At 71.7% G+C, this 57,671-nt stretch carries 45 protein-coding genes (1 of these 45 running past the window's edge); 17 read left to right on the top strand and 28 right to left on the bottom strand.

From position 1 onward, the window contains the following. The 3 genes in view from N553_RS0117170 to N553_RS0117160 are tightly spaced (at most 11 nt apart) and all read left to right on the top strand, a layout consistent with a single transcriptional unit that may run on beyond the window. Nucleotides 1-1,149: the 3' portion of an acyl-CoA dehydrogenase family protein gene (locus N553_RS0117170; RefSeq protein ID WP_028047560.1), read on the top strand. 27 nt of this gene lie to the left of the window's left edge; only the last 1,149 of its 1,176 coding nucleotides appear in the window; the start codon falls outside the window, past its left edge; the stop codon is at nucleotides 1,147-1,149. Next, complete coding sequence (locus tag N553_RS0117165; RefSeq protein ID WP_028047559.1) at nucleotides 1,146-1,613, top strand: MaoC family dehydratase; 468 nt, start codon at nucleotides 1,146-1,148, stop codon at nucleotides 1,611-1,613. The genes N553_RS0117170 and N553_RS0117165 overlap by 4 nt, the downstream gene beginning before the upstream one ends. A gap of 11 nt (nucleotides 1,614-1,624) precedes the next feature. Continuing rightward, complete coding sequence (locus N553_RS0117160) at nucleotides 1,625-2,443, top strand: CoA ester lyase (protein ID WP_034623307.1); 819 nt, start codon at nucleotides 1,625-1,627, stop codon at nucleotides 2,441-2,443. A gap of 151 nt (nucleotides 2,444-2,594) precedes the next feature. On the opposite strand, the gene N553_RS0117155 is transcribed toward N553_RS0117160, so the two are convergent. The 3 genes from N553_RS0117155 to N553_RS0117150 form a co-directional block, all read right to left on the bottom strand. Beyond that, complete coding sequence (locus N553_RS0117155; RefSeq protein ID WP_028047557.1) at nucleotides 2,595-3,173, bottom strand: hypothetical protein; 579 nt, start codon at nucleotides 3,171-3,173, stop codon at nucleotides 2,595-2,597. Further along, complete coding sequence (locus N553_RS25165) at nucleotides 3,160-3,651, bottom strand: hypothetical protein (protein WP_156043882.1); 492 nt, start codon at nucleotides 3,649-3,651, stop codon at nucleotides 3,160-3,162. Before N553_RS25165 ends, N553_RS0117155 begins: the two co-directional genes overlap by 14 nt. A 359-nt stretch (nucleotides 3,652-4,010) precedes the next feature. Beyond that, nucleotides 4,011-4,745, bottom strand: a complete 735-nt coding sequence (locus N553_RS0117150; RefSeq protein ID WP_028047556.1) for an IclR family transcriptional regulator — start codon at nucleotides 4,743-4,745, stop codon at nucleotides 4,011-4,013. A gap of 83 nt (nucleotides 4,746-4,828) precedes the next feature. Here N553_RS0117150 and hutH point away from each other — a divergent pair, with 83 nt between their 5' ends. The 5 genes from hutH to hutI are packed head-to-tail and all read left to right on the top strand — an operon-like array spanning nucleotide 4,829 to nucleotide 11,643. After that, a complete protein-coding gene (hutH, locus tag N553_RS0117145; protein ID WP_028047555.1) occupies nucleotides 4,829-6,370 on the top strand; it encodes a histidine ammonia-lyase in 1,542 nt (513 codons plus the stop codon). Then, nucleotides 6,367-8,031, top strand: a complete 1,665-nt coding sequence (gene hutU / locus N553_RS0117140) for a urocanate hydratase (protein ID WP_028047554.1) — start codon at nucleotides 6,367-6,369, stop codon at nucleotides 8,029-8,031. The genes hutH and hutU overlap by 4 nt, the downstream gene beginning before the upstream one ends. Before the next feature lie 11 nt (nucleotides 8,032-8,042). Continuing rightward, nucleotides 8,043-9,191: an allantoate amidohydrolase gene (locus tag N553_RS0117135; protein ID WP_034623305.1), complete on the top strand. Its 1,149-nt coding sequence runs from the start codon at nucleotides 8,043-8,045 to the stop codon at nucleotides 9,189-9,191. After that, complete coding sequence (locus N553_RS0117130) at nucleotides 9,188-10,504, top strand: formimidoylglutamate deiminase (protein ID WP_028047552.1); 1,317 nt, start codon at nucleotides 9,188-9,190, stop codon at nucleotides 10,502-10,504. The genes N553_RS0117135 and N553_RS0117130 overlap by 4 nt, the downstream gene beginning before the upstream one ends. After that, a complete protein-coding gene (gene hutI / locus N553_RS0117125) occupies nucleotides 10,501-11,643 on the top strand; it encodes an imidazolonepropionase (RefSeq protein WP_028047551.1) in 1,143 nt (380 codons plus the stop codon). The genes N553_RS0117130 and hutI overlap by 4 nt, the downstream gene beginning before the upstream one ends. Before the next feature lie 7 nt (nucleotides 11,644-11,650). Here hutI and N553_RS0117120 read toward each other — a convergent pair whose 3' ends face one another. From N553_RS0117120 to fabI, 3 genes are all read right to left on the bottom strand, one after another. Continuing rightward, the gene (locus N553_RS0117120; protein WP_028047550.1) at nucleotides 11,651-12,118 is read right to left on the bottom strand and encodes a hypothetical protein; all 468 of its coding nucleotides are present in this window, start codon (nucleotides 12,116-12,118) and stop codon (nucleotides 11,651-11,653) included. An 85-nt stretch (nucleotides 12,119-12,203) separates the two neighbouring features. Next, the gene (locus N553_RS0117115; RefSeq protein ID WP_051640304.1) at nucleotides 12,204-13,655 is read right to left on the bottom strand and encodes a nitronate monooxygenase; all 1,452 of its coding nucleotides are present in this window, start codon (nucleotides 13,653-13,655) and stop codon (nucleotides 12,204-12,206) included. A gap of 40 nt (nucleotides 13,656-13,695) precedes the next feature. After that, complete coding sequence (gene fabI, locus N553_RS0117110; protein ID WP_028047548.1) at nucleotides 13,696-14,463, bottom strand: enoyl-ACP reductase FabI; 768 nt, start codon at nucleotides 14,461-14,463, stop codon at nucleotides 13,696-13,698. A gap of 231 nt (nucleotides 14,464-14,694) precedes the next feature. Between fabI and N553_RS0117105 the strand changes: the two genes are divergently transcribed. Further along, nucleotides 14,695-16,170 carry an amino acid permease gene (locus N553_RS0117105; protein ID WP_028047547.1) on the top strand — a complete coding sequence of 492 codons (1,476 nt, stop codon included), beginning with the start codon at nucleotides 14,695-14,697 and terminating at the stop codon, nucleotides 16,168-16,170. A 31-nt stretch (nucleotides 16,171-16,201) separates the two neighbouring features. Here the strand turns inward: N553_RS0117105 and N553_RS0117100 are convergent, their stop codons facing one another. From N553_RS0117100 to N553_RS23315, 5 genes are all read right to left on the bottom strand, one after another. After that, a complete protein-coding gene (locus N553_RS0117100) occupies nucleotides 16,202-16,711 on the bottom strand; it encodes a hypothetical protein (RefSeq protein WP_028047546.1) in 510 nt (169 codons plus the stop codon). Continuing rightward, the gene (locus N553_RS0117095; protein ID WP_028047545.1) at nucleotides 16,708-17,856 is read right to left on the bottom strand and encodes a serine/threonine-protein kinase; all 1,149 of its coding nucleotides are present in this window, start codon (nucleotides 17,854-17,856) and stop codon (nucleotides 16,708-16,710) included. Before N553_RS0117095 ends, N553_RS0117100 begins: the two co-directional genes overlap by 4 nt. A gap of 91 nt (nucleotides 17,857-17,947) precedes the next feature. Next, nucleotides 17,948-18,382 carry a HEAT repeat domain-containing protein gene (locus N553_RS0117090; RefSeq protein ID WP_028047544.1) on the bottom strand — a complete coding sequence of 145 codons (435 nt, stop codon included), beginning with the start codon at nucleotides 18,380-18,382 and terminating at the stop codon, nucleotides 17,948-17,950. A gap of 9 nt (nucleotides 18,383-18,391) precedes the next feature. Beyond that, nucleotides 18,392-19,924: a hypothetical protein gene (locus N553_RS24450; RefSeq protein WP_051640303.1), complete on the bottom strand. Its 1,533-nt coding sequence runs from the start codon at nucleotides 19,922-19,924 to the stop codon at nucleotides 18,392-18,394. 186 nt (nucleotides 19,925-20,110) lie between these two features. Continuing rightward, a complete protein-coding gene (locus N553_RS23315; protein ID WP_034623195.1) occupies nucleotides 20,111-20,392 on the bottom strand; it encodes a hypothetical protein in 282 nt (93 codons plus the stop codon). On the opposite strand from N553_RS23315, the gene N553_RS23310 reads away from it, so the two are divergent. Next, the gene (locus tag N553_RS23310; RefSeq protein WP_051640302.1) at nucleotides 20,391-21,305 is read left to right on the top strand and encodes a hypothetical protein; all 915 of its coding nucleotides are present in this window, start codon (nucleotides 20,391-20,393) and stop codon (nucleotides 21,303-21,305) included. The two genes, N553_RS23315 and N553_RS23310, sit on opposite strands and share 2 nt — an antisense overlap. 44 nt (nucleotides 21,306-21,349) lie before the next feature. On the opposite strand, the gene recD is transcribed toward N553_RS23310, so the two are convergent. Genes recD through recC form a run of 3 tightly spaced genes read right to left on the bottom strand, consistent with a single transcriptional unit; the run spans nucleotide 21,350 to nucleotide 29,669 of the window. Next, nucleotides 21,350-23,086, bottom strand: a complete 1,737-nt coding sequence (gene recD, locus N553_RS0117070) for an exodeoxyribonuclease V subunit alpha (protein WP_051640301.1) — start codon at nucleotides 23,084-23,086, stop codon at nucleotides 21,350-21,352. Further along, a complete protein-coding gene (locus tag N553_RS0117065; RefSeq protein WP_028047542.1) occupies nucleotides 23,086-26,376 on the bottom strand; it encodes a UvrD-helicase domain-containing protein in 3,291 nt (1,096 codons plus the stop codon). The genes recD and N553_RS0117065 overlap by 1 nt, the downstream gene beginning before the upstream one ends. Further along, nucleotides 26,373-29,669, bottom strand: a complete 3,297-nt coding sequence (recC, locus tag N553_RS23305; protein WP_034623191.1) for an exodeoxyribonuclease V subunit gamma — start codon at nucleotides 29,667-29,669, stop codon at nucleotides 26,373-26,375. Before recC ends, N553_RS0117065 begins: the two co-directional genes overlap by 4 nt. A 199-nt stretch (nucleotides 29,670-29,868) precedes the next feature. Here recC and N553_RS0117055 point away from each other — a divergent pair, with 199 nt between their 5' ends. After that, on the top strand, nucleotides 29,869-30,861 hold the full coding sequence (locus tag N553_RS0117055; protein ID WP_028047541.1) for a Dyp-type peroxidase: 993 nt from the start codon (nucleotides 29,869-29,871) through the stop codon (nucleotides 30,859-30,861). Continuing rightward, a complete protein-coding gene (locus N553_RS0117050; RefSeq protein ID WP_028047540.1) occupies nucleotides 30,858-31,655 on the top strand; it encodes a family 1 encapsulin nanocompartment shell protein in 798 nt (265 codons plus the stop codon). Before N553_RS0117055 ends, N553_RS0117050 begins: the two co-directional genes overlap by 4 nt. On the opposite strand, the gene N553_RS0117045 is transcribed toward N553_RS0117050, so the two are convergent. Both N553_RS0117045 and N553_RS0117040 read right to left on the bottom strand, forming a co-directional pair. Next, nucleotides 31,656-31,964 (bottom strand): DUF5808 domain-containing protein, encoded by a 309-nt coding sequence (locus tag N553_RS0117045; RefSeq protein ID WP_028047539.1) that lies wholly within the window; start codon nucleotides 31,962-31,964, stop codon nucleotides 31,656-31,658. 102 nt (nucleotides 31,965-32,066) lie between these two features. Next, nucleotides 32,067-32,687: a TetR/AcrR family transcriptional regulator gene (locus N553_RS0117040; protein WP_028047538.1), complete on the bottom strand. Its 621-nt coding sequence runs from the start codon at nucleotides 32,685-32,687 to the stop codon at nucleotides 32,067-32,069. Nucleotides 32,688-32,810: 123 nt separating this feature from the next. Between N553_RS0117040 and N553_RS23300 the strand changes: the two genes are divergently transcribed. Continuing rightward, nucleotides 32,811-34,304 carry an MFS transporter gene (locus tag N553_RS23300; protein ID WP_051640300.1) on the top strand — a complete coding sequence of 498 codons (1,494 nt, stop codon included), beginning with the start codon at nucleotides 32,811-32,813 and terminating at the stop codon, nucleotides 34,302-34,304. A gap of 213 nt (nucleotides 34,305-34,517) precedes the next feature. Here N553_RS23300 and N553_RS0117030 read toward each other — a convergent pair whose 3' ends face one another. The 3 genes from N553_RS0117030 to dinB form a co-directional block, all read right to left on the bottom strand. Continuing rightward, a complete protein-coding gene (locus N553_RS0117030) occupies nucleotides 34,518-34,913 on the bottom strand; it encodes an SRPBCC domain-containing protein (protein ID WP_028047537.1) in 396 nt (131 codons plus the stop codon). A gap of 81 nt (nucleotides 34,914-34,994) precedes the next feature. Beyond that, nucleotides 34,995-35,420, bottom strand: a complete 426-nt coding sequence (locus N553_RS0117025; RefSeq protein WP_028047536.1) for a hypothetical protein — start codon at nucleotides 35,418-35,420, stop codon at nucleotides 34,995-34,997. A gap of 73 nt (nucleotides 35,421-35,493) precedes the next feature. Next, nucleotides 35,494-36,702 carry a DNA polymerase IV gene (gene dinB / locus N553_RS0117020; RefSeq protein ID WP_028047535.1) on the bottom strand — a complete coding sequence of 403 codons (1,209 nt, stop codon included), beginning with the start codon at nucleotides 36,700-36,702 and terminating at the stop codon, nucleotides 35,494-35,496. Nucleotides 36,703-36,855: 153 nt separating this feature from the next. Here dinB and N553_RS0117015 point away from each other — a divergent pair, with 153 nt between their 5' ends. Further along, on the top strand, nucleotides 36,856-39,036 hold the full coding sequence (locus tag N553_RS0117015) for a DUF4214 domain-containing protein (protein ID WP_028047534.1): 2,181 nt from the start codon (nucleotides 36,856-36,858) through the stop codon (nucleotides 39,034-39,036). A gap of 50 nt (nucleotides 39,037-39,086) precedes the next feature. Here N553_RS0117015 and N553_RS0117010 read toward each other — a convergent pair whose 3' ends face one another. The 7 genes from N553_RS0117010 to N553_RS24445 all read right to left on the bottom strand — a co-directional run bounded on the left by N553_RS0117010 (nucleotide 39,087) and on the right by N553_RS24445 (nucleotide 48,453). Beyond that, nucleotides 39,087-39,392 (bottom strand): DUF2249 domain-containing protein, encoded by a 306-nt coding sequence (locus tag N553_RS0117010; RefSeq protein ID WP_051640299.1) that lies wholly within the window; start codon nucleotides 39,390-39,392, stop codon nucleotides 39,087-39,089. A 20-nt stretch (nucleotides 39,393-39,412) separates the two neighbouring features. Then, entirely contained in the window at nucleotides 39,413-40,162 is a 750-nt protein-coding gene (gene narI, locus N553_RS0117005; protein WP_028047532.1) for a respiratory nitrate reductase subunit gamma, read from the bottom strand. After that, complete coding sequence (narJ, locus tag N553_RS0117000) at nucleotides 40,159-40,854, bottom strand: nitrate reductase molybdenum cofactor assembly chaperone (protein WP_028047531.1); 696 nt, start codon at nucleotides 40,852-40,854, stop codon at nucleotides 40,159-40,161. Before narJ ends, narI begins: the two co-directional genes overlap by 4 nt. Then, nucleotides 40,851-42,530, bottom strand: coding sequence for a nitrate reductase subunit beta (gene narH / locus N553_RS0116995; protein ID WP_028047530.1), 1,680 nt, complete (start codon nucleotides 42,528-42,530; stop codon nucleotides 40,851-40,853). Before narH ends, narJ begins: the two co-directional genes overlap by 4 nt. A 13-nt stretch (nucleotides 42,531-42,543) precedes the next feature. Next, entirely contained in the window at nucleotides 42,544-46,290 is a 3,747-nt protein-coding gene (locus N553_RS0116990; RefSeq protein ID WP_028047529.1) for a nitrate reductase subunit alpha, read from the bottom strand. A 19-nt stretch (nucleotides 46,291-46,309) separates the two neighbouring features. Then, a complete protein-coding gene (locus N553_RS0116985) occupies nucleotides 46,310-47,617 on the bottom strand; it encodes an MFS transporter (protein WP_028047528.1) in 1,308 nt (435 codons plus the stop codon). A 110-nt stretch (nucleotides 47,618-47,727) separates the two neighbouring features. After that, entirely contained in the window at nucleotides 47,728-48,453 is a 726-nt protein-coding gene (locus N553_RS24445; RefSeq protein WP_051640298.1) for a metalloregulator ArsR/SmtB family transcription factor, read from the bottom strand. A 92-nt stretch (nucleotides 48,454-48,545) separates the two neighbouring features. Here N553_RS24445 and N553_RS0116975 point away from each other — a divergent pair, with 92 nt between their 5' ends. Together N553_RS0116975 and N553_RS0116970 are read left to right on the top strand one after the other, a co-directional pair. Further along, a complete protein-coding gene (locus tag N553_RS0116975) occupies nucleotides 48,546-49,706 on the top strand; it encodes a hypothetical protein (RefSeq protein ID WP_051640297.1) in 1,161 nt (386 codons plus the stop codon). Then, on the top strand, nucleotides 49,703-52,345 hold the full coding sequence (locus N553_RS0116970) for a multicopper oxidase domain-containing protein (RefSeq protein WP_028047526.1): 2,643 nt from the start codon (nucleotides 49,703-49,705) through the stop codon (nucleotides 52,343-52,345). The genes N553_RS0116975 and N553_RS0116970 overlap by 4 nt, the downstream gene beginning before the upstream one ends. On the opposite strand, the gene N553_RS0116965 is transcribed toward N553_RS0116970, so the two are convergent. Together N553_RS0116965 and N553_RS0116960 are read right to left on the bottom strand one after the other, a co-directional pair. Beyond that, on the bottom strand, nucleotides 52,342-53,259 hold the full coding sequence (locus tag N553_RS0116965; RefSeq protein ID WP_028047525.1) for a S1C family serine protease: 918 nt from the start codon (nucleotides 53,257-53,259) through the stop codon (nucleotides 52,342-52,344). The two genes, N553_RS0116970 and N553_RS0116965, sit on opposite strands and share 4 nt — an antisense overlap. Before the next feature lie 92 nt (nucleotides 53,260-53,351). Then, nucleotides 53,352-54,197 carry a hypothetical protein gene (locus N553_RS0116960; protein ID WP_156043881.1) on the bottom strand — a complete coding sequence of 282 codons (846 nt, stop codon included), beginning with the start codon at nucleotides 54,195-54,197 and terminating at the stop codon, nucleotides 53,352-53,354. 85 nt (nucleotides 54,198-54,282) lie between these two features. Between N553_RS0116960 and N553_RS23290 the strand changes: the two genes are divergently transcribed. Then, nucleotides 54,283-57,671: VWD domain-containing protein (locus N553_RS23290; RefSeq protein ID WP_197030113.1), on the top strand; the 3,389-nt coding region annotated here is incomplete at its 3' end.

Genomic DNA, 57,671 nt, shown 5'->3' with positions numbered 1-57,671 from the left:
CAGCGACTGCGCGACGAGGTGCGCGACTTCGCGGACAACGTCGTGGCCCCCGCGGCCTACAAGTACGACACGCTGCGGGAGCTGCCCTACGAGATCATCGCCGAGATGGGCGCGATGGGACTGTTCGGCCTGCCCTTCCCCACGGAGTACGGCGGCCAAGGGCGCACCTACATCGACCTCTGCCTGGCTGTGGAGCAGCTCGCACGCGTCGACCAGTCCATCGCCGTGACGCTCGAGGCCGGGGTGGGGCTGGGGGCCATGCCCGTGTTCCGCAGCGGGACCGAGGCCCAGAAGCAGGAGTGGCTCCCGATGCTCGCGCAGGGCACCGCGCTGGCGGCCTTCGGGCTCACCGAGGCAGACGCAGGCTCGGACGCCGCCGGGACGAAGACCACGGCCGAGCTCGTCGACGGTCAGTGGGTGATCAACGGCACCAAGCAGTTCATCACCAACTCGGGCACGAAGATCACGCGCCTGGTGACCATCACCGCGGTGACGGGCGAGAGCGTGCGTGCCGACGGCTCGGTCAAGAAGGAGCTCACGGCGATCCTCGTCCCCAGCGGCACTCCCGGCTTCACCGTCCTGCCGCCCTACGACAAGGTCGGCTGGCACACCTCCGACACGCACCCGCTGCGCTTCGAGGACGTGCGCGTCCCCGCGGAGAACCTGCTCGGAGAGCGCGGGCGGGGCTTCGCGTCGTTCATCCAGACCCTCGACGAGGGCCGGGTCGCGTTCGCGGCGCTGTGCACGGGCGCGGCACAGGGCTGCCTGGAGGAGGCCATGCGCTACGCCAAGAGCCGCAACGTGTTCGGCCACCCGATCGGCGACAACCAGCACGTGGCCTTCACGATCGCCCGGATGGAGGCCCGCGTGCACTCCGCGCGCCTGGCCTGGTACGACGCCGCGAACCGCCTGGTGGCGGGCCAGCCGTTCAAGCTCGAGGCCAGCCTGGCCAAGATGATCGGCAGCGAGGCCGCGATGGACAACGCGCGCGACGCGGCGCAGATCTTCGGCGGCAACGGCGTCATGAACGAGAACCCGGTGGGCCGGCACTACCGCGACTCCAAGATCCTGGAGATCGGCGAGGGGACCACCGAGGTCCAGCTCATGGTCATCGCGCGCGAGCTGGGGTTCGCCGGGGCGGCACGATGACTCGAGACGTCGAGCAGCGAGGGCTGTACTACGAGGAGCTCGAGCTGGACACGCGGTACCTGCACCGGCCCGGGCGCACGCTGACCGAGGCGGACAACGTCCTGTTCAGCACGCTGACGATGAACGGCCAAGCGCTGCACCTCGACGCCGCATGGTCCGCCGGGCAGCCGTTCGGGCAGCGGCTCGTGAACTCGATGATGACCTTGGCCGTCCTGGTGGGCAGCTCGGTCGACCAGCTCACCCAGGGCACGATCGTCGCGAACCTCGGCTTCACCGACGTGCGGTTCCCGCACCCGCTGTTCCACGGCGACACGCTCTACTCCTCGACCGTGGTCCTGGACAAGCGGCTCTCGCAGTCGCGCCCCGGGCAAGGTGTGGTGACACTCGAGCACACCGGTCGCAACCAGGACGACGTCGTCGTCGCGACCGCCACGCGCACCGTCCTGTTCTGGTGCCGACCGTGACCGGTTTCTCCATGGGCCCGGCGCTGCTCTTCTGTCCCGCGGACCGTCCGGACCGCTACGAGAAGGCCGCGGCCCGGGCGGACGCGGTGATCATCGACCTAGAGGACGCCGTGTCCGCGGACGACAAGCCCGCCGCCCGGCTCAACCTCGCCGACGTCCCCCTGGACCCCGCTCGCACGATCGTCCGGCTCAACCCCGTCGGGACGGACGACCTCGCCGAGGACCTCCGGGCCCTCGCCGGGACGCCCTACCGGACGGTCATGCTGGCCAAGACGGCGGCATCCTCCGACGTCCTCCCGCTGGCCCGCTACGACGTCATCGCCCTGGTGGAGACCGCGTCCGGCGTGGTCAACGCCGCGTCGATCGCCGCCCGGCCCAACGTCGTCGCCCTGATGTGGGGCGCCGAGGACCTCGTCGCGTCCCTGGGAGGAACGTCGAGCCGCGGACCGTCCGGCGCCTACCGCACGGTGGCCACGCACGCGCGCTCCACCGTCCTGCTGGCCGCGGGCGCGCACGGCAAGGCCGCCGTCGACGCCGTGCACCTGGACATCGGCGACGTCGACGGGCTCGCCGCAGAGGCCGCCGATGCCGCGGCCAGCGGGTTCGTCGCGACCGCGTGCATCCACCCGTCGCAGGTGCCCGTGGTGCGCGGCGCCTACAGGCCGTCCGACGACGAGGTCCGGTGGGCGCGCGACGTGCTCGCGGCCGCCGTCGGGCAGCACGGCGCGTTCCGGTGGGACGGCAAGCTCGTCGACGGTCCGATCCTCAAGCACGCGGAGCACGTGCTGTGGAGGAGCGGATCTCGATCGACCACGCCACCGCTCGGCTGACAGGCTGGTTCGTCCCCCGCGGGATGCGTGGCTGCAGTCGAGCGCGTCCGTGCTGCGCGCGGCGCGTCGCCCGTCCGACGCCAGGTGTGGTTCCAAGCGAGGTACCCGGCGGTCACGGTCCGGCAGCACGGCGCATTCGGCTGGCGGCCCATCAAACGAGCACCGCCTGCCCTTCGCTCGAAGTCCTCCACGCAATCTGATGGCCCAGCTCAGTGTCAACAACCGTGCGCAGAGGGCCAAGCGATTCGTCGACCCCCTTGCCTGATGCCACGCTGTTCGCGAAGGCACGACAAGCGCGTTGCACGGACTCTGTGGAATCAAGCGTTGCTAGTGCCAGGGCGCGGTCGAGACCGGACTGCGCCGCACTAAACCGCGCGGAGGAGTCCCTGACGGCAGCCTTCAGGAAATCGAGGTGCTCGGCCACGGCCAGGATCTCTGCACTCTCAGGATTGTCGAACGCATTGCTGTACGTGTCGCGAGCACGCCGGGCAAGACCGTATTCGTCCGCGGCCGACAACAGGCCATGGACTGCTTCGATCGTCGCTCGACGCCGCACCCGCTGACGCTCTCGAACGGTGTCGACGCGCGCGACGGCGAGGCCGAAAAGCACCCCGGAAACGGCAATGAACGGGCCACGGTTGTCGTCGCTCTGAACATACGCGAGAAACGCCGTTGCCAAGCAGAGCGCAAACAGAATGCCGACTGGCAGCCATCGCCTAACGAGGCGCATAGCGACTCGCTTCGCTCATGCCCGCCCGGGAGCCGCCCTCGGCTTCCCGTATCAGGTTGATCTGTGCCTTACGAATTTGAGCGACCCGATCTTCGTGCTCGGACGCCTTGACTCGTGCAAATGCGCCGCAGGCGACCAATGCAACACCTGAGGCAATGGTTGCGGAGAATTTGACATCGGTGAGCACTAGGTGAGGCAGTCCGAACTCGACGAGGAGCGTGGAGCCAATGAGGACAAGGCCGATAAACGAGAGAACGACTCCAGCCCCGGCGTTGTAGAGCCGTCCCCACGTCGAGTACACACTCGCCGGATAGGACTGGCTGCCCTTCGAGTCCGGCTGATCCGTGCTTTCGGCATGGGTCAGAGCGCCCGCATCGCCACCGGGGGAGGTCGCGGGCTCCGGCGCATTTGGGCTGCTCCTCGGTCTCGCCGCGGGCGGATCGGCCGGCACGTGAGGTGGGGTGTACGGCACCATCATGGGCCGCCTCTCTACGTCGGGTAGAGCCACGACCAGTCTCGGAGAGGGCTGCGGTCCGGACGCTCCCGCGGGCTGGGAAATACCGCCCGGCGCTGGAACTGGCATCGATGGGGCAGGTGAGGGCGCCTGGGATGCGCTGGGCTTCGCTCGCCTCCGCCAGAAGTTCAGCCGCATTGTTTCCCCCGAGCGGGCGACGACACGTTGTGGGTCTCGGCCAGCAATGTACGCCGACGTATTTGCTCGACCATTGGCCCGAGTTGTCGGGCACGGTCAGCACGAACAGGCGAGTGGGTGTTGCAACTCCTTAATCGCAGGTTGGCACTCTGACAGGTGCCGGACAAGACCTCGTGCGGGTGCTTTTACACCCTGCGCGCGAGCTCGGCTGCCGCGCCGCGGATCGCCCGGACGAACTCGGCGGGGTCCTGCCCTTGGGTGAACGTCACGGCGATCCCGGCGAGCGGGTGCCCGGTGCGGTCGCGCACCGCGACGGCGACGGACGCGAAGCCGGGGGTCACGTCGCCGTGCTCCTCGGCCCAGCCGGCGCGCCGCACCTCGGTGAGGACCGTCCGAAGCTCCGACAGCCTCGTCGGGCCCACGCCGGTGCGGTCGACGAACGCCTCGCGGCCCGGGAACAGCGCGCGCACCTGCGCGGACGGGAGATCGGCGAGGATCGCGCGCCCGCTCGCGGTGAGGTGCGCCGGCAGCCGCACTCCGACGTCGGTCACCAGCACGGGTCGCCCGGCGGCGCGCTCCTCGACCACGTAGAGCACGTCACGACCGTGGAGCACGGCCAGGTGCGCGCTCTCGCCCACCTGGTCGACGAGGCGGGCGAGGACCGGTCGGGCGGCGCGGGCCAGCGGTGCCTGGCGCGAGTAGGCGGAGCCCAGCTCGAACGCGGCGAGCCCGAGCGCGTAGCGGCGCTCCTCGGGCAGGTGGACCACGAAACCGTGCTCGGTCAGGACCGTCAGCAGGTGGTACGTGGTGGATCGGGGCAGCTCGAGCGCGGTGGCCAGTGACGTGGCGGGCAGCGGACCTGTGCGGGACAGGTGCCGTAGCAGGCGGAGCGTGGCGTCGGCCGCAGGCACCGAGCTCATGAGGCCTCCGCATCGTCTGGGATACCAGACACTATCCGGCGCCCGGGCCTGTGGTGGCGCGCGCGAGCGCGGTGTCATGAACCATGAGCACAAGCACCGCCATCGACGCCGTCGTCGTCGGCACGGGACCGGTCACCGTCGACGACGTGGTCGCGGTCGCGCGGCACGGCGCAGGGGTGCGGTTGTCGGACGAGGCGCTCGAGGCCGTTGGCCACGGTCGCGCGGTCGTCGACCTCCTCGCCGCCGACACGCATCCGCACTACGGCATCTCCACGGGGTTCGGCGCGCTCGCGACGTTGAGCATCCCCGCCGAGAAGCGCCGCGACCTCCAACGCAGCCTGGTCCGTTCGCACGCGGCGAGCACCGGACCCGAGGTCGAGCGCGAGGTGGTCCGCGCGCTCATGCTGCTGCGGCTCTCCACCCTCGCGACCGGCAGGACCGGCGTGCGGCCCGAGGTCGCGACGGCGTACGCCGCGATGCTCGATGCCGGTGTCACGCCGGTGGTCCGCGAGTACGGCTCGCTCGGCTGCTCGGGGGACCTCGCGCCGCTGGCCCACTGCGCGCTCGCGTTGATGGGGGAGGGCGAGGTGCGCGACGCGGCCGGGACGCCCATGTCCGCCGCGCAGGCCGGGCTGACGCCCGTGACCCTGACCGAGAAGGAGGGCCTGGCACTGATCAACGGGACCGACGGCATGCTCGGCATGCTGGCGCTCGCGCTGCACGACCTCGAGAACCTCCTGACCACTGCCGACGTCGCCGCCGCGATGTCGGTCGAGTCGCTGCTGGGCACCGATGCGGTGTTCGCGGCCGACCTCCAGGGGCTGCGTCCGCACCCCGGCCAGGCGGTCTCGGCTGCCACGATCCGCTCCGTGCTGCGCGGCTCCGGGATCATGGCGAGCCACAAGACACCGGACTGCACCCGGGTGCAGGACGCCTACTCCCTCCGTTGCGCCCCGCAGGTCCACGGCGCGGCCCGCGACACGCTCGCGCACGCACGAGCCGTCGCGGAGCGCGAGCTGGCGGCCGCGGTCGACAACCCCGTCATCACGCCCGACGGCCGCGTCGAGTCCAACGGCAACTTCCACGGCGCCCCGGTGGCGTACGTGCTCGACTTCCTCGCGATCGTGGTCGCCGACGTCGCGAGCATGTCCGAGCGACGCACGGACCGGTTCCTCGACGTGTCCCGGAGCCACGGTCTGCCGCCGTTCCTGGCGCACGACCCGGGCGTCGACTCCGGCCTGATGATCGCGCAGTACACCGCGGCCGGCCTCGTGTCCGAGCTCAAGAGGCTCGCGACGCCTGCGAGCGTCGACTCGATCCCGTCGTCGGCCATGCAGGAGGACCACGTCTCGATGGGCTGGCACGCGGCGCGCAAGCTGCGCCGGTCCGTCGACGCCCTGACCCGGGTGCTCGGCATCGAGGTCCTCACGGCGGCCCGTGCGCTCGACCTGCGGGCGCCGCTGCAGCCGTCGCCCGCCACGGGTGCGGTGCGAGACCTGCTCCGCAGACGGGGCATCCCCGGCCCCGGACCCGACACGTACCTCTCGCCCGACCTCGAGACCGCGGCCGAGGCCGTCCGGTCGGGGGCCGTGGCGCAGGCCGCCCTGGAAGGAGCACGTCGATGACCTCCGGCCCCCGACCCGTCCGCGCCCCCCGCGGCACGACGCTGACTGCCCGCAGCTGGCAGACCGAAGCCCCGTTGCGCATGCTGATGAACAACCTCGACGCCGAGGTGGCCGAGCGTCCCGACGACCTGGTGGTCTACGGCGGCACCGGCAAGGCGGCCCGCTCGTGGGACGCGTACGACGCGATCGTCCGCACGCTGACCACGCTCGGCGACGACGAGACGCTGCTGGTCCAGTCCGGCAAGCCCGTCGGCGTCCTCACCACGCACGAGTGGGCGCCGCGCGTCCTCATCGCCAACTCGAACCTCGTCGGTGACTGGGCGACCTGGCCGGAGTTCCGCAGGCTCGAGCAGCTCGGGCTGACCATGTACGGCCAGATGACGGCCGGCTCATGGATCTACATCGGCACCCAGGGCATCCTCCAGGGCACGTACGAGACGCTCGCAGCCGTGGCCGCGAAGACGTTCGGCGGGACGCTGGCCGGCACCCTGACCGTCACCGGCGGTTGCGGGGGGATGGGCGGCGCGCAACCGCTCGCGGTGACCCTCAACGGTGGCGCCTGCCTCATCGTCGACGTGGACGGTGAGCGACTGCACCGGCGCGTGCGCGAGCGCTACCTGGACCGCGTGGCGTCGGACCTCGACGAGGCGGTCGCGCTGGTCACGGCGGCGAAGCGCGCGAGGCAGGCGCTGTCCGTGGGCGTCGTCGGGAACTCCGCGTCCGTCCTGCCCGAGCTGCTGCGTCGGGGCGTCGACGTCGACGTCGTGACCGACCAGACGTCCGCGCACGACCCGCTGTCGTACCTGCCCGTCGGCATCGACGTGGCCGACTGGGCCGACTACGCCGCGGCCAAGCCCGAGGAGTTCACCGAGCGCGCTCGCGAGTCGATGGGCCGGCACGTGGAGGCGATGGTCGGGTTCCAGGACGCCGGCGCCGAGGTCTTCGACTACGGCAACTCGATCCGCGACGAGGCCCGCCAGGGCGGCTACGACCGTGCGTTCGACTTCCCGGGGTTCGTGCCCGCGTACATCCGGCCGCTGTTCGCGCAGGGGAAGGGCCCGTTCCGCTGGGCGGCGCTCTCGGGCGACCCTCGCGACATCGCCGTCACGGACCAGGCGGTGCTCGACCTCTTCCCGGAGGACGACCACCTGCACCGCTGGATCCGGGCGGCCCAGCAGCGGGTCGCGTTCCAAGGGCTGCCCGCGCGGATCTGCTGGCTCGGGCACGGCGAGCGTGACCTGGCCGGACTCAGGTTCAACGAGCTCGTCGCGGACGGTTCCGTGACGGCCCCGCTCGTCATCGGCCGCGACCACCTCGATGCAGGCTCCGTCGCGTCGCCGTACCGGGAGACCGAGGGGATGGCCGACGGGTCCGACGCGATCGCCGACTGGCCGCTGCTCAACGCGTTGGTCGCCGCGTCCTCGGGTGCCACCTGGGTGTCGATCCACCAGGGAGGCGGTGTGGGCATGGGCCGATCGATTCACGCAGGGCAGGTGTCGGTGGCCGACGGCACCGAGCTGGCCGCCCGCAAGCTTGCGAGGGTGCTGTCGAACGACCCGGCCATGGGTGTCCTGCGGCACGTCGACGCCGGCTACGCGCGGGCCGAGGAGGTCGCGACGGCACATGGTCTGCGCGTGCCCGTGCGGGAGGGTGACGCGTGACCTTCGCTCGCATGTGGTCGGACCTGGCGCCCGTGGGCCGTGCCGGTGACGGCGGCTACCGCCGGTTCGCGTGGACCCAGGAGGACCACGTGCTGCGCGAGTGGTTCGCGGGGGAGGCCGACGCGCGCGGCCTGTCGCTCGTGACGGACCGGGCCGGGAACCAGTGGGCGTGGTGGGGCGACCCGGACGCGACTCCGGGCGTCGTCACCGGCAGCCACCTGGACTCCGTGCCCGGCGGCGGCGCGTTCGACGGGCCGCTCGGGGTGGTCAGCGCGTTCGCCGCGCTCGACACGCTGCGCGCGCGGGGTTTCGAGCCGGGGCGCCCGCTCGGCATCGCGAGCTTCGTCGACGAGGAGGGTGCCCGGTTCGGCGTCGCGTGCGCCGGGTCCCGTCTGCTCACGGGCGCGCTCGACGCCGACCGAGCGCGGGGTCTCCGGGACGCCGACGGGGTGACGATGGCCGACGCGCTCAGCACGGCAGGCCGCGACCCGGCTGGGCTCGCCGCGGACCCGGAGGCGCTTCGACGGGTCGCGTCGTTCGTCGAGCTGCACGTCGAGCAGGGCCGCGGGCTGGTGCACACCGGCGACCCCGTCGGCGTCGGCCGGATGATCTGGCCGCACGGGCGCTGGCGGGTCGAGCTGCACGGTGAGGCCAACCACGCGGGGACCACGCCGCTGGCGGACCGGCGCGACCCGATGCTCGACCTGGCGTCCTTCATCGCCCACGTGCGCGCGGCCGCGCTCGACGCTGGTGCGCTGGCGACCGTCGGCAAGCTGCGCGTCGACCCGAACGGCGTGAACGCGATCCCGTCTCGGGTGACGGCCTGGCTCGACGTCCGGGCCGAGTCCGAGGCTGCGGTGCAGGCAGTCCTCTCGGCCCTGCAGGACTACGCCCCAGCACGGGAGTCCTGGACCCCGGTCACGGTCCTGGATGCCGACCTGGCGGACACCGTGGTCGACGCGCTCGGGGGTGCGCCACGGCTGAGCACGGGCGCGGGCCACGACGCCGGCATCCTGGCGGCGGCTGGCGTCCCGACCGCGATGCTCTTCGTGCGGAACCCGTCCGGGATCTCGCACGCCCCCGCCGAGGACGCGGACGAGGCAGACTGCCTCGCGGGGGTCGACGCGCTCGCCACCACCTTGGAGAGGCTCCTCGCGTGAGCGCCTACTGGGCCGCGCAGGCCTGGCTCCCGGACGGCCTCGCCTCCGACGTGCGACTCACCGAGGCCGACGGCCGCTTCACCTCGGTCGTCGCCGGGACGACGCCGGAGCCGGGGGACCGTCGGCTGCCCGGTGTCGTCCTGCCCGGCTTCGCCAACACGCACTCCCACGCGTTCCACCGGGCGCTGCGCGGTCGGACGCACGACCGCGGCGGGACGTTCTGGACCTGGCGGGAGCAGATGTACGCGCTCGCGGGGACGCTCACGCCCGACACGTACCTGGACCTCGCGCGCGCCACCTACGCGGAGATGGTGCTCGCCGGGGTCACCACCGTGGGGGAGTTCCACTACCTCCACCACGCGCCGGGCGGCGTCCACTACGACGACCCGAACGTCATGGCCGAGGCGCTGCGCACGGCCGCCCGCGAGGCCGGCCTGCGGATCACCCTGCTGGACACCGCCTATCTCACGGGCGGGATCGACGCACCGCTGGAGGGTGCACAGCTGCGCTTCGGGGACCACGACGCCGACGCGTGGGCCGCGCGCGTCGCGGCCATCCGCCCCGACCACACCCTCACGGTCGGCGCCGCGATCCACTCCGTGCGGGCCGTCCCGCTCGACGACCTCCCGGCAGTCGCCGCGCACGCGACGGGCCGCCCGCTGCACGTCCACCTGTCCGAGCAGCGGCTCGAGAACGAGCAGGCCCTCGGCACGTTCGGCGCGACCCCGACCAGGGTCCTGGCCGACGCCGGTGCACTCGGCCCGGCGACGACCGCCGTGCACGCGGTGCACCTCACGCCGGACGACATCGCCACGCTCGGCTCCTCCCGGACAGGGGTGTGCCTGTGCCCGTCCACCGAGCAGGACCTCGGCGACGGGATCGCCCCCGGAGCCGCGCTGCACGCCGCGGGCGCCCGGCTCTCGGTGGGCAGCGACCAGCAGGTGCAGACCGACCTGCTGGCCGAGGCGCGGTCGGTCGAGCTGCACGAGCGCCTCGCGGCGCAGACGCGGGGAGTCCTCACCCCGGCCGACCTGCTGACCGCCCTGACGGCGGGCGGGCACACGAGCCTGGGTGACCCGACCGGTGGCCGCCTCGCGCCCGGGACCCCCGCGGACCTCGTCGCCGTCCGGACCGACTCCGCGCGGACCGCCGGCGCCGACCCGGCACAGGTCGTCATGGTCGCGGGGACCGCCGACGTCGACACGGTCCTGGTCGGCGGGGTCGTGCGTGTCGAGGGCGGGAGGCACGTCCTCGGCGACGTGGGCGCGATGCTGGGCACGGCGATCCGTGCCGCCTGGGAGGAGGCCCGATGACCTCGCACCTCGTGATTGGCATCGGCGAGCTCGTCACGCACGACCCGCGGTTCGACCGCCCCTTGCTCGACGCGGCGCTGGTCGCTGAGGGCGGACGTGTCGCCTGGGTGGGCCGAGCGGCGGACGCGCCGGCCGCGGACCTGTGCACGGACCTCGCGGGCGCGGCGGTCGTCCCGGGGTTCGTCGACTCCCACACGCACCTCGTGTTCGCCGGCGACCGGTCCGCCGAGTTCGAGGCCCGCATGTCCGGCGCCCCGTACACCGGTGGCGGGATCGCGACGACGGTCGCCGCGACCCGGGAGGCGTCGGACGACGAGCTGCGCTCGGGCCTCCACAGGCTCGTCGACGAGGCCCGCGCCCAGGGCACCACGACGATCGAGGTCAAGAGCGGCTACGGGCTCGACGTCCCGACCGAGGAACGGCTGCTCAGGCTCGCCCGCGAGGTCACCGACGAGACGACGTTCCTCGGAGCGCACGTCGTGCCGCCGGGGATCGACCGGGCGGACTACGTCGCACTGGTCACCGGTCCGATGCTCGCGGCCTGCGCTCCGCACGCCCGCTGGGCCGACGTGTTCTGCGAGCCGGCCAGCGCGGTCGCGTTCGACGGTGACGAGGCTCGCACCGTGCTGACCGCCGCAGCGGCGGCCGGCCTCGGGCTGCGGGTGCACGGCAACCAGCTGGGCCACGGACCCGGTGTGCAGCTCGCCGTGGAGCTCGGCGCCGCGAGCGTCGACCACTGCACGTTCCTCACCGACGCGGACGTCGCAGCCCTGGCCGACGGCGACACGGTCGCCGGGCTGCTGCCCGGCGTCGAGTTCTCGACCCGGTCCCCGTACCCCGACGCCCGCCGGCTGCTCGACGCCGGCGTCGAGGTCGCGCTCGCCAGCGACTGCAACCCCGGCACCTGCTTCTCGACGTCGATGCCGTTGATGATCGCCCTCGCCGTCCGCGAGATGCGGATGACCGTCGCGGAGGCGGTCCGCGCCGCGACCCTGGGCGGCGCCCACGCCCTGCGCCGCGACGACGTGGGGCACCTGCGCGTGGGCGCCCGTGCGCATCTGGCCGTGCTCGACGCCCCGAGCCACCGGCACCTCGCCTACCGGCCGGGAGTCCCGATCGCGCGCGGTCTGACCCTGTAGAGAGCGTCTACAGGTGCTCGGCCTTGATCACGAAGTACGAGCCGCGGATCGTGCCGGCCAGCTTCGACTTCTGCCTGGCGAACTTGAACCGGGACGCGAGCTCCTCCGGGATCTCCATGCCGTCGGACAGCTTGAACCCGACCGCACGCTTGGAGGCGTCCGCGAGCGTGTACATGACGTTGATGGACAGACCCGACTCGTAGAACACGTAGGCGATGCGCGTCCCGTCGACCACGAAGGACGTCGCCTCGAGCGGGCGGGACCCGATCACGATCTCGCGCTCGTCCTTGAGGATGCCGTGCACCCAGTCCACCGTCTCGGTGGCCTCGCTCGCCGGGTCGACGCTGAAGACGTGGTCGTACTTGTTCTTGAAGTAACGCGCCTCGTTGGCCCTCAGGCCGGCGAGGGCCTCCGCCACGGGCGACGACTCCAGACCCTCGGCGGACACCTGCGTGAAGTCGACGATGTACGGCACGTGAACCCTTCCAGGTGCGGAGCTGACACCCGGAGACTACCGATACCGACGTGCCGGCCGGCCGCCTGCCCTGCACTGGGGCCGGTCACGCGGGAGCGAGGAGCCAGTCGAGCACGTGGTCGGCGGACCAGCCGTCCGGATACAGCTCCGCCAGCCGGGTCGCGCCCGTGAGGTCGGCGCCGAGAGTCACCAGGGCCTCCTCGGAGCGCCCGTCCGGCCGGGTCTGGCCGAGACCGACGTCGGCGGACAGCGCGTTGCACAGGCACGCCCGTCCGGTCGCCTCCTCGACGGTCCCGCCCTTGCGGACGAACATCTCGACGGGTTCCGCCGGGCAGCGGAACCCCACCAGACCGTCGTCCTTGAGGTACGGCGACCGAAGGAAGCCGAGGTCGCACAGGCGAGGCCGGGTTTCGCGCAGAGCCGGCTCCGAGAGCGTCCCGTCGAGCTGCGCGACCTTGAACGGGAAGCCGGTCGGTGAGGCGTCGGCGTCCGTGAGGACCTCGAGCTCGTCCGCGTGCAACGCGGCCAGGACCTGTTCGCGCAGCTGCGGGGTCAGACCGGAGTCGGTGCTCATCGCGAAGACGGTCCCGACCTGGACGCCGGTCGCACCCGCGGCGACCGCCGCCCGCACCGCCTCCGGCGTGCCGAGCGAGCCGGCGAGCCAGAACGGCAGACCCACGGCGGCGACCTTGCCGATGTCTGCCTGGTCCCTCGCCCCGAACACCGGCTGCCCGCGCTCGTCGCGCACCGGTCGGCCCCGCGGTGGCGCGTTGTGACCACCGGCGCGGTGCCCCTCGATGACGAAGCCGTCGGGGCTGATGGCAGGGTCGCGCGTCAGGTAGGCGGCGAGGACCTCGCTCGACACGATCGCCAGGAACATCGGGCGGTTCAGCGGAGGGATCCCGGTTCCGAGCAGGCCCGGCGGGTCGATCTCGACGCAGTGGTCGCCGGACGGGTCCCCGACCACGTCGACGGGCAGCCGTGTCGGGCGGTGGGCTGCGAGGTCGTCGAGCAGGTGCGGCAGGTGGCGGGGTATCCCGGCGCCGACGAGCACGACGTCGACGCCGGCGAGCATCGCGCCGTAGGCCGCGGCGGGCATCGCCATCTGGATCTTCTGCAGGTAGTTGATCCCGACGATCCCGTCGTGGCCCTCCTTGGCGAGCCACACCTCGACGAAGTTGCCGAGCACCGTGAGCTCCTGCACGGCCCGACCAGGACGCATGCTGAGCCGTTGCACAGGGGTGTACGCCACGCCGGCCGCGCGTCCGCCGGGCCGCAGGTGCCGCTTGAGGACACGGTCGACCACCGACCGCACGGGGAACGCGGCCATCGCGCGACGGACCGACCCGTCCAGGTCACCGTCCTCGAGCCGCCGCGCGAGCACCAGGTCCAGCGCCGTGCCCGACACGACACCGAGCTGCCCCCGCCGCGCGACCGCCGAGGCGAGGCGCCAGGACGAGACGGCGACCCCCATCCCGCCCTGGATGATCGTCGGGAGCGCGCGTCGCAGAGCCGTCAGCGGTGGGGATGTCGTCATCGAGCTTCTCCAGACCTACGGGGGGCGGCGGGTCGACTGGTCAGAGGCCCATCACGTGCACTCCGCCGTCGACGTGCACGATCTCGCCGGTCGTCGCCGGGAACCAGTCCGAGAGCAGGGCGACCACGGCACGGGCCGTCGGGTCGGCGTCGCGGACGTCCCAACCGAGCGGTGCCCGGTGGTCCCAGCCGCCCTCGATCGACTCGAAGCCGGGGATCGACTTGGCGGCCGTCGAGCGGACCGGTCCTGCGGCGACGAGGTTGACCCGGATCCCGTCAGGGCCGAGGTCACGGGCCAGGTAGCGGGAGGTCGACTCCAGCGCAGCCTTGGCCACGCCCATCCAGTCGTACACGGGCCAGGCGACCGTCGCGTCGAACGTCAGACCCACCACCGAGCTGCCCCGGTCCATGAGCGGTCGCGCGGCGACCGCAAGGGCCTTGAGCGAGTACGCGGACACCTCGAGCGCTGTCGCCACGTCGGGCCACGAGCCGTCCAGGAAGTGCCCGCCGAGCACCGCCTGCGGAGCGAAGCCGATCGAGTGGACCACTCCGTCCAGGCGGTCCGCGTGCTCACCGACCGCCCCGGCGAGGGCGTCGAGGTCCGCAGCAGACGTGACGTCGAGCTGGACCACGGGCGCCAGGACGGGAAGCCGCCGGGCGATCGCCTCGGTCAGCCGCTGCTGCCGGCCGAACGACGTGAGGACCACCCGCGCACCCTGCTCCTGGGCCAGACGGGCCACATGGAAGGCGATCGACCCCTCCGTGAGCACGCCGGTCACCAGGATCGTCTTGCCGTCGAGCAGCGCCATCGGGTCTCTCCACGTCTCGGTGCCGACCTCGGAACCGTCCGGCGCCCACGACGCTAGTCGCCCAGGGCGCTACGAACAGGAGCCCTTCGGCACGTTGACAGGCAGGTCCCGCACTGCATCGCGGCGCAGGCACCCGCCCACGTCGGGGCCGCCCGGTCCCGCACACCGCGCGCGACGCCGGAGGTTCCGCCAGACTTTGCACACCACCAGGGCAACGTCGGGGGACCCGTCATGAGCGTGCTGCGCACCAAGCCCGTCGAGCAGTCGATGGCGGACGCCGAGGAGCCGGAGTTCAAGCTCAAGCGCTCGTTGAGCGCGCTCGACCTGATCGTGTTCGGCATCGGTGTGGTCATCGGCGCCGGCATCTTCACGCTCACCGGGCGGGCGGCGCACGAGGTCGCCGGGCCGGGGATCGTCCTGTCGTTCGTGTTCGCGGCCATCTGTTGCGCGCTCGCGGCCATGTGCTACGCGGAGTTCGCCTCGACCGTCCCCGTCTCGGGATCGGCGTACACGTTCAGCTACTCGAGCCTCGGCGAGATCTTCGCGTGGATCATCGGCTGGGACCTCATCCTCGAGATGTTCCTCGGCGCCAGCGTCGTCGCGCAGGGCTGGAGCGCCTACTTCGGAGTGCTCCTCGAGAACCTGGGCATCACCGTCCCCGACTCGATCGGCTACGGCGGCGTGGTCGACGTCCCGGCGATCGCGCTCGTCGTGATCCTCGGGGTGCTCATGACCATCGGGATCAAGGAGTCGCTGCGCGTCAACCTCGTGCTCGTCGCGCTCAAGCTGTTCGTGGTGCTCTTCGTGATCATCGCCGGCATCCAGTTCATCTCAGCCGACAACTGGAGCCCGTTCATCCCACCGGCGGAGGCGAACGAGACGACGACGGGACTGACCCAGCCCCTGCTCCAGGCGATCGCCGGGGTCGAGCCCTCGACGTTCGGCTGGGGTGGCGTCGTTGCTGGCGCGGCACTCGTGTTCTTCGCCTTCATCGGGTTCGACGTCGTCGCGACGACCGCCGAGGAGACGCGCAACCCCCAGCGGGACCTGCCCATCGGGATCCTCGGCTCCCTCATCATCTGCACGATCCTGTACTGCGCCGTGTCCATCGTCGTGACCGGGATGGTCAGCTACGACAAGCTCGACCCCGAGGCGGCACTGGCCAACGCGTTCACCGCGCACGGCGAGGACTGGATGGCGACGGTCATCTCCGCCGGCGCCGTCGCCGGCCTGACGACGGTCGTGCTCACGTTGATGATCGGCGGGACCCGCGTCATCTTCGCGATGAGCCGCGACCACCTCCTGCCCGTCGCGCTCGCCAAGGTGCACCCGACGTTCCGCACCCCGTGGGTCATCACCGCCCTCGTGACGGTCGTCGTGGCGCTCGTCGCAGGCCTCACGCCCGTCGGGGTGCTGGAGGAGATGGTCAACATCGGCACCCTGAGCGCCTTCGTGCTGGTCAGCCTCGGCGTGCTGGTCCTGCGGCGCAAACGTCCCGACCTGCCGCGCTCGTTCAAGGTGCCGTGGATGCCGGTGCTGCCGCTGGTGTCCGCCGCGATCTGCCTGTACCTGATGCTGAACCTGTCGGTCGAGACGTGGCTGCGGTTCGTGGTGTGGCTGGTCCTCGGGTTCATCGTCTACTTCGGGTACTCCATGCGGCGCTCGCGGCTGGCGACGCCGGACCCGGTCGCCGACCCGTCCAGGTGACCGGCCTCAGGAGGCGGTGACCGCTGGGCGGCTACTTGTTGCCCTTGCCCTTTCCTGGGTGATCACCCTTGCCCTTGGGCGTCGTGGCCTTCGGCGCCGGCGGCGCGGGCGCGGGCGCGACCGTGGCGATGGGCGCCGTCTGGTCCGTGACCGCCTGCTCCGCCGCGGCGCGCTCCTGCTCGGCCGCGGCACGCTCCTGCTCGAGGGCGGCCGCCGCCGCACGCTCCTGCTCGGCTGCGGCCGCGCGCGCCTCCTGCGCCGAGAGCTCCGCCTGCACCTCGTCGAGCGCCGCGTCGATCTGGCCATACCGCTCGGTCGACACCTCACCGCGCCTGGCGCCCGCGTCGAGCTCGGTCCGCGTCGTCGCCAGCAGCGCCTCTGCGTCGTCCCAACGCCCGTCAGCCGCTGCGTGCGTGACGCCGAGCACCGCGTCCTGCAGGGTGCGCGCACGACTGGCAGCGAGGTCGGTCCCGCTGCCGCCGCAGCCCGCCAAGAGCAGCCCGGCGAGGGCGAGAGCCGTGCACCCGACGCGCCACCTCATGGCTGCACGCTCGTCTGGAGCCGGACGAGCGAGTCCCCGAGGGTTCCGGGGACCGTGGGGTAGACGGGCTGGGCGGGCGGGGATTGCGGTTCGCGCAGGTGCTGGCCGACCAGGAGGACACCGGTCGTCAGGAGCGCCAGCGCTCCGGCCACGAGGGCTGCGCGAGACGGGCCGAGGCGGCGCGTGGAGCCCTTGACGCCCGGACCTGTGCCCGTCGGTCCAGGCGTGACCGGGAGCACCCGGGTCCCGTCGGCGTCGGCCAGGGCCGCAAGCTCGGCCGCCACCTCGCGTGCCGCCGGTCGGTCGTCGGGCGACATCTGGGTCATCCGCGTCAGCAGGCCGACCAGGTCCGGGTCGAGGTCGGCCGGCACGTCCGGTGGGCCCGCCAACCGTGCCAGCGCCGCCTCGGCCGTGGTGCCCGAGAACGCCGGGCGTCCCGTCGCGCACTCGATCAGCACGAGGCCCAGCGTGTAGATGTCGCTCGCCGGCCCCAGTCCGACGCCCGTGGCCTGTTCCGGGCTCAGGTAGCGCACCGTGCCGAGCGTGACGCCGGTCATCGTCAGCCGGGTCCCGTCGGCGAGCCGAGCGATGCCGAAGTCGGCGACCTTCACCGTCGGCCCCGCGGTGCCGTCGGTGCCGTCGAGGGAGTCCGGGCCGGTCAGCAGGATGTTCGCAGGCTTGATGTCGCGGTGGATGATCTCGCGCTCGTGGACCGCAGCGAGTGCCAGGGCGATGTCCCTGCCGACCCGTGCCGTCTGCTCGGTACTGAGCCTGCCGTGGCGCAGGCGCTCGGCGAGCGTCGGGCCGTCGACCAGCTCCATCACCAGGTACACCTGTCGACCGCCGTGCGCGTCGTCGACGGTGCCGGCGTCGTACAGCGTGACCAGGCCGGGGTGGTGCAGGCCGGCCAGGACGCGGATCTCCGCCTGGTTGCGCAGGTAGGCGTCGGTGTCGTCGTCGACGCCGGGCAGGACCTTGACGGCGACGTCCCGCTCGAGCAGAACGTCGTGCGCACGGTGCACGACACCGAGCGCGCCGCGGCCCAGCACACCGTCGAGCCGGTAGCGGCCGTCGAGCAGGACCGGCTCCGGGGTGCCGCCGTCCGACGGTGCCTCGGGGCGCGTCCCGTCGACGTGTCCCAACATGTTCGAAAACGCTAGGTCGTCAGGATCGGGGCCGCACGCCGGCACCGGGTGAGTTCACCCGACCGTGGAACGGACCGGTCGGCCGATGGGCTCAGCCCGGCATCAGCCCGGCCGCCAGCGCGCGCACCTCGGGGTGGTCGTCCTCGTCGGCAACCTTCTGAAGGGAGTCCTGGAGACCGAGACTGGCCACCGACCTGACGGTGCGGGCCCGGATGCCGACGTCGGGGTCGGTCAGGAGCCGGTCGGCGATCGGTGCGGCGTGCTCCTGCGGCAGCGAGCCCAGTGCGGCGGCGGCGGACGCTCGGACCACGTCGTGCCGGCTCTGCGCTGCCAGGTCGACGACGCGGGCGGACCCGGCGGCATCGATCAGCGCGGCGAGATACGCGGCCTTCGAGGCGATCCGGGGCTCGTCCTCGGCGACGAGCGCCTCCAGGTTCTCGATCGACTCGGGTCCCGCCCTCGCGGCGAGGGCCGGGTAGTTCAGCTCGTCCCTGTCCAGGGCCTTGCGAAGCTCGTCGAGCTCCATGGTGACTCCCTACCGAACCGTGGGGTGGGCGAGCATGGTGTCCATCTCGGCCTGGATCAGGTCGGGGGGCGGGTTCGTGATGTTCCAGGTCCCGCCGCCCATCATCAACCTGTCGGTCGGCGCGACGTGGGGCAGACCGAGCACGTGCCCTGACTCGTGGCCCATGGTCCACCGTGACGCCACCGAGGTCACGACCGCCGCCCAGACGTTGTTCGGGTGGGCTGCGCACCCGTTCAGCGGCGGCACGGTCGAGCGCACGAAGTACACGCACAGGTCGTCGGCCGCCGCGTTGTTGCGGTTGGCGAAGAGCTGGTTCTGCTCGGTCGTGGTCGAGCCTGCGGTGCAGCCGCCCACGTCGAGGTCGTTGAGCAGCGGGAGGTCGAGCGACTCGGTGCTGGCGACGAACACGTCGATCCCGGCGGTCCGGTACACGTCCTGCATGCTCTGGACCATCTGCGCGCGGGTGACGCTCGTGGGCTCGGACAGGATCTTGACGTGCACGCGCAGCGCCTCGGTCTGGTGCCACCACGTCGAGTAGATGCGGCCGTCCGTTCCCGTCACGAACAGGTCCAGGTGGTCGGGGTACCGGGCGACGACGTCGATCGGGGAGGCCAGTGCTGCGGCTCCTCCCGAGACGTTGAACCACGTGCCCCATCCGGACGCGGCGTCCCACCAGGTCGAGTAGATCCGGCCGTCGGTTCCGGTGACGAACAGGTCGAGGTGGTTGGGGTTGCGTGCGACCACGTTGATCCGCGAGCGCGGGGCTGCGGCACCGCCGGCGACGTTGAACCAGCTGGCCCAGCCGGAGGCGGCGTCCCACCAGGTGGAGTAGATCCGGCCGTCGGTGCCGGTGACGAACAGGTCGAGGTGGTTGGGATTGCGCGCGATGGCGGTGATCGGCGCGCCGAGATGCGCGCGCCCGCCGGAGACCTGGAACCAGCTGGCCCAGCCGGAGGCGGCGTCCCACCAGGTCGAGAAGATCCGCCCGTCGGTGCCCGTGACGAATAGGTCGAGGTGGTTCGGGTTGCGTGCGATGGCCGTGATGGGCGACCCGAGCGCGGCGCGCCCGCCGGAGACCTGGAACCAGCTGGCCCAGCCGGAGGCGGCGTCCCACCAGGTCGAGTAGATGCCGCAGTCGGTGCCCGTGACGAACAGGTCGAGGTGGTCGGGGTTGCGCGCCACCACCTCCACGCGGGAGCCCAGGGCCGCGCGCCCGCCGGAGACCTGGAACCAGCTGGCCCAGCCGGACGCGGCATCCCACCAGGTCGAGTAGACGCCGCCGTCGGTGCCGACGACGAAGAGGTCCAGGTGGTTCGGGTTGCGTGCCACGACCGTGATCGGCGACCCGAGAGCGGCTCGGCCCCCGGACACCGGGAACCAGCTGGCCCAACCGGACGAGGCGTCCCACCAGGTCGAGTAGATGCCGCCGTCCGTACCCGTGACGAACAGGTCCAGATGATCAGGGTTCCGGGCGATGACACTGACCGGCGACCCGAGGGCCGCGCGTCCGCCAGAGACGTTGAACCACGATGCCCAACCCATGACTGCCCCGTTTGTGTGGAGTTGTCTGTTGTGCCGAGCCAACACCCTGCGTCATTCCGGGGTCAAGGCGTCTGACCGGTCGTCCCGTGAGGTCCCGAGCGCACCCACAGGTGTGAGCCGGTCGGGGCGAGATGTATCGAAGGCCGCTGCTGCGCGTCCTCTCTTTCACAGGAGCTGCTGCCTGGATCACCCGGCGCGGTTCACGCCCACCTGGGAGTGCGCGATGTCCAACCTGACGGCGACGCAGAACGGTACGAAGAACCCGGTCACCACCCATCCGGTGGCGGGTGCCCGGTCGAGGAAGAGGCCCGGGTCCGCCAGGCCCACGCCCGACGGCGGGTCCGTGACCGACCTGGCTCCGCAGCACCGCGCCACGTCCGGGCCGACGACGGCGCCCGAGACGCCGGTCACGGCACCGGCGGCGCAGCCGGAAGCGCCACCGCCGGCGAGGGACGTGCCCCCGTTCATGACGATCGCGTCGTGGCAGGCCAAGCCGGAGATGCGACGCCGGGACCTGGTGTGCCGGCTCGAGCAGGTCGAGGGCGACGTGCCGGACAAGGTTGCCCGCATGCTGCGCCGCAACCTCGACGACGTCGACCGCCTGCTCATCGGGAGGAGCAGGGGGCACCGCAGGGCGCAGGGGCCGCGGGAGTGGTTCACCGGCGGCCGGATCGAGACGGTCTGGCAGACGCTGCACGAGGTGGACCGTGCGCTCACCATGTACCGGTCGCGCCAGGACCTCGTGGGCAGCCTCGACGGGATCATCACCGAGGCGGAGCTGTTCCTGCCGAAGAACAACCGGCTCCTCGTCCAGGCGGCGGGCTGGTCGAGAAAGCCGCCCGAGGACCTCGAAGAGTTCCGCAGCGGCGTGCGCGACCTGCTCGGGCAGTCGCACGAGGCGTCCGACGCGTTCCACGAGGCGGCCCGCCGGCTCCGCAACGGGATGCTCGGGATCACGACCCTGACCGTCGTGTCGGTCGCCCTGCTGCTCCTCGTCCAGTCGCGGGTGCCGACCGTCGAGCTCGTCCCACCGCCGGACGGCTTCACCGGCAAACCGTGGGTCCTCCTGTCGTTCGTCATGCTCGCGGGTGCCCTGGGCGCATTCGTCACCGCGGTGCCCACGACGATCCGCGCACGGTCGGGCGGGCTCCCGTACCGCCTCCCGATCCAGCAGCGGATGCTGAAGCTCGCGGTCGGGCCGCTGCTCGCGGTGGTCGGGGTGATGCTCGTCGCCGGCGGACTCGTCGCGACGACGCAACCGGGAGGCATGTCGCAGCTGCTCGCCCTCGCGGTCGTCTTCGGCTCCGCCCAGCAGGCGATCACCACCTTCGCGGACAAGAGCGCGGGAGACCTCATGGCCACCAAGGACCCGACGACCTGACCGCACGCTCGTGGCCACGCGCACGGGTGGCGATCTGCAACGGCTCAGCGCGGCTCGCGCAGTCCGCTGGCCCGCCTGATCGGTCGCCCGACCGCCGTCCGCACGGCATCCTCCGTGCCGATCACGCGGACGTGCTCGCGTGCCCGGGTCACGGCGGTGTACAGGAGCTCACGGGTGAGCAGCGGGGAGGTCCCCGGCGGCAGAACGAGCGTCACGCGTGCGAACTGGCTGCCCTGTCCGCGGTGGACGGTCATCGCGTGGACGGGCTGGACCGTCGGGAGCTGGTACGGGCGGACCAGGCGCGGACTGTCCGGGTCCCCGAAGGCGACCGCGACACCGGTGCCGTCGGCGACGACCACTCCGGTGTCGCCGTTGTAGAGGCCGACCGGACGGCTGTTCTCGGTGACCAGGAGCGGTCGGCCGACCGGCCAGGCTCCGCCGGCTGGGGCGCCTGTGGCAGCGGCGACCCAGGTCTCCGCGGTCGCGGCCCAGTGAGCGACGCCGAACGGGCCCTCACGGTGGGCGAGCAGCAGCCGGTGCTCACCGAGGGCGCGCAGAGCCCCCGCGGCATCCCCGGAGCGGGCTGCCGAGGTCAGCGCGACACCCGTGGCCTCGACGTCGGCACGCAGCGCTGCCACGTCCGGTGCGGTGAGGCGGTCCTCGGACGACGGCTCGACCAGCTCCCGGTGCTCGTCGCCCGAGCGCAGGAGGGCGAGCGTCTCGTCGGCGTCGCCCCGGCGGATCGCCTCGGCGAGGTCGGCCAGGGCGGTGCCGTAGCGGTGGGCGTGGGTGAGCCGGACGACGCCGCGGGGCAGGGCAGCGACGAGGTCGCCCAGGACCGCGCCGGCCTCGACGCTCGCGAGCTGGTCAGGGTCGCCGACCAGCACGAGCCGCGCCGAGGGGCGCAGGGCGTCGGTGAGGCGGGCCATCAGGGGCAGCGAGACCATCGAGGACTCGTCCACCAGGACCACGTCGTGCGGCAGGTGGTGCTGCCGGTCGTGCCGGAAGCGCGTCGTGGAGTCGCGGCGGCGGCCGAGCAGCCGGTGGATCGTCATCGCCTGCAGCTCGCCGACGGCGGCGCGGTCGGCCGCGTCGAGCCTGGCGAGCTCCGCGTGCACGGCCTCCTGCAGGCGGGCGGCGGCCTTACCGGTGGGGGCCGCCAGGGCGACGCGCAGACCAGGACCGGCGGACGCCTGGAGGGCGGCGACCAACCGGGCGACCGTGGTGGTCTTGCCGGTACCCGGTCCGCCGGTCAGGACGGTCAGCCGGGACGTCGCCGCGGTCCGCAACGCCTCCCGCTGGGCGTCGTCCGCGTCCCGCGGGAACAGTCGCCTCACGGCGGCGTCGAGCGCTGCGGCGTCGGCGCTCGCCGGTCCGGCGTGGGTGACCGCCTGTCGGACCGTCTGCTCGTCGCGCCAGTAGCGGTCGAGGTAGACACGGCGGTCGACCCAGCGCATCGGGCGGTCCGCCGGGCCGTCGGGGCCGTCGGCCACCAGCGCGCTGCGACGAAGGGCCGCGTGCCAGCCGTCCGGCTCCGGCCACGGGACGTCGGGGTGCTCGAGCTCGTCCAGGGCGACACAGACCGACCCACCTCGCAGGGCAGCGACCGCGAGCGCAGCCGCCAGCAGGACCCGCTCGTCGGGCTCCTTGCCGATCGCCCCGAGGCGGCGGGCGACGTGGACGTCGGCCGCGACGAGGACCTCGGCGGCGACGAAGGGCGCGAGCAGACCGGTCACCCGCCACGGGACCCCAGCCGCGGCGCGGTCGTCGACGGTGCTCATCAGCGGCCTCCCGCGAGCAGGTCCGACAGGGCGACGACGAGAGCGGCGGGCGGCCGCCACGAGACGACACCGAACGGGACGCCAGCGGCGGTCGGGGTCGTCGGCCCCGCCATCCCGCGTAGGAAGAGGTACAGGCCGCCCCCCAGGTGCTGGGCAGGGTCGTAGGACGGCAGGCGCCAGCGCAGGTAGCGGTGCAGCGCGGCCGAGTAGAGCAGGAGCTGCAACGGGTAGTGGGCGTCCATCATCGCGGCCAGGGTGGCCTCGGGACGGTAGTGCCACAGGCTCAGCGGCTCGTCGAAGGCGCCGAGCCGGTTCGTCTTGTAGTCGACGACGAGGTAGCGGTGCCCGGCCGCACCGTCGGGGATCCGCAGCACCGCGTCGATCGAGCCCGTCAGATAGCCGCGCAGAGCGGTCGCCGAGACCGATCCGTCGTCGAGCCGGTCCGCGTACGCGGCGAACGGGTCGTCCGCGGAGAGGTGCTCGCGCAGCAGGCCGGCGACCTCGCGGACCGTCCGCGAGGACGTGCCGCCGCGAGTGTCGCCGCCCGCGAGCGGGAGCTCGAAGTCGAGCTCCGCGAGGCGGTCGGGGCCCGCGATCCCGGCGAGCGGGAGGCCGCCCGCCAGGGGGCCGAGCGGGGTCCGCAACGCGGGGAGGAGCGCGTCGGCGAGGTCCGGTGCGTGGGCGGCGGCACACTGGGCGGCCACCTCCGCGGCGAGGTCGGGAGCAGCGGCGTCCACGAGCTCGAGCACCCGGTGCGTGAGCGTTCCGAACAGCGTCCCTGCCGGGAGGTCCGCCATCGGGGATGCCGTTCCGCGCAGCTCGGCCTCCTCCTCGGGCGAGTACGTCTCGTCGTGCGGCGCGACGACGAGGTCGGGCTCGTCCTCGACGCCCGGCGCCTCCGGCTCGGAGCCGACGCGCTTCGCGTCGTGGGCCGTTGCGGTGAGCGCCGAGTAGGAGGTGCGGCGCCAGGTGACGTCGGGGCGACGCCCCAGGCTCGCGGCGTGCAGGTCCACCGCCTCGGAGGGTGCCGACGCCCACGGGACCACGGCTGTTGCCGACGTCACCAGCTCGAGCTCGAACGCGTCGCCCGCGAGCGACCGGAGCGCCGCGGTCGTCTTCGCGTCCGTGGTGGGTCTGACCATCTCGTCGGGCTTCCCGTCGGCGTCGCGACCGCCCAGCAGGAGGCGGGTGAGCGGCGCGCGCAGGGAGTTCCGCGACGGGGCCCACCAGGCGACGACCTGGCTGGTCGCGCGGGTCAGGGCGACGTACGCGAGGCGCAGACCCTCACCGGCATCGGCGGCGGCCCCCGCCTTCGCCGCCTCGTCGTACCCGGGGCTGCCCTTGCCCCCGACGTGCAGGAACCGCAGGTCGTCGCGGTCGTAGCCGATCGTCGCCGGGCTGTCCGGCACGAACTGGTCCCACAGGTACGGGACGAGCACGACCGGGAACTGCAGGCCCTTGCTCGCGTGGACCGTGATGACCTGGACGGCCGCCGCGTCCGTCTCCAGGCGACGGCTGCGCTCCTCGGTGTAGTCGCTGCCCGCCTCGTCGACGCGACCCCGCAGCCACTCGAGGAGCGCGGCCGCGCCGAGCCCGTCCCGCACGGCCGCGGCGTGCAGCACCTCACCGACGTGCCGGACGTCGGTGAGGCGTCGGTCCCCGTCGGACAGCCGTACGAGCCGCTCCCGCAGGCCGGCGGCGGCGGTCGCCTCGAGCAGCGAGGCGACGCCGTGGTCGTCCAGCACCCGCGACCAGGACCTCAGCCTGCCGGTGAGCTGGTCACGCTGCTCGTCGCTCGCCTCGGCCAGCTCGGTCGCGGTCCACCCCACGAACGGGGTGAGCGCGGCCGCGGACACGAAGCCGGGTACGCCTGGGCGGGCGAGCGCCGAGAGCAGGATCAGCCAGTCGCGCGCCGAAGGGGTGTCGAACACGCTCGACAGCATCGAGATGACGGCCGGGACCCCCGCTGCGGCCAAGGCTCGCTGGACCGCCACGGCGTGCGCGTTGACGCGCGTGAGCACGGCGATGTCGCCCGGCTGGACGGGCCGCCACTCGTCACCGTCGGCGATCTGCTCCTCCCGCAGCGTGCGCAGGACCTGCGCGGCCACGTCCGTGTGCACGAACTCGCGGCCGACGGCCACCGACGGGTTCTTCGCGTCGTCGGGCGCCTTCAGAGCCGCTCGGGTCACCTGGCGGACGCGGACGGCGGGTCCGCCGCGCAGGCGTCGTCCGGACCGGGCCGGCTCGATCGGGCGGACCGTGATGCGCGGGTCGCCGAGCGCGGTGCCGTTCAGGATCGGCGCGAGGCCGTCGATCACAGCGGGGTCGGCGCGCCAGTTCCGGTGGAGCGTCTGCGTGGTGGCGTCGGCGCGGGCGCGCAGGTAGGTGGCGACGTCCGCGCCGCGGAACCGGTAGATCGCCTGCTTGGGGTCGCCGATCAGGACGAGCGTGCGGTGCTGGTGGAACGCCGTCCGCAGGATGTCCCACTGCACCGGGTCCGTGTCCTGGAACTCGTCGACCATCACCACGCTGTAGCGGGACCGGACCCGTTCGGCGGCGACGGGACTGTCCACGAGCGCGTCCCGGAGCAGGACGAGCAGGTCGTCGTAGTCGAGCACGTGCTGCGAGCGCTTGCGCCGGAGCAGCTCGGCGCGCGCGGCGACGGCCAACCCGTACGCGTCCCGGGCCGTCGACCCGGCCGGAGCGTCCGCGGGCTCCAGTGCTGCCGCCGAGTCGCTGATCGCCTCGTGCGCGATCTGTCGCGCCTCGGGCACCGACAGCACGGGCTCGGCCGAGTCCTTGTACTTGCGCAGGTAGAGGTCGTCGACCACCTCCGCCTCGAGGTCCGCGATGTCGGGGACCAGCCGCGCATCCGGCTCGACGTCGCCGATCGTGCCCAGCGACGCGAGCATCTGCTGGCAGAACCCGTGCGTGGTCGTGATCGTGGCGGCGTCGAACTCGGCCAGCGCGGTCGTGAGGCGCTTGGCCCGCTCAGCCCGGTCCGAGCGGGCGAGCAGCGCGATCACCGGGTCGTCCGGGATGTCACCCGTGCGCAGCGCGCGTTCGACCTCGACCAGGCGGTCCCGGACGCGCTCGCGCAGCTCGGAGGTGGCCAGCCTGCCGAACGTCACGAGCAGGAGCTCAGGCAGGCGGGCGACGCCCTCGGCGACGTAGCGCACCGCGAGCGAGGCGATCGTCGTCGTCTTGCCCGTGCCGGCGCTCGCCTCGAGGACGACGGTTCCGAGGGGGAGCGGACCGCACACGTCGAACGGGGCCAGGTCGCCGCTCACGTGAACGCCACCTCCTCGTGCACCAGGAGGTCCGACCACAGCGCCACCGACAGCTCACCCAGCTCGCGCGCGGGCAGCCGCTCGAACGTGAACGGGTCGCCGAACGCGAGCAGGAGGTAGGGGTCGACGGACTCGAACCCGCCGCGTCCACCCGTGGCGTCCGCGGCGGTGCCGAGCTCCGCGCGCGCCGCGTCGAGCGCGTCCGCCTCCTCACCCCCGCCGACCCGGTGGTGCGCGTACGCGTAGCTCACGCCGAGCGCGAGCGGCAGTGGGGCGCACAGCGCCTGGTCGCGCAGAGCGACCAGACCGGCGAGCATCCTGCGGGCGTCGTCGGGCGCGGGCGCGGTGAGCAACGCCAACCGTGACCTCAGTCCCAGGCCGCGTCCGATGGTGGCCGCCGCCGGCGTGCGGTCCGGGAACGCGGCCGCGAGGGCGAGCAGCTGGACCCATGCGCGCAGGCGGTGCTTGGGGGCGAGGCGGGAGAACACCGTGCGGACCAGCACGTCGCCGCGCAGGCCGGTGACCGTGCCCGTGACCACCCGTCCGTCGGGCAGGGGCACCGTGACGTCCACGCTCGTGCTCGGCTCGACCAGGTAGCGGTCCGTCGCTGCGAGGAGAGGCTCGACCTGCGCCTGGATGGCCCGGAGCGCCGCGCCACCGAGCGTCGCGGGTGGCATGTGGCCCCGCCGCCGCTCAGCGGCCGCGGCATCGGCCAACGGGACCCCGGCGAGCGCCGCCTGCAGCAGCCGGTCACCGATGGGCCACCGGTCGAGCCCGCTGAGCTCGAGCGGGAGCCGGTCCTCGAGCTGCGACTCGTCGCCGGGCAGGCTCGCACCGAGGCGGCCACGGACGAACGCGCGGACCGGGTGCTCGAGGGTGGACGCGAGGTCGTCGAGGTCGATCGCGTCACCCAGCGGAGGAGCGAGCGGGCTGGGGACGAACGGCGGTGCGGCCGACCGGGTCCCACGGCCCGCGACGGCCGCCGCAAGGTCCACGGTGTCGAAGCTGAACGCGTCGGGCCGCCCGAGCGCACCCGTGACGAAGTTGCGCTCGTCGACGGTCTGCAGCGGATGCCGCACCACCTGCGCGCGGGCGTCGCCGTCGACCGCCGCGTCCAGGGCGTCGAGCAGCTCGCCCACGGGGACGGCCGGCGGGCGAGGAGCGCCCGTACGCTCGTCGGCACCGGAGTACACGACCACGAGGTGCTCCTGCGCACTGGTCACCGCGTCGAGGAAGAGCTGACGGTCCTCCTGCCGGGCATCTCGCTCGCCGACCAGCGGGTCCCGCGCCAGGATGTCGTCCCCGTCGCGACCCGACCCGCGAGGGAACGCACCGTCGTCCATGCCCAGCAGGGCGACCACCCGGTGCGGCACGGCACGCATCGGCGCCAGCGAGCAGACGGTCAGCGCCCCCGTGCGGAAACCCGACCTGGTCGGGCGCCCGACCAGCTGCGGTTCGAGCAGCGCCACGACGTCGGGAAGGCGCAGCGTCGAGTCGCCTGCCGCGGTGCGTGCGAGGGCCAGGGCGCGGGCGGCCTCCACCTGCTGCCAGCGATCGGCCGGCGGCACGTCGGTGAGCAGCGTGACCGCGTCGTCGAGCGCATCGAACCAGTGGCCCGCCGGGTGCACGCCCGAGAGAAGCGCGAGCGTCCCGGTGAGCCGGTCGAGGAGCTCGGCGAGCCGTCCCACGAGGTCCACATCGGTCGACCCGACGTCGTCGACCGGCAGGACCGTGCCGACGAACCGCTGGTCCTCCTCGGCCATGGCGACACCGAGCAGGAGGCGGTCCAGGGCGGTCGACCACGTGCCCTGCGCCAGCGACCCGAGCTGGTAGCGCTCGCGGCGGGACAGGTCCTCGCCCCAGCGGGCTCCGGACTCGATGGCCCAGGTGCGGATGCGGTCCAGCCCTTCGTCGTCGAAGGCGAACCGGCGCCGAACGGGCGCCTGACCCGCGAGGTCGACCACCGCGGACGCTCCGACGCGCGAGTCGGCGAGCTCGAGGAGCGTGGCCACGACCGCGAGCACCGGGTTGGCTCCTGCCGGTGCCCGGTCGGCGATCCGCACGCGCAGCGTGCGGCCGGGGTGCTCGGGGGTGTCGTCGTCCGTGCCTGCCGCCGGCCCGAACGCGGCCTCGACGAGCGGTGCGAACGCCTCGACGTCGGGGCACATGACGATCACGTCGCGTGGTTCGAGGGTCGGGTCGTCGGCGAGCAGCCCGACGACCACCTCCCGGAGGACCTCCACCTGACGGGAGCGGCCGTGGCAGGCGTGCACCTGGACCGACCGGTCGCCGGGGGCGAGCACCGAGGGCGCCTCATCGGTCCGGTCGTCGGCGATGCGGCGCTGGAGTGCGCCGAGGGCCGTGTCGGGCCGGGGCGCGGAGGCGACGACGGTGACGTCGGGCCGTAGCGTCAGGATGCGCGTGCCGAGCTCGACCGCGTCGCAGGCCATCGACGCGAGCATCGGGTGGCGCGCGGGTGTCCGCAACGCGGCCCGTCTCGTCGGCGCGGGCGGCAGCCGCTCCCAGAGGGCGAGCGACGGCTGGGGGACCCACAGGTGGACCTCGCGGTGCACCGCGAGAGCGTCGAGCACCCGCAGCTGGCCGTCGGGCAGGGCCGTCGCCCCGAACACCGACAGCCGGGCCGGCAGGTCGACGCTCGAGGGGTCGGTCCGCAGCCGGGCCACGACGTCGTCGAGCCGTTCGGCGGGTGCAGGAGCCTCGACGGCGTCGTGCACGCTGCGCCAGAGCTGCGCCTGCCATGCAAGGTCGTCGGGCAGCGCCTCGCCGGTGCCGTCCCCGTCGCGGCCCGCGGCCCAGGCGCGCAGCATCGCCGGGCGCTGGGCGTCGTAGGTGCCGAACAGCCGGGCCACCCGGTGCGCGAGCCGGAACCGCCTGCTGCGTCGGACCTCGTCGGACTCCTCACCCAGGTAGCGGCGCACCGTGGCGAGCCAGTCGTCGTCGAGGTGCGCGTCGAGAGCGGCGAGGACGTGCCAGGGCAGTGCCGCGGCGCTCCACGGGTCGTCGTCGAGGCTGCTGCCGAGCGCGTCGGCGACCAGGCGCTGCGGCGAGGGGAACAGCACGTTCGCGCAGACGCCGTCGCCCGTGGCGCTGCCGAGCCGGTGCGAGAGCCGTTGAGCTACCCACCGCTCGACGCCCCGGGTGGGCACTGCGACGACGTCCGGCGTGAAGGGGTCCGCCGGTGCGACGAGCAGCACCTCTGCGAGGGCGTCGACAAGGACGTCCGTCCGCTCGGCGACGTGCACCCGGAGCCCGGAGGGCGTCGTCGAGGTCACCGGGGAACTCTAGCGATCTGGCCTGGCCGTGGCCGGGGCCGTGCACAGGGCTACGCGATGTTCGGGGTCTGGCCGTCGTCCTCGCGACCGGGTTCGTCCACGGGAGGGCCGCCGCCCATGATCCGGTGACGCTAGGGCGCCGTCGAGCGAACTATCGTGTGTCGACCTGCCCCACGGACGCTCGACGAAGGGATGGCGCGTGACCGCGCAGCCTGTGCTCACGCCTCTGACCAGCAACGCGATCTTCCTGGTGCTGAGCATCCTCCCGGGCGGCGAGGCTGCGGTCCGCGACGTCCTGACCGACGTGACGGCTCTGGAGCGCTCGGTCGGGTTCCGCGTTCCCGAGGCCGGTCTGGCGTGCGTCGTGGGCATCGGGTCGACGGCCTGGGACCGGCTCTTCACCGGACCGAAGCCGGCGGGACTGCACCCGTTCCGGGAGGTGTTCGGCGACAAGCACCGGGCCGTCGCGACCCCCGGCGACCTCATGTTCCACATCCGCGCACGGCAGATGGACCTCTGCTTCGAGCTCGCCACGCACCTGGTCGACCGGCTCCGGGGCGCGGCGGTCGTCGTCGACGAGGTGCACGGGTTCAAGTACTTCGACGAGCGCGACCTGCTCGGGTTCGTCGACGGCACCGAGAACCCCGCGGGCGAGACGGCGCTGGCCGCGGTGACCGTGGGCGGCGAGGACCCGGGGTTCGAGGGGTCCAGCTACGTCGTCGTGCAGAAGTACCTGCACGACCTGGACACCTGGAACGCCCTGCCGGTCGAGGTGCAGGAGCACGTGATCGGTCGGTCCAAGGCCTCGAACCTGGAGCTACCCGACGACGTCAAGCCGTCGAACTCGCACGTCGCGCTGACCGTGATCGAGGAGCCTGACGGGACCGAGCGCAAGATCGTGCGCGACAACATGCCGTTCGGCAGGGTCGGCCGGGGGGAGTTCGGGACGTACTTCATCGGGTACGCGAACCACCCCGACGTGATCGAGCAGATGCTCACCCACATGTTCGTCGGCAAGCCGCCCGGGAACTACGACCGCATCCTCGACTTCTCGACCGCGGTCACAGGGAACCTGTTCTTCGTTCCCACGGTCGAGCTCCTCGACGACGGCCCGGCCGGGGTCGAGACCGTCAGCGTCACCACCGACCCCTCACTGGGGATCGGCAGCCTGAGAGGGAGCACATCGTCATGAACAACCTGCACCGCGAGCTCGCACCGATCTCGGGGGCGGCGTGGGACGACCTCGAGGCCGAGGCGCGACGCACGTTCACACGGCACGTCGCCGGACGGCGGGTGGTCGACGTCGTCGGTCCGGCCGGGGACTCGCTCGCCGCGGTGGGCACCGGCAAGGTCTCGCCGGTGGCGCCGCCCGCCGACGGTGTGCGTGCCCAGGTGCGTCTGGCGCAGTCGCTGGTCGAGCTGCGCGTGCCGTTCACCGTGGACCGGCAGTCGGTCGACGACGTGGAGCGCGGCCGCAAGGACCCCGACTGGCAGCCGGTCAAGGACGCCGCGATGCAGATCGCCTTCGCCGAGGACCGTGCGATCTTCGAGGGCTTCGCCGCGGCGGGCATCGACGGGGTCCGGGCGAGCACCTCGAACGCACCGATCGCCCTGCCGTCGGAGGTCCGTGACTACCCGAACGCCGTGACGCAGGCGCTCACCGAGCTGCGTCTGGCGGGCGTCGACGGCCCGATCGCCCTGCTCCTGTCCGCGGAGCTCTACACGGCCGTGACCGAGACGTCCGACCACGGCTACCCGATCCGTGAGCACCTGGCCCGCGTCGTCGACGAGATCATCTGGGCACCGGCGATCGACGGCGGGTTCCTGCTGTCGACCCGCGGCGGCGACTACGAGCTCCACCTGGGGCAGGACCTGTCGATCGGGTACCTCTCGCACGACGCGACCAGCGTGCAGCTCTACTTCCAGGAGTCGCTGACGTTCCTGGTGCAGACGAGCGAGGCGGGTGTGGCTCTCACGAACGGCTGATCAGCCCGCGATCTTCGCCCTCACCAGCGCGACGAGCCGACCGAGGTTCACGGTCCAGCCGACGCCGAACACGCGGGGGTTGATCAACCGGGTGCTCGTCGGGTTCCACATCCGCTCCTTGACCCGGGCGAAGGTGGGGAAGCGCAGGTCGTACGGCACGAAGCCGATGACCACGCCGTTCCACGTCCGCTGCTCGGGCGGGGTGCGCAGCTCCTTGACGACGGCGGTGACGACCAGGGCGAAGCTGATCAGCTTGACCAGGCGGTCGAGGTCGCGTGAGCGTCGGGGGCGTACTTCGGTCGTGGGCATCTCGACTCCTGGGTCCGGGTGGCTCGTGGTCCACCCGACAGCCTGCCGCAGTTCCCTCGACCAGGACAGGCGTCGCACGGCGGGCGTGCGGCGCCCCGATCTCTACGGCTGAGGTGTCTCGCCCGTGCCTGTCGTGCCTGTGGCCAGGGGCAGGATCACGGAGTCGATCATCTGGAGCACGAAGGCGTCGTCCACCTTCAGACCGGCGACCATCTTGCGGTAGGAGATCATCGCCGGCGCGACCGCGGCCACCATGTCGAGGTCGATGTCGGGGCGGAGCTCTCCGCGCAGCTGTGCACGCTCGAGCAGGTTGCGCATCAGGCGCACGCGTGAGGCGACGAACTGCTCGTGGAACACCGTCGCGAGGCCGGGGTTCTCGCGTACCGCGGACATCAGGCCGTGCATGAGCTCTGCGGCTTCGTCGGCTGGACGGCCGAGGCGGACGGCCAGGAGGTCGCCGCGCAGCGAGCCGGTGTCGGGGATGTCCGCGATGTCTGCCGACATGCCCCGCGCGCAGACGACGGCGTCGACCGTGAGCTGCACCTTGGAGGGCCAGCGGCGGTAGACGGTCGCCTTGCCGGTGCCGGCACGGTCGGCGACGGCGTCCATCGTCATGCCGTCGAAGCCCTCTTCGGCCAGCAGCTCGCGGGCTGCGGCGAGGATCGCGTCGTCCTTGGACTCGTCCCGCCGGCGGCCCGGCTTGCGCGCAACAGTCGTCTCCACAGGGCTCCTTCGCCGGCTGACGAACAACATGACAGATGTAACGATACTCGGGGGTTCCGGAACTGGCGAGTTCTGTATTAGTGTCGGACGCACCGACCCCCGACATCCCCCCGGAGCATCATCATGTCGATCCCCGTCCCAGAAGACACCAGGCACCGCTGGTGGGTCCTCGCCACCGTCGCGCTCGCCCAGCTCATGGTCGTGCTCGACGCGACCATCGTGAACATCGCCATGCCGTCCGCCCAGGCCGACCTGGGGTTCAGCGACAACGACCGGCAGTGGGTCGTCACCGCGTACGCGCTCGCGTTCGGCAGCCTGCTCCTGCTCGGCGGTCGGCTGGCCGACATGTTCGGCCGTCGGCGCATGTTCCTCGTCGGGCTCGTCGGCTTCGCGGCCGCCTCCGCCCTCGGCGGGGCCGCCCAGACGTTCGAGCTGCTCGTCGGAGCCCGCGCGCTGCAGGGCGTGTTCGCCGCGGTCCTCGCACCCGCCGCGCTGTCCGTCCTGACCACCACGTTCACGCAGCCCAAGGAGCGGGCCCGCGCGTTCGGCGTCTTCGGCGCGATCGCCGGCATGGGCGGCGCCATCGGTCTGATCCTTGGCGGCTACCTCACCGAGAACTTCAACTGGCGCTGGAACCTGTACGTCAACGTGTTCATCGCGGCGTTCGCGTTCGTCGCCGGCAGCATGCTGCTGTCCCGCACGGTCGTCCGGCACCACAACCAGCTGGACCTGTCCAGCATCCTGCTCGCCTCGGGCGGCCTCTTCCTGCTCGTCTTCGGCTTCTCCCAGGCGGAGCCCAAGGGCTGGTCCTCGCCGGAGGTCTGGGGCTCCCTGGCTGCCAGCGTCGTGCTGCTGGTGGGCTTCGTGCTCCGGCAGCGCACCTCCGAGTTCCCGCTGCTGCCGCTGTCGATCGTCCAGGACCGTGACCGTGGCGCCTCGTTCCTCTCGATCCTCGTCGCAGGCTCGGGAATGTTCGGCGTCTTCCTGTTCCTCACTTACTACCTGCAGCTGACCAAGGGCTACTCGCCCATGCAGACCGGTACGGCGTTCCTGCCGATGATCGTGGCCATCGTGATCACGGCCCAGCTTCAGACGAACCTCCTCGTGCCGCGGTTCGGGCCCAAGATCGTCGTGCCGTTCGGCATGGCGATGGGCGTGGGCGCGATGCTGTGGTTCTCCCAGCTCCAGGCCGACAGCGGGTACGCGCACGTCCTGATCGGGCTGGTCGCCATGGGCATCGGGATGGGCTCGATCATGCCGCCGTCGTTCCAGGCGGCGACCCTCGGCGTGCCGCGCTCGTCGGCCGGCGCGGCCTCGGCGATGGTCTCGACGAGCCAGCAGGTCGGAGGTGCCATCGGCACGGCGGTGCTCAACACGATCGCCGCCACGGTGGCGACCGCGTACATCACCGACCACCAGCCCGCCGGGCCGGACGTCATCGCCGCGGGGGCGATCCACTCCTTCTCGGTGACCTACACCTGGGCCGCGGGCTTCTTCGCCGTCGGTCTGGTCCTGAGCGCGAGCCTGTTCCGGACCCGCGCCGACCGGGCCGCGCGGCTCGAGTCCCCGGCAGCGGCCCCCGCTGCGGCCGAGGATGCGGTGGTGCTCGCGCACTGACCCGGCATCGACAGAGCGCCGTCGCCCCGATCGGGCGGCGGCGCTCCGTCGTCTGTCCTTCCGTCGTCTGCACCCGTGAGCCGCAGCATCACGCACGGCGCACCGCGCGCCGGACTGCCGTCTACCCGTCAGCCGCAGGCCCCGACGCGGCGCACCTCGCGCGCGGGCTGCAGCTCGTCGACGACCCACAGGCGCCCGGCGAGGCTCGGTCGCTCACGCCGCTGCGAGAAGCTCCGCGAGTCGCTCCAGCACCGTCGGCCAGGTGTCGTCGCCGTCGCCATCCGCACCGAGCTCGTCGACCTCGAGGCGGACGGTGCAGCCGTCCTCGTCCGGCGCGATCTGCCACGTGAGATAGACGGGCGGGTCGTCGCCCACGCCCTGCAGCACGTAGGACAGGCGCTCACCCGGCCGGCAGCACAGCACCTCTCCGCGGAGGGCGTGGCCCAGGGGATGGGCAGCGTGCAGCGTCGCGTGGTTCGTCCACGACGACACCAGGGTCATCCCGTACAGGTAGGTCGGCGTCTGCTCGCTGTCCGTGAGCGCGGACCAGACGCGTGACGCGCTGACGGGGGTGCGGCACGTGTACGCGCGGCTGACGAGCTCGTTCATCCCGGCGCCTCTCCTCGGTGAGCGACCTCCCCAGGATCCCGTACGACGCCGGTCATGGCGGGGTGAACTTCTCGCCGTCGTCTACGCCGCGAGCCCCTGGTCGCCGCGGCCAGCGCTCCGGCGGCTCGGAACCACCGTGCCGTCGCCGACGACCGAGTCCTCCTCGATGTGCGCCCCGTGCTCGACCACCACCGCTGCGCCGAGGCGCGCCCTGCTGCCGATGTGAGCGCGGTCGCGTACGCGCGACCCACGCCCGACGTGCACGTGCGATCCGACGACCACGTCGGCGCCCACTGCGACGTCCCGGTCGATCCAGCTCCACTCGTCCACCCGCGTCCGGTCACCCACGGTCGCGCCGGCCTCGACGTACGCGGTCCGGGCGATCGTGGCGTCTGCGCTCACGCGAGCATCCGGGGAGACGAGCCCCCCGCCCTTCGCGTGCGGGTCGTAGCGCACCGTGCGGCCGTTGTCGTCCTCGAACTCGACACGGCCCTTCCTCTTCGACATTGCCGTCCACTTCTTCGGAATCGTTGGCGTTATGTCATAACAGCCGAGCGGCCGAGTCGATTCCTTCGGGCAATCAGTCGGGGAGCTGCGGCGTGGCGAAGCCCTCCCCGGTACGCAGGAGGCTGGCGCGACGCACGGCTGAGGAACCGAACCGGGCCGAGACGCCGTCCAGAGCGACGTCGAGACCGCTGTGGTCCGGACCGTCCAGCGGAAGCACCATCTGGTAGAACTCGTCCGACTCGAGGCCCGTGAGCGCTATGCCGACCAGCGTCAGCCCGCGTGCCCTGATGAGCGGACCCGCCGCGTCGAGCAGCACCAGCGCGGTCGTGGCGATGTCCGCACCCGAGGAGGTCGCCTGCGGCATCGAGCGCGAGCGGGTGGCCTTGGTGTAGTCCTCGAAGCGCAGGCGCAGGACGACCGTGCGGGCGGTGCGGTGACCGGTGCGCATGCGTCGGCAGACCCGGTCGACCAGGCCGAGCAGTGCAGCCCGGACGAACGCGTCCTGGTGCGGACCGTGCCCGATCGCACGCTGCGCACCGATCGACCCCCGCGGCCTGCCCGTGATCACCGTGGCGGGCGTCCGTCCGTGCACGACCGCGTACAGGTGCCGCCCGGCCGCGGGTCCCAGAGTGCCGGTGAGCACCGACTGGGGGAGGGCTGCGACGTCACCCGCGGTGCGCAGGCCGTAGGCGTGCAGCTTGGCGGCGGTGATCTCCCCGACGCCCCAGAGCTGCTCGAGCGGTAGCGGGTAGAGGAACGCGTCCTCCCCGTCGGGCGGCACCAGCAAGAGACCGTCGGGCTTGGCCACCCGGCTGGCCACCTTCGCCAGGAACGGTGTGCGGGCCACACCGACGGTGATCGGCAGGCCCACTTCGTCGCGGACCCACTCCCGCAGGCGTGCGCCGATCTGCAGCGGAGGGACGTCGATGCGGTGCAGGCCGCCGACGTCGAGGAACGCCTCGTCGATCGAGACGCCCTGCACTCGCGGGGTCGTGCGCCGGAAGAGCTCGAACACGGCCTTGCTCGCCTCGACGTAGGCGTCGAAGCGGGGCCGGACGATGATCAGGTTCGGGCACAGGGCGCGCGCCTGCCGTCCGCCCATCGCGGTGCGCACGCCCCGGCGTTTGGCCTCGTACGACGCCGCCAGCACGACCCCGCCGCCGACGGCGACCGGTCGTCCGCGCAGCCGCGGGTCGTCACGCTGCTCGACGGAGGCGTAGAAGGCGTCCAGGTCGGCGTGCAGGATCGTGGAGCTGGGGGGTCGGGGCTCGGGCACGAACATATGTTCGACCCGACCGCCGACATCCGCTAGCGTCGATGGCTAGCGCCACCCGGACGGGGCTGTCGTCCGAGGCCCGCGAACCGCTACGTTCGGCCCACCAACGTCGCTGGGAGCATTGTGCTGATTCGTACCGGTCCTGCCCGTGCTCGCGCGATGCTCCGTGCGGTCGCATTCGTCGCTGCCGCGGCTGTGGTGTCGGTGGTAGGAGTCTCCGGCTCCCGTCCGGCGTCCGCCGCGACCGACGAGCAGCTGGCACGCTACGTGAGCTCGGTGTACGCGGACCTCTTCGACCGCGCTCCCGACCCCACCGGCGCGGCGGGGTGGCTCCTCGCGCTGCGCACCGGCGGGCCGCGGGTGGCGGTGGCCAATGCGATCACGTCCAGCCACGAGTTCCGGTCGCGGCTGATCACCGACACGTACCTGAAGTTCCTGGGTCGCGGTCCGGACCCGCAGGGACTGCAGAACTGGCTCACGGCGATGGACCTGGGTGCCACGATCTCGCAGATCAGCTCAGGGTTCATCGCGTCGGACGAGTACTACGCGCACAACGGCGGTCAGCCGGTGCCGTGGGTCAGCGCGATGTACCGCGACGTGCTCGGGCGCACCGCCGGTCCAGGCGAGGCGGCGGACTGGGCTGCGGGGCTGCTGCAGGGCCGCGCGTCGCGGACGTCGATCTCGATGGGCATCCTGCTGTCTGCCGAGCACCTGACCCCGGTGGTCGAGGGCTACTACCAGAAGCTGCTCAAGCGGAGTCTGGATCCGACGGGTCAGCGCAACTGGATCGCGCTGCTGCAGGCGGGCACGCACGACGAGGACATCATCGGCGGCATCGTGGCGAGCGACGAGTACTGGGCGTTGGCGGTGCGGCCCGTGCCGACCGGCATCGCTCTCGCCGGTGCGGCCCAAGCGGTCGCGGGGACGCACGTGCCGTTCACCGTCACTCTCGTCGCGGACGGCACCGGGCTGCGTGACGTCACCACGGAGACCGTGCTGGCGATCTCGGCCGGTGGCACGTGCGCGGCCAGCGCGTGCTGGGCCACGGCCGCGGGCGACTACACGGTGACGGGGTCCTGGAAGGGCTTCACGACGTCGGCCGTGCTGCACGTGACCCACGGCCCTGCGGTGTCCGGCTCGATCGCCGTCGCCGGCCTCGCGGCGCCGAACGGGGGCAACATCCCGGCCGGTGCCTCGACAGCCGTCACCGTCACGGCTACCGACGCCGGCGGCAACCACTGGGACGCGACGGCGGACTTCACCGTGAAGCTCGACGGGACGCCGTGCGCGACCGTGTGCGGTCCCTTCGGCGCAGGCAACCACACCGTCACGGCTGTGCCGGCGACCGGGTCGGTGCCCGTTGCGCCGGTGACCGTCGTCGGCAAGAACCCGACAGCCCCCGGTAGTCGCCTCTTCAGCTGGGATGTCGATGGCGACGGGAACGCCACTGGCCCGGTCCAGGTCGGCACGGGAACATGGTGGACCTCGCTCGCCGCCTCCGACTACACAGCATCCGCCCGCCGGTCGGACGGCTCGACATGGTCCTGGACCGGGGATGCGGGCTCGGCGCCGTCGTGGACTGCCGGAACGGGAACCTCGCAGACGGCGTCGTCGATCTTCGACCTGCAGACCGGTCGGTTCGCCGAGTTCACGCCGGGCGGGCTCAAGGGCTGGGGTTCCAACGAGAACGGAGAGATGGGCACCGGCTCCGCCGACGCCGTCGTCCGGGAGCCGACGCCCGTCGCCGGCGCAGCGGGCAAGACCTGGAAGACCGTCGTCGGCGACGACGGCTTCACGCTCGGGCTGACAGGCGACGGCGAGCTGTGGGCGTGGGGTGACAACGGCTACGGGACCTTCGGTGCGCCGTCGGCGCCGAGCAGCCGGGTTCCGGTGCGGATCGGCACCGACCACTGGAAGTCCGTCGCGACCGGGTGGTGGACGTCGGTCGGCGTCCGCAGCGACGGAACGCTCTGGCAGTGGGGCCTGGGGTTGGACGGTGCCAGGCTGAGCGGGCCGCAACAGATCGGGACGGCGACCACCTGGGAGAGCGTCGTCGCCTCGAACTGGGACTTCGCTGCGCTGACCACGACGAAGGAGCTCTGGACCTGGTACGGCTCGGCCTGGGCGGAGCCGGAGGACGTGGCGCCCCACCTGGTCCCGGCGCCTGCCACCTGGAACAAGGTGGCGGTCGCGTTCGCGCAGTGGTCCGGCATCGCGTCCGACGGCTCCCTGTGGACGGGGGACACCAGAGGCTGGGCCGCCCCGATCCGTCTCGGCACGGACGTCGGTTGGGTCGACGTCGAGGCGTGGGACAAAGGGGTCCTGGCGCTGCGGCCGTGAAGTGGCGCCCCGGCTCGCCCCGCACGGCGAGCCGGGGCTCCGAGCTCGACCTACCCGACGCGGGTGAGCCGGACGTGCCAGGCGTCGGGTCCGTCGACCAGGACCTCGACGTCGACCTCGGCGCGCTCGCGGAGCTGCGCGATCAGCGGCAGCGGCAGGTGCGGCGCGACGATGACGAGCGACTGGCCCGCCGGGATCGCCGCGAACGCCCCGAAGACGGTCGCGTGCCGGATGGCGTGGGGGATCGGCCGGACGTCCAGCACGGGGTCGGCCTCGTCGTGGCCACCGCACCCGCACGAGTGGGCCTCGGTGGGCTGCGGGGCGGTGGGAAGGATCTCGACGTGCTCGGCGGACATGTTCTCTCCTTGGTGAGGGGTCAGCGGGGTGCGCCGGGGCGCTCGGCGCGCTCCCAGCCACGACGGGGGGTCCGGCTGCCCAGGCCGGTGGCGTCTCGGGACCGGTACACGATGTACGGGCGGGTCATGTACCCCAGCGGTGCCGAGAAGACGTGGACGAGCCGGGTGAACGGCCACAGTGCGAAGAGGCCGAGGGCGCACAGGATGTGCAGCTGGAACGCGAGGGGCACGTGGGCCATGAGCTCGGGGTCCGGCTGGAACGTGAGCAGGCTGCGGATCCAGGGCGAGATCGAGCCGCGGTAGTCGTAGGCGTCGCCCAGCAGCTGGAACATGACGGTCGCGGTCGTGCCGAGCGCCAGGGTTGCGCCCAGGACGACGTACATGACCTTGTCCATGCGGGTCGTGGCCAGGAACACCGGACCGACGGTGCGTCGCCGGTAGATCAGGATCGCGAGACCGGCCAGCGTGAGGACCGCGGCGATCGTGCCCATCCAGGTGGCACCCAGGTGGTAGACGTGCTCCGAGACCCCGACGGCCTCGAGCCACGCCCGCGGGACGAGCAGCCCGACGACGTGCCCGCCGATCACCATGAGGATCCCGATGTGGAACATGGGCGAGCCCAGGCGCAGCAGGCGCGACTCGTAGACCTGGGACGACCGGGTGGTCCAGCCGAAACGGTCGTACCGGTACCGCCACAGGTGCCCGACGACGAACACGGCCCCCGCGACGTACGGCAGCACCACCCAGAGCAGGATGTCGCGCGTGCTCATGCCGGGACCTCCGAGCGAACGGTGGGGAAGGGGAGCAAGGGAGCGGACAGGCCGACGGTCTCGCTCGGAGGGCCGCTGGACACGAGCTCGGCGAACCGTGCGGCGGTGGCCTCGTCGACCGCCGGCAGCGTCAGGCAGACCGCGTCGAGAACGTGCGCGTACGGCGTGCGCACGTGGTGCAGAGCCGAGCGCAGGAGCTCGATACCCGCGCGGTGGCTGCCGAGGAGGGTGTCCGCAACCGGCCCGGGGTCACGGGACGACAGCTCCAGGACCGTCGGAAGGTGGTCGGGCAGCTCGTCGTCTCGCGGTACCCACCCGCAGGCCCGGTAGGCCTCGACGAACGTCACGAGCGCCATGCCGCGGCGTCGGGTGTCACCGGCCGCGTAGTAGGTCAGGTAGAGCGCGCAGCGGCGCCGCAGGTCGAACGTCTCGACGTAGTGCGCCTGCTGGGCGTCCAGGTCGAGCGCGTCGGCCGCGTCGAGGTACCGGGCGAACGCCGCGGCGACCGGGTCGGACAGGATGCCGGTCGCGTCCCGCAGCAGGGCGTGCCGGTCGCGCAGCTCCTGCGTCGGGTACTCGAGCAGCAGCGACGCCGCCATGTGCGCGACGGCACGCTCGCGCGGGTGCGCGTCGACAGGCTCGAGGAACGGCAGGGACGGCGCCTTGCCGACCCCCGTGCGGCGGCGGCTCATCGCTCGCCCTCCGGCCCTTCGCCGTACCCGTCCTGGCCGGGCTCCGGCGGGAACAGGCCAGGTTCCGCACCGTTGCCGTCCCAGTTCAGCAGGTTGACGCGGGTGGCGGCGCCAGCCGGCTTGTCCGCGGTCTGCCGGTTGCGTAGCGCGTGGAACGTCTCCACCGCCGCGCGCATCGGGCGCCCGGAGGACGACCCGAACTTGCCGGCGCCGCCCATGCCGGGTCCACCGTCGACGTCGAGCGAACAGCCCGACGCGGTCTCCTCGAGCGCGGCCGCGCTCTCGGCGTGCGCGGCCGGGATGACGTAGCGGTCCTCGTACTTCGCGATGGCGAGCAACCGGTACATCGCCTCGATGTCGTCGGCGGTCATGCCGACCGAGGACGCGATGCGCGGGTCCTGCTCGGTGCCGAGGTTCACGTTGCGCATGTGGGCGCGCATCGCGGCGAGTCGCTGCAGGACGGCGGTGACAGGTGCCGTCTCGCCCGCGGTGAACAGTCCGGCCAGGTACTCCACGGGGATGCGGAGCCGGTCGATGGCCGCGAACAGCGTCCGCGCGTCCTCACCGTCGTTGCCCGACCCGGTGACCACGTCCACGACGGGGGACAGCGGCGGGATGTACCAGACCATCGGCATGGTGCGGTACTCGGGGTGCAGCGGCAGGGCGACCTGGTACGTGCTGATGAGCTTCCAGATCGGGGACCGCTGCGCGGCGTCGATCCAGTCGCGGGGGATGCCCTCACGCTCCGCAGCGGCGACCACCGCCGGGTCGAACGGGTCCAGGATCACGGAGCGCTGCGCGTCCAGCAGCTGCGTCGGGTCCTCGACCGAGGCGGCCTCGAGCACCCGGTCGGCGTCGTACAGCACGAGCCCGAGGTAGCGCAGCCGGCCTACGCACGTCTCCGAGCACACCGTGGGCAGGCCGACCTCGAGGCGCGGGTAGCACATCGTGCACTTCTCGGCCTTGCCGGTCTTGTGGTTGAAGTAGACCTTCTTGTACGGGCAGCCGGACACGCACATGCGCCAGCCGCGGCACTGGTCCTGGTCGACCAGCACGATGCCGTCCTCGGCGCGCTTGTACATGGCGCCCGACGGGCACGACGCGACGCACGACGGGTTGAGGCAGTGCTCGCAGATGCGCGGCAGGTAGAACATGAAGGCCTGCTCGAGCTCGGCCGTGACGCTCTCACTCATCTGCTTGAGGATCGGGTCGTCCTGCATGGTCTCCATCGACCCACCGAGGTTGTCGTCCCAGTTGGCCGACCAGTGGATCTGCATGGCCTTGCCGGTGAGCAGCGACATGGGCTGCGCGACCGGCGTGTGCTCGCCCTGCGGGGACGACAGCAGCGCGTCGTACTCGTAGGTCCACGGCTCGTAGTAGTCGCTGATCTCGGGCAGCTTGGGGTTGGAGAAGATGTGGGCGAGCTTGCTGAACCGCCCGCCGGACCTCAGCTTCAGCCGGCCGCGCTTGGTCCGGACCCAGCCGCCACCCCACCGCTCCTGGTCCTCGTACGAGCGCGGGTACCCGACGCCGGGCCGCGTCTCGACGTTGTTGAACCAGACGTACTCGACGCCCGTGCGGTTGGTCCACGCCTGCTTGCAGGTGACCGAGCACGTGTGGCACCCGATGCACTTGTCGAGGTTCATCACCATCGACATCTGAGCCATGACCTTCATGCGAGAACCCCCATCAGTACGTCACGTCCTGCGACCGGCGACGGATCGTCGTCACCTCGTCGCGCTGGTTGCCCGTGGGGCCCAGGTAGTTGAAGGCGAAGGACAGCTGCGCGTACCCGCCGACGAGGTGCGACGGCTTGAGCAGCACCCGGGTCAGGGAGTTGTGGATCCCACCGCGCAGACCGGAGGTCTCCGACCGGGGGACATCCACCGTGCGGTCCTTCGCGTGGTACATGAACACCGTGCCCTGCGGCATCCGGTGGCTCACGATCGCGCGCGCCACGACGACGCCGTTGCGGTTGTAGGCCTCGATCCACTCGTTGTCCCGGACCCCGATGGTCTCGGCGTCCTGAGGGGACATCCAGATCGTCGGGCCGCCGCGCGAGAGCGAGAGCATGAACAGGTTGTCCTGGTACTCGGAGTGGATGGACCACTTCGAGTGGGGCGTCAGGTAGCGCACCGTGACCTCGGCGTGGCCCTCGGAGCCGGGGGCGCCCGACGGCACGGTCGAGCCGGGGGTGCGGTCGCCGAAGAGCCGCCCCAGGTCGAGCGGTGGTCGGTAGACCGGCAGGTTCTCGCCGAGCTCGCTCATCCAGTCGTGGTCGAGGAAGAAGTGCTGCCGGCCCGTGAGGGTGTGCCACGGCTTGAGCTGCTCGACGTTGATCGCGAACGCGGTGTACCGGCGCCCGCCGTGCTCCGAGCCTGACCACTCCGGCGACGTGATGACCGGCACAGGTCGCGCCTGCACGTCGGGGAACGTGATGCGCTTGCCCTCGTGCTCGCGGGCCAGCCAGGCGAGCTCGGTCCCCGTCTGCCTCTCGACGTTCTCGAACCCCTGGACCGCGAGCCGCCCGTTCGTGGTGCCCGACAGCGCGAGGATCGTCTCGCAGACGTGCTGCGCCGTCGCCAGGCGCGGGCGTCCGGCAGCGGGGCCGTCGGGGACGACGCCGTTGAGGCGGCCGAGCTCGGCGACCTCCTGGTCGGGCATGAACTGCACGCCCTTGGTCACCATGCCCGCCTTCGCGGTGAGCGGGCCGAGGGACGTGAGCCGGTCGGCGAGCGTGGTGTAGTCCCGTTCGACGACGACGAGCTTCGGCATCGTGACGCCCGGGATCAGGTCCTCGACCGCGGTGACCGTGCCGTGCGGCGTGCTCATCTCGTCGGGGGTGTCGTGCATGAGCGGCACCGCGACCAGGTCCTCGCGCGCGCCGAGGTGCCCGACGGACAGCTTCGAGACGGCCTTGGCGAGCGTGACGAAGATGTCGAAGTCCGTGCGGGTCTGCCACGGCGGCGCGATGGCCGGGTTGAACGAGTGCACGAAGGGGTGCATGTCCGTGGTCGAGAGGTCGTGCTTCTCGTACCAGGTGGCCGCGGGCAGGACGACGTCGGAGAACAGGGTGGTCGACGTCATGCGGAAGTCGCTGGTGACGAGCAGGTCGAGCTTGCCGCGTGGGGCCTCCTCGTGCCAGACCATCGACTCGGGACGTCGGTCTGGTCCGGACTCCTCGGCCATGACGGCCGCGTCGGTGCCCAGCAGGTGCTTCAGGAAGTACTCGTTGCCCTTGCCCGACGAACCGAGGATGTTGGCGCGCCAGACCGTCAGCACCCGCGGGAAGTTCACCGGGTCGTCGGGGTCCTCGACGGCGAACTTCAGCCGTCCCTCGCGGAGCTCGTCGACGACGTGCGCCGCCGGGTCCTTGCCTGCCGCACGAGCCTCGTCGACCAGCTCGAGGGGGTTGCGGTTGAACGTCGGGTAGCTCGGCATCCAGCCGCGCTTCGCGGACTCCACCAGGCAGTCCGCCGTGGTCCGGCCAGCGAACAGACCCTCGGCGAGGGGGGACGCGAGCGCGTCGGCAGGCAGCCCGTCGTAACGCCACTGGTCCGTGGCCAGGTACCAGAACGCCGTGCCGATCATCTGCCGCGGCGGCCGCACCCAGTCGAGCCCGAACGCGTACTGCGCCCACCCCGTCACGGGGCGGCACTTCTCCTGGCCGACGTAGTGCGCCCAGCCGCCGCCGTTCACGCCCTGGCAGCCGGTCATGGTGACCAGCGCGAGGAACGTGCGGTAGATCGTGTCGGAATGGAACCAGTGGTTGGTGCCCGCGCCCATGAGGATCATCGAACGACCGCCCGACACCTCGGCGTTCTCGGCGAACTCCCGACCGATCCGCTCGGCAGCCGCGGCGGGGACGCCGGTGATCTCCTCCTGCCAGGCGGGTGTGCCCGGGGTGCTCGGGTCGTCGTAGCCCGTCGGCCACGTGCCGGGCAGGCCGTCCCGGCCGACGCCGTACTGCGCGAGCAGCAGGTCGAACACCGTCGTGACGAGGGCGTCGCCGATGCGCCGCACGGGCACGCCTCGCCGCACGACGCCCGCACCGCCGGTGTGCTCACTGCCCGCGACATCGAAGCGGGGCAGGTCGACGCCGACCGACGACCCGTCGTGCGACTCGAGGTCGCCGATCGACATGACCGGGTTGATCGTTCCGAGGTCAAGGTTCCACGACCCGGCCTTCTCGGGGTCGAACCGGTGCCCGAGCGAGCCGTTGGGCACCCGCGGCGACCCGTCGGCATCCATGACGACGGTCATGAACGCGGCGTCCCGGCCGTGAGTGTCCCGCAGGGTGCCGTCGGCACCGGCGACCGGCCCGTCGAGCGCGTCGGCGGTGAGGAACTTGTCGGGGACCCACGCGTCGCCGCGCTGCTTGAGCGTGATCAGGTGCGTCGCATCGGTGTACGCCGACATGTACTGCGCGAACCGCTCGGTGCGCCGCTCGACCAGGAACTCCCGCAGGATCACGTGGCCCATCGCGAGCGCGAGCGCGCCGTCGGTGCCCGGGTGGGGTGCGAGCCACTCGTCGGCGAACTTCGTGTTGTCCGCGTAGTCGGGGGAGACGGTCACCACCTTTTGCCCGCGGTAGCGCGCCTCGGTCATGAAGTGCGCGTCGGGCGTGCGCGTCACCGGCACGTTCGAGCCCCACATCATGAGGTAGCTCGCGTTCCACCAGTCCGCCGACTCGGGGACGTCGGTCTGGTCGCCGAACACCTGCGGGGACGCGACCGGCAGGTCCGCGTACCAGTCGTAGAACGAGAGCATCGTGCCGCCGAGCATCGAGACGAACCGTGCACCCGAGCCGTGCGACACCATCGACATGGCGGGGATCGGCGAGAAGCCCGCGACCCGGTCCGGTCCGTACGTCTTGATCGTGTGGACGTGCGCCGCCGCGACGATCTCCGAGGCCTCGTCCCAGGTGGCCCGGACGAGGCCGCCCTTGCCACGTGCGGACTTGTACGAGCGTGCCGTCTCGGGGTCACCGGTGACCTCGGCCCAGGCGAGCACCGGGTCACCCGTGCGCTGCTTGGCCGCGCGGTACGCCTTCAGGAGCGCACCCCGGACGTAGGGGTAGCGGACCCGGGTGGGCGAGTAGGTGTACCAGGAGAACGCGGCACCGCGCGGGCAGCCGCGGGGTTCGTACTCAGGGGAGTCCGGGCCGACCGAGGGGTAGTCGGTCTGCTGGGTCTCCCACGTGATGATGCCGTCCTTGACGTACACCTTCCACGAGCACGACCCCGTGCAGTTCACGCCGTGCGTCGATCGGACCACCTTGTCGTGCGACCAGCGGTCCCGGTAGAACGCGTCGCCGGAGCGGCCACCCTCGAGGAACAGCGTGCGCAGGTCGGGGGAGACGGTCCCGGGGCGCAGCTTGGAACCGAGCCGCAGCAGCGCGTCGACGGCGGGGTTGTCCGTACCAGGTGTGTTCACCGAGGACTCCTTGAGCAGATCAGCACGGGCGAGGTGCACCCGGGCGGGCGTACTGGCGCCACACGAGCAGCGTGCAGAGGGCGAAGTACACGGCGGCGCCGATGAAGAACGCCTGCGGGGCGACGAGCGAGAGGCCGATGCCGACGAGGAACGGACCGAACGCCGCGATCGCCGACGTGAACCCGATGACCCCGCCCGCACGCCGGCGGTCGAAGATCATGGGCATCTGCTTGAACGTGCCGGCGTTGCCGATGCCGGCGAACGTGAAGATCGCGAGCATCCCGCCGAGGAACAGGCCGAACGTGCTGGTGTCCTGGGGGTCGAGGAAGAACGCCGTGAACACCGTCGCGATCGTCATGCCGACCCCCGCGACGAACGACCAGATCGCACCGCCGAACTTGTCGCACAGCGGACCCCAGGCGGCGCGCGTGATCGAGCCGAGGAGCGGCCCGAGGAAGACGTACTTCAGCGGGTCCGGAGCACCCTCCATGCCGGCGTACATGTTCTTGATGAGCAGCCCGAGCTGCGCCGCGAAGCCGGAGAAGGCGCCGAACGTCATGACGTAGACCGCGGTCATGTACCAGGTGTGCTTCTCGTTGAAGATGTCGAGCTGCTCGCGGAAGTTCGCCTGCACGGGCACCCGACGGAGCCAGATCGCTGCCATGACGGCACCCAGGACGACCCACGGGATGAGGACCAGACCGGCGTTGTGCAGCCAGATCGTCGACCCGTCGGACTTCTGCTGCGGGGTGAGCGCGGCGGTGCCGAGCAGGCCGAAGCCCACCACCCACGGGACCAGGAGCTGGATCAGGCTGACACCGAAGTTGCCGATCCCCGCCTGCAGCCCGAGCGCGGTGCCGGCCATGCGCCGCGGGAAGAAGTAGCTGGTCGACGGCATGAACCCGGCGAACGCGCCACCCCCGATGCCGGACGCAGCCGCGAGCAGCAGGAGCATCGCGTAGGGGGTGCCCGGGTCGCGGACGGCCAGGACCCAGCCGACCATCGGCAGCAGCAGGAGCGTCGCCGAGCCACCGACGAGGGTGCGCGTACCGAGCACGGGGGGAAGGAACATGTAGATCAGCCGGCAGGTGCCGGCGGCGAGCCCCGGGATCGCGACGAGCCAGTAGAGCTGTCCCTTGGACAGGTCGTACCCGATGTCGTTGAGGCGGGGAGCCACGGCGCTGACCAAGTACCAGACCGCGAAGGCGAGCGTCAGGTTGTAGGTCGTGATCCACAACGTGCGCCATGCCAGGCGCTTGTCCCACGTTTCCTCGTTCTCCGGGTCCCAGCGGGACAGGTCCGGACGGCGAACGGCGAGGGCGGACATGTGAACCTCCCGCAGAGTGCTGGTCGTCGGCCCGTCATCGGGCCTGGGCCGAGCATCGCCGCGCGGGGGCGTGCGGGGTGGGAAAAAACACCGTGGAAAACCCGTTCAGGTCACGCGGCCGGTGGATCGTCGCGACTCTCCCGCGTCAGCTGCAGGACGCAGTGCTCCGGCCCGACGAACGGCAGGAGCCGCCGGGCGCCGACCGGACCGGGCACGCTGTCGAGCACACCCTGCGCGAGCCCGAGGTGCACGTGGCAGACGACCTCAGGCCGTGCCCGGGCCAGGTCCTCGAACGGGCAGTGGTACAGGTGGAACGCCAGCTGCGACCGTTCGAGCTCCGGGTCGAACCCGAGTCGGTCGAGATGCGCCTCGAGGGCGTCGATCTGCCGGTCCGCGGAGGTTCCGACGAGAGCAGGACGGGGAGGCGGGCACAGCTTCGGGTCGTCCGCCAGTGCGTGGCCGGCGGCCTCTGCCGCGTCCGTCGTCGAGGCGACCGGACGCCCGTAGCCTTCGAGCAGCACCCGCGTCAGGGCGACGCGCGCGATCGACTCCTCGATGCGGCGCCGGGCCTGCGGGTCGGCCTTGATGTCCTCGGCCGAGACGAGCCGGTAGACCATCCGTGGGCGCCCCCGCACGGTGCGGTGCTCGGGCTTGCGCAGCGCGAACCCGTCCGCCACGAGCCGCTGCAGGTGCTCGCGTGTCGTGTTCTCGTGGAGGCCCGTCGCGACGGCGAGCTCGCTGATCGTGTGCTCTGAGCCGTCCTGCAGCAGCGCCAGCAGGTCCACGCGGCTGTTGGAGGCGAGGGTCCGCGCCGCGGCGGTGCGGCGGATGGCCATGCGTCGAGGCTAGCCGAGCGCCCTCGGCGGCCGCCCGGGACTTCCGGCCCTGTTCGCGCGGCTGGGGGCTGCATCACGCTGCTGCCGTGGAAATGCGCGCAGTCGCCGTGAAAAAGCAGTCGCGGCCGCCCGCGCGCCTTGTCCTCCTGCTGCCGGCGGGCCTCGCGCTGCTGGCGGGCCTCGACTCGGCTCTGACCCTGCTCGGACTGCCCGCCCCGGTTCGGTTCGACAGGTTGCCCGACGTGCACGGCCAGCTCATGGTGCTGGGGTTCGTGGGCACGCTCGTCGCGCTCGAGCGCGCGGTCGCCGTGGGCCGTCACTGGGCGTACGCGTCACCCGTCCTGCTCGGTGCGGGCGCCGTCGCGCTCCTGAGCCCGGCGCCGCTCGCCGTGGGACGCGCGCTCCAGCTCGGCGGCGCCGTCGCGCTGCTCGCGCTCTACGTCCCGCTGTGGCGACGACAGCCGGCCCGGGCGGTCGCCGTGCAGGCTGCCGGAGCGTTCGCGGCGGTCGGGACGGCACTGCTCGCGTGTGCGGCCGTCCCGATCCCCGTCCTCGCGCCCTGGCTGGTCGTCTTCCTCGTGCTCACCGTCGCCGGCGAGCGCCTCGAGCTCATGCGCATCGCCGCCCCACCCCCGGCCGTGGAGGTCACGCTCCTCGGGACGGCGCTCGCCCTGCTGTCGGGCGCGGCCGCTGCGCTCCTGTCGCCCCGGCTCGGCGGGGGCGTGCTCGGTTCCGCGCTCCTGACGCTGGCGCTCCTGCTCTTCCGGCACGACGTCGCGCGCCGGACCGTCCGTGGTGAAGGGCAGCGACGGTTCATGGCGGCAGCGATGCTCGCCGGGTTCGGCTGGCTGGCCGTCGCCGGCGGCATCTGGCTCGCTGCCGGGACGGTGACCGCAGGTCCGGGGTACGACGCCGTGCTGCACGCCGTGTTCCTCGGGTTCGTGATCTCGATGGTCATGGCACACGCGCCCGTGATCCTCCCGGCGGTGATCCGGCGTCCGTTGCCGTACCGGCCGCTCATGTACGCCCCGCTCCTCCTGCTGCACGGGTCGCTGGCGCTGCGTCTGCTCGTCGGCGACGCGTGGGGTGTCGGGTGGGCCGTACAGGTGGGCGGCGTCGCGAACATCGTCGCCGTGCTGGGGTTCCTCGGCATCGCAGTCGGGAGCATCGTCGTCTCACGTTCGTCCACGGTGCGCCGGTCGGCGCCCGTCGATGCCGCGCCCCGCGCCGCCGTCTCGGTGCCGGTCCCGTGACGCGCGCCGGCTGGCACGTGCGAGCCAACGCCCTGTCTGTCGCCTGGATGGCTGCTGCTGTCGCGCTCTCGCTCGGCCACCGGGCGGTCCCGGCGGCGCCGTGGCTGCTCGTCCACCTGCTCCTTCTCGGTGCGGCTGGCAGCGCGATCCTCGTCTGGAGCCAGCACTTCGCCGACACCCTGCTGCGTCGACCGGCCCCCGGGGGACGTCCCGGCCACACGGCACGCCTCGTGGCGCACACCGTCGGGACCCTGGCGGTCGTGGTCGGTGTGGCGGTCACGGTGCCGGCGGCCATCGTCGCCGGTGCCGTGCTGGTCGCGGGGTCCGCGCTCGCCCAGGTCGCGGTGATGGTCGTCCAGAGCCGGTCCGCACTGCCGTCGCGGTTCGGGCACGCCGTTCGGTACTACGTCGCAGCCGGAGTGCTGCTGCCGGTCGGGGTCGGTCTCGGCGTCGCGATGGCCGAGGGGCACGCGTCGCAGGATCTGCACGGGCGTCTGTACGTCGGCCACGTCACGCTTCTTCTGCTGGGCTGGGTCGGTCTGACGGTGCTCGGCACGCTCCTGGTGCTCTGGCCCACCGTGCTGCACGCCCGGATCGAACCGGCCCACGAGCGGGCCGGTCGTCGTGCGCTTCCCGTGGTGCTCGGCGGGCTCGGGCTCGTCGCTGCCGGGACGCTCACGTCCTGGCAGCCCCTGGTCGCTGCGGGTGCCCTGACGGTGGCCGCCGGCACCGCGGTGATCGCGCACGCCATGGTCATGCAGGCCCGGTCCAGCGGCCCGCGCACCTACGCCGCGTGGAGCCTCGCATCGTCCGTCGGGTGGTTCCTCACCAGCACGCTCGCGCTCGGCGCCATCGTCGCTGGAGCGCCGAGGTGGGGAGTCGTCCCGGACCGCCTGGGCGTCCTCGTGGCCCCGTTCGTCGTCGGGTTCGTGGGGCAGGTGCTCGTCGGTTCGCTGTCCTACCTCGTGCCTGTCGTGCTCGGCGGTGGCCCGGCGATGTCGCGTCGGACGGCGGCTGAGCTCGACCGTGGCGCCGTCGTGCGTGTGGTGCTGGTCAACGCAGGGTTGGCGGTGTTCGTCGCACCGGTCCCCAGCGCCGTCCGGGTCCTCTCGTCCTTCGTCGTGCTCGGCGCACTGACGTCGTTCCTCGTGCTCGTGACGCGCGCCGTGCTGGTGTGGCGGCGTGCGACACCGGCCACGCCGGAGGTGCAGGTTCCCGTGCGAGCGCGGAGCGGCGCCGCGGTCGTCGCCGTCGGCTGCCTCGTTCTCGCGGTCGCGCTGGGCGTTGCGCTCGACCCGCCTGCGGCAGGCATCGGCACGGTCGCGTCGGCCGACGGCGACACGGTTGCGACGGGTCGGACGACCACTGTGTCGGTCGAGGCCGTCACCATGCGGTTCAGCCCTTCGGTGGTGACTGTGCCCGCCGGGGACCGGCTCGTGATCGAGGTGACGAACACCGACGACGACGTGCACGAGCTCGCGATCGAGACGGGAGCGACCACCGGTCGGCTTGCACCCGGTGAGCAGGGTTCCGTGGATGTCGGGGTCGTCGGTGTGCCGCTCGACGGCTGGTGCCCGGTGGCGGGGCACCGCCTGATGGGGATGACGCTGCGGATCGAGGTCGAAGGGACCGCGCAGACCGCCTCGACGGGGACGGCCGGGGACGAGCCGGCGACGCCCGCCGACGCGGCGGGGATGGGAGGGCACGCGGACCACGCCGCCTCGTCGGACGAGCCGAAGCAGAGCGCTGCCGACGCGCTCGACCTCATGGCCGCACCGGACGCGGGATTCGTCGCGCACGACGCGACGCCGCCCCCGTCGTCCACCGTGACGACCACGCATCGCACGACCCTGACCGTCCGCGAGGTCGAGCGCGAGGTCGCTCCTGGCGTCACGCAACGCCTGTGGACGTTCGACGGCCAGGCGCCCGGGCCGGTGCTCCGCGGCTCCGTCGGCGACCGGTTCGAGATCACGCTGGTCAACGACGGCTCGATCGGCCACTCGATCGACTTCCACGCGGGCGCCCTCGCACCCGACGACGTCATGCGGACCATCCAGCCCGGTGCGTCCCTGACGTACACGTTCACCGCGACGCGCAGCGGCATCTGGATGTACCACTGCTCGACCATGCCGATGGCGCTGCACATCGCGAACGGCATGTTCGGGGCCGTCATCATCGACCCACCGGGCCTGCCCGCCGTCGACCGTGAGTACGTCCTCGTGCAGTCCGAGCTCTACCTGGGCGCGCAGGGTGGTATGGCCGATGACGCGAAGGTGGCCGCGAGCACCCCGGATCTCGTGGTGTTCAACGGCTTCGCGAACCAGTACCGCGACCGTCCGCTGCAGGCCGTGGCCGGCGAACGCGTGCGCCTGTGGGTGCTCGACGCCGGACCGAACAAGCCGAGCAGCTTCCACGTGGTGGGCGCGCAGTTCGACACGACCTACCGGGAGGGGGACTGGTTGCTGCGGGACGGCGGGTCCACCGGAACGGGCGGCGCGCAGGTGCTGTCGCTCGGCCCCGCGGAGGGCGGCTTCGTCGAGCTCACCTTCCCCGAGGCGGGGACCTACCCGTTCGTCACGCACGTCATGAGCGACGCCCACTCCGGCGCCACCGGCCGGTTCGTGGTGACAGGTCCTTAGGTCAGCTCGCGCGGGAAGACGATCACGTCGACCAGGGCACCGTTGCGCCAGACGGTGATCTCGATGCGGCGGTCGATCGCGTCCTCGACCATGAGCTTCTGCACCGCCGTCGTCGTGACGACGCGGTTGCCATCCAGCTCCACCACCATGTCACCCCGGTGCAGGCCGGCGAGGGCGGCCGGGGAACCGGGCGAGACGCCGGCGACCATGAGCCCCGTCGGTGACCCGAGGCGTTCGGCGAGGTGCGGCGGCAAGGGCGCCTGGGTTCCGGCGATGCCGAGCCACGCGCGTCGGACCCGGCCGCGGGTCATGAGCGTCGTGACGATCTCGCGTGTTGTCGCGTTGATCGGCACGGCCAGCCCGACGCCGATCCCCGCGACGGCGGTGTTCACGCCGACCATCCGGCCCGCGCTGTCGGCCAGCACACCGCCGCTGTTGCCGGGGTTGAGCGCGGCGTCCGTCTGGACCACCTCGTCGATCACGCGTCCCGACCCGGTGGGCAGCGACCGCCCGAGCGCGGAGACGATGCCCGCCGTGACGCTCCCCGCCAGGCCGAGCGGGTTGCCCAGAGCGATGACGAGCTGACCGACGCGCAGCGCCGCCGCGTCGCCGAAGGGGACGGGTGGGGGTGTGTCACCGCGGGCGTGCAGCACGGCGAGGTCCGAGAGCGGGTCGCGGCCGACCACGTCCGCGCGCACGGTCGTGCCGTCGGTGAAGGACGCCTCGGCGGTGCTCGCGCCGACGACGACGTGCGCACTGGTGAGCAGGAATCCGTCGGTCGTGATCACGCTTGCGCTCCCGGCTCCACCGCCCTGCGCCGTCCGGACGCTCAGGCTCGCGACGCTCGGCAGCACCTTCTCCGCCACGGAGACCACCGCTCGGGAGTAGGCGTCGAGCGCCTCGTCGTCCGTCATGGCACCTACAGCGGTGCCGGCGTCAAGGTTATGCCTGTGTTCGCTGCCGGCGTGCTTCTGATCGACCGAGGCCCTTCGTGAGGGCACTTCCGCTATTTCTCAGCGAACGGGTCCGGGGCTGAGTACTGGTCGAGGGCGGACTTGTTGCGCACCGGTCCGTACGGAATCAACTTCAGTCCGTTCTTAATACCCTGGTACGCCTCGGGTTTCGCCGTGTACAGCGGCGCCTCGTAAAGAATCGCCGTTGCTGCGCAGATCAGCTCGGTGCGATCGATCTGCGAATTTCGTGTAATTGGAGGCCGCAGTGCGTCCGCGAGGTGTGTATACATCCGCAGCACGTAGTGATCGATAGGGACGGGGACCGAGAGGTCCCAGCTCGCGTAGTGCACCGTGTCCGGTTCCTGCGGCTCATCGCCCGCGGGAGCGCTGACCGTCAGGGCAACCTCCATCGCAACCGCCGCGCTGAGGAAGATCACGTCGTCGTGACGGAACTTGGCCGGGTCAAGGCCGGCCAGCAGGACGGAGGTGTCGACCGTGACTATGCGGACGGCGGAGAGCTCGATCGGGTCGCGGATCACGGGGTAGTTACCGGGCACGTATGAGCCGCGATCGATCTGGAGCAGCCCGTTCGAGGTGCGCCGGGTCGACATGACCTCGGCCCACACGGCCCTCATCTTGGTGGGCCGCGTCAAGTACTGACTGGATCGGGCCCATACCACGCCGGCGATGGTGCCGGAAAGGTCCATCACGGTGAATGTGTCACCGACTGTCGTGTCATTCGGGTGAATGTCCGACAGATCCGGCACTTGCCGCAGATCGGAAACCGTGGCATTGCGTGCCGGCGGCGATTGATCCACGGATGCGAGCGGGCGCGGAACGCCGGCCCGCAGGTACTCCTGCGGCGACGGGAGAGTGTCGGGGACCCGGACAAACTTCATGCTCCGAACCCTACCAGCGCGCAAATTGAGTGGTACGTTCCGTGACTTAAAGTCGGCTCGCCTCAGTCATAGGACAGGACGAACTGTGAGCACATCGGTCGCTACTCTTCGGCAGGCACTCGCCGTCGCGTTCGTCGTCGTCGTCGCCCTGGCGGTTTCGATGGTTGCCCCGCCAGGAGCCGCAGCAGCGGTCCAAAAGCCCATCTTCTCGCAGGTCACCGGTCGCTCGCCGGCGACGACAGGTACTGCTGCGGCCAGCGTCCCGGCTTCTCCGGTCACGCCCGCAACCGCCTACTGCTCGCCCGAACCGGAGCTCGACAACAGCCGTGCAACGCGGTGCATCAATGGCTCATTGCTGCGCTCGCGCGGTTTCAACTATTGCCTGTACGCGACGTTTCCGCCGAAGCCAGCGGTTCCGCTGACGTATGGTGTCCCGCCGAAGCTGGGTGTGTATCTGCCCAATGAGTGCCAGGGGCGTAACTCGGACAAGGACTACATCGAGTCAATTGCTCAGGCCAGGCTTGTTCAGACTATGAACCTTCTCTTGGCGGCCGGAAACCCCGGTCTCGGCGTCTCGACGACGGCGACGAGATCCGCACTCGAGAACCAGGCGGCCGGCGTCGTCTCCTCTCGAATCCAGTGGGAGGTCAGTCTGACTCCGCTCAGGCTTGCCACCATGACCGGACTTACCGGGGATTCGCTCAGAAACGCGATCCTCGACAACCTTGCCGAGGAGACCACACAGGAGCAGAAGGACTCGGTCACCGTCGGCTTCCGCCCGGACATCGTCGTCGCGGGTAGGTTCTCCCAGGCTCCGGGCACCAACCCGATGGACGTCATCGAGTTGAAGAAGGACACCAACGGGACGGTCGCAGAGGCGAAGTTCCAGGTGGACACCTATGTGGCCGCCATGAAAGCTGCGGGCTGGGGTGGCGCGAAAGCGGCCAACGTCTCGTGGTACACCGACGAATTTCGCGTCGTCGAGAAGTGCGAGAAGAAGGCTGACGCGAAGATCTCCCGGCCAGTGTTCGAGACCTGGGCATCGAAGGCCGCGGCGGGAATGCCGGGAGTCGTGCTCGTCTCAAAGAAGTCCCGGGAGGAGTGCAAGGACGACGAGGAGCGGAAGCGCTACGGCACGAATGAGGTGGTCGAGTCGATCCCCGGCGTCGTCGAGGTGCCCCTCACGGTGCCCTACCAGACGAACCCGTACCCACCGGAGCCACCGGAGCAGTCGAACGCCGAGGAGGAGTACGCCGTCGATTGGGAGGCGGTCGCGAAGGTAGCGGCCGGTACCGCTGCGGCGGCTACGGCGGCGGTGGTCGCCAAGTACGTCTACGACAAGGTCCGCGGGAAGCTGCTCGTGAGAGCTGCCGAGCAAATCACGAAGAGCGCGGCGAACGCGGCGGCCAGGGCAGTAATCATGAAGGGGGTGGAGAAGGCTGCGTTCGAAGGAACGAGGGATGCTCTGTGTCTCGGGCCGGTCAACGCCGCAACCCACGGCTACGGCTCGGGCTCGGTCTCGCCGGCGGCTCTGGCGTGCACTAGGGCGACGGGGATGCTCGAGCTGCTCGCGATCCTCAGCGAGATCGATCAGGTGTTCACGGCTGACCAGCTTCGCGCGATGGGCCTGACCGAGGAGGAGATCCAGGTCTGGATGGGCGGCGCGGCGAGTCCCGCGATGGTGCGTGCCGATCCGCGGCTCGTGACGCTCGACGGACTCAACTACGACTTCCACGGCGTCGGCGAATACCGGTTGCTCCAGCACGACGTGAGTGGCCTCGAGATTCAGATGCGAACGGTCGCTGCCACGGCTGACATGTCGAGCGTCGGCTCCCTCGCTGTACAGACGGGCGACAGGCTCGTTGAGTTCGACGCACTCGGCTCCGTGGCCGTGGATGGTCGCGCGGTCGCCCTGCCCGAAGGGGGTCTGCTCTACGTCGGTGACGGCGCTCTGATCACCCGCATGGGCGGCGAGCTGCAACTACTCACCGCGTTTGACGACGACGGCGACCAGGCCCTGATCGGTTGGACGCCGCGCCCCGGGGCTCGTGGCGACTTCCGGCTGAGCCTGCCGTCCACATGGGCCGGTCAGGTCAACGGCATGCTGGGTGATTACGACGGGAACCCACACAACGACCTGGTGTCGGCGAGCGGCGTCGACGTTACGGATGGTCTGAAGTTTGGGGTCTCGGATTCGCTGTTCCTCCAGCGTCTGTACGGGACGTTCGGTGACTCGTGGCGCGTCACGGACAGCAACTCGCTGTTCACCTATCCGGTCGGCAAGTCGGCCGTGGACTACGTCGACAGGTCCTACCCGCGCGGTGTCACGTCACTGAGCGACCTGTCTGAAGCGGCCTTCTCCCAGGCGGCCGCTATCTGCACCGCCGCCGGCATCCAGCCAGGGCTCGGGTTCGACGACTGCCTGCTCGACGTGGGCCTCTCCGGAGATCCGTCGTTCGCGACGAGCCTCGCGAGCACCGACACCTTCGGGGTCGGTCTTGGGGATGCGTCGATCGGAGCCGATCCGCTGTCCGTGAAGTTCACCGGCGAGATCCCGCCGAACTTCTTCCCAGCTAAGATCCGGACGCTCGCCGTCGGCCGAAACTACGCCGGTCCGTTCACCGGGGCCAACGACTACCCCTTCTACCTGACCGAGCTGCCGGGTCACAAGGCGTTCAACGTCACCGCGAGGTTCGTCACCCCCGGTCTGAGCTTCTCGGCATCGAACGTGGAGATCGTCGTGGACGGCACCGCCGTCCAGGGCACGCTCGTCCCCGGCTCGTCGACGACCGTGACGCTCCCGGACTCGTCCATGGTGTCCGTGGGCGACGTGAGCTTCGTCGTACCGCACTCCAAGCGAGACCTGAACGCCCTGTTCCGCCTCAAGGGCGGCGCGACGGTTGCGTGGTTCGGGGTCGAGAAGGTCGACATGGACCTGACGCGGGTTCCGTTCGAACGCTTCGACATCCAGCTGCACGACGACTCCGAGTTTCACCCGGCCACCGGCCTGCCCGTCAACAGCGGCGCCGGTGTGCTCGAGGCTGTCGGCTCGTCCGACCGCTACTGCTTCGATCTGCCGGCGAACTCGTCGCTCGCGATCGACGGGACACAGTTCCGCTACTCGCTCGCCTGGAGTCTGATCTCCACGACGAGTGCGTTCGCCACACGAACAGGCAAGGCGACGTACGGGATCCAGAGTGGGCTGAGCGGGAACGCGTGCCTCGATGTGTACGTCGACGGCTCGGCCACTCCAAGCGCCTGGCGCTACGACCTCGGTCTGGCGATCGTTCCCGCGCCACAAACCTTCGCCCTCGACCTGCCGGTCTCCGGCGCTCCCGTCGTCGTGTCCAACGGTGTTCCGGCTGATGGGGCCGGGAACCTGGAGACCAAGGCATCGGTGGATGAGTACTCGTTCACGGTGCCGGCCGGTGGGTCGCGGGTGATTGCGGATCTGTCGGGGGCGAGTACCTGGTA

This window comes from Cellulomonas sp. URHE0023, assembly GCF_000688475.1.
Classification (GTDB): Bacteria; Actinomycetota; Actinomycetes; order Actinomycetales; family Cellulomonadaceae; genus Cellulomonas.
This window is presented reverse-complemented; position numbering and strand designations above follow the sequence as displayed.

Excerpts from the sequence above, each read along its gene's own strand:
- N553_RS0117165 (WP_028047559.1), top strand. The coding sequence starts at position 1,146 with ATGACTCGAGACGTCGAGCAGCGAGGGCTGTACTACGAGGAGCTCGAG.
- N553_RS0117160 (WP_034623307.1), top strand. The coding sequence starts at position 1,625 with ATGGGCCCGGCGCTGCTCTTCTGTCCCGCGGACCGTCCGGACCGCTAC.
- N553_RS0117155 (WP_028047557.1), bottom strand. The coding sequence starts at position 3,173 with ATGCGCCTCGTTAGGCGATGGCTGCCAGTCGGCATTCTGTTTGCGCTC.
- N553_RS25165 (WP_156043882.1), bottom strand. The coding sequence starts at position 3,651 with ATGATGGTGCCGTACACCCCACCTCACGTGCCGGCCGATCCGCCCGCG.
- N553_RS0117150 (WP_028047556.1), bottom strand. The coding sequence starts at position 4,745 with ATGAGCTCGGTGCCTGCGGCCGACGCCACGCTCCGCCTGCTACGGCAC.
- hutH (WP_028047555.1), top strand. The coding sequence starts at position 4,829 with ATGAGCACAAGCACCGCCATCGACGCCGTCGTCGTCGGCACGGGACCG.
- hutU (WP_028047554.1), top strand. The coding sequence starts at position 6,367 with ATGACCTCCGGCCCCCGACCCGTCCGCGCCCCCCGCGGCACGACGCTG.
- N553_RS0117135 (WP_034623305.1), top strand. The coding sequence starts at position 8,043 with ATGTGGTCGGACCTGGCGCCCGTGGGCCGTGCCGGTGACGGCGGCTAC.
- hutI (WP_028047551.1), top strand. The coding sequence starts at position 10,501 with ATGACCTCGCACCTCGTGATTGGCATCGGCGAGCTCGTCACGCACGAC.
- N553_RS0117115 (WP_051640304.1), bottom strand. The coding sequence starts at position 13,655 with ATGACGACATCCCCACCGCTGACGGCTCTGCGACGCGCGCTCCCGACG.
- fabI (WP_028047548.1), bottom strand. The coding sequence starts at position 14,463 with ATGGCGCTGCTCGACGGCAAGACGATCCTGGTGACCGGCGTGCTCACG.
- N553_RS0117105 (WP_028047547.1), top strand. The coding sequence starts at position 14,695 with ATGAGCGTGCTGCGCACCAAGCCCGTCGAGCAGTCGATGGCGGACGCC.
- N553_RS0117100 (WP_028047546.1), bottom strand. The coding sequence starts at position 16,711 with ATGAGGTGGCGCGTCGGGTGCACGGCTCTCGCCCTCGCCGGGCTGCTC.
- N553_RS0117095 (WP_028047545.1), bottom strand. The coding sequence starts at position 17,856 with ATGTTGGGACACGTCGACGGGACGCGCCCCGAGGCACCGTCGGACGGC.
- N553_RS0117090 (WP_028047544.1), bottom strand. The coding sequence starts at position 18,382 with ATGGAGCTCGACGAGCTTCGCAAGGCCCTGGACAGGGACGAGCTGAAC.
- N553_RS24450 (WP_051640303.1), bottom strand. The coding sequence starts at position 19,924 with ATGGGTTGGGCATCGTGGTTCAACGTCTCTGGCGGACGCGCGGCCCTC.
- N553_RS23310 (WP_051640302.1), top strand. The coding sequence starts at position 20,391 with ATGACGATCGCGTCGTGGCAGGCCAAGCCGGAGATGCGACGCCGGGAC.
- N553_RS23315 (WP_034623195.1), bottom strand. The coding sequence starts at position 20,392 with ATGAACGGGGGCACGTCCCTCGCCGGCGGTGGCGCTTCCGGCTGCGCC.
- recD (WP_051640301.1), bottom strand. The coding sequence starts at position 23,086 with ATGAGCACCGTCGACGACCGCGCCGCGGCTGGGGTCCCGTGGCGGGTG.
- N553_RS0117050 (WP_028047540.1), top strand. The coding sequence starts at position 30,858 with ATGAACAACCTGCACCGCGAGCTCGCACCGATCTCGGGGGCGGCGTGG.
- N553_RS0117045 (WP_028047539.1), bottom strand. The coding sequence starts at position 31,964 with ATGCCCACGACCGAAGTACGCCCCCGACGCTCACGCGACCTCGACCGC.
- N553_RS23300 (WP_051640300.1), top strand. The coding sequence starts at position 32,811 with ATGTCGATCCCCGTCCCAGAAGACACCAGGCACCGCTGGTGGGTCCTC.
- N553_RS0117030 (WP_028047537.1), bottom strand. The coding sequence starts at position 34,913 with ATGAACGAGCTCGTCAGCCGCGCGTACACGTGCCGCACCCCCGTCAGC.
- N553_RS0117025 (WP_028047536.1), bottom strand. The coding sequence starts at position 35,420 with ATGTCGAAGAGGAAGGGCCGTGTCGAGTTCGAGGACGACAACGGCCGC.
- dinB (WP_028047535.1), bottom strand. The coding sequence starts at position 36,702 with ATGTTCGTGCCCGAGCCCCGACCCCCCAGCTCCACGATCCTGCACGCC.
- N553_RS0117015 (WP_028047534.1), top strand. The coding sequence starts at position 36,856 with ATGCTCCGTGCGGTCGCATTCGTCGCTGCCGCGGCTGTGGTGTCGGTG.
- N553_RS0117010 (WP_051640299.1), bottom strand. The coding sequence starts at position 39,392 with ATGTCCGCCGAGCACGTCGAGATCCTTCCCACCGCCCCGCAGCCCACC.
- narI (WP_028047532.1), bottom strand. The coding sequence starts at position 40,162 with ATGAGCACGCGCGACATCCTGCTCTGGGTGGTGCTGCCGTACGTCGCG.
- narJ (WP_028047531.1), bottom strand. The coding sequence starts at position 40,854 with ATGAGCCGCCGCCGCACGGGGGTCGGCAAGGCGCCGTCCCTGCCGTTC.
- narH (WP_028047530.1), bottom strand. The coding sequence starts at position 42,530 with ATGAAGGTCATGGCTCAGATGTCGATGGTGATGAACCTCGACAAGTGC.
- N553_RS0116985 (WP_028047528.1), bottom strand. The coding sequence starts at position 47,617 with ATGTCCGCCCTCGCCGTTCGCCGTCCGGACCTGTCCCGCTGGGACCCG.
- N553_RS24445 (WP_051640298.1), bottom strand. The coding sequence starts at position 48,453 with ATGGCCATCCGCCGCACCGCCGCGGCGCGGACCCTCGCCTCCAACAGC.
- N553_RS0116975 (WP_051640297.1), top strand. The coding sequence starts at position 48,546 with ATGCGCGCAGTCGCCGTGAAAAAGCAGTCGCGGCCGCCCGCGCGCCTT.
- N553_RS0116965 (WP_028047525.1), bottom strand. The coding sequence starts at position 53,259 with ATGACGGACGACGAGGCGCTCGACGCCTACTCCCGAGCGGTGGTCTCC.
- N553_RS0116960 (WP_156043881.1), bottom strand. The coding sequence starts at position 54,197 with ATGAAGTTTGTCCGGGTCCCCGACACTCTCCCGTCGCCGCAGGAGTAC.